The organism is uncultured Algoriphagus sp., from assembly GCF_963974835.1.
Taxonomy (GTDB): domain Bacteria; phylum Bacteroidota; class Bacteroidia; order Cytophagales; family Cyclobacteriaceae; genus Algoriphagus.
Genome location: NZ_CAXBET010000002.1, coordinates 1 through 57,671, shown reverse-complemented (window position 1 = coordinate 57,671; position 57,671 = coordinate 1). Strand labels below are relative to the sequence as shown.

Annotated in this window: 49 protein-coding genes and 1 tRNA gene (1 of these 50 running past the window's edge); 6 read left to right on the top strand and 44 right to left on the bottom strand. The window is 38.4% G+C overall.

Annotated features, from left to right (window positions below; all coding sequences use genetic code 11):
• The 15 genes from AACZ73_RS06380 to AACZ73_RS06310 all read right to left on the bottom strand — a co-directional run.
• A protein-coding gene (locus AACZ73_RS06380; RefSeq protein WP_339876443.1) for a hypothetical protein crosses the window boundary here: on the bottom strand, positions 1-455 show its 5' end (the start). Its footprint begins 586 nt before the window's first position; only the first 455 of its 1,041 coding nucleotides appear in the window; it begins with the start codon at positions 453-455; the stop codon falls past the left edge of the window.
• Positions 452-1,669, bottom strand: a complete 1,218-nt coding sequence (locus AACZ73_RS06375) for an alpha/beta fold hydrolase (RefSeq protein WP_339876441.1) — start codon at positions 1,667-1,669, stop codon at positions 452-454. The genes AACZ73_RS06380 and AACZ73_RS06375 overlap by 4 nt, the downstream gene beginning before the upstream one ends.
• 6 nt (positions 1,670-1,675) lie before the next feature.
• Positions 1,676-2,425 carry a DUF6503 family protein gene (locus AACZ73_RS06370; protein WP_339876439.1) on the bottom strand — a complete coding sequence of 250 codons (750 nt, stop codon included), beginning with the start codon at positions 2,423-2,425 and terminating at the stop codon, positions 1,676-1,678.
• Between the two features lie 30 nt (positions 2,426-2,455).
• Entirely contained in the window at positions 2,456-3,184 is a 729-nt protein-coding gene (locus AACZ73_RS06365; RefSeq protein ID WP_339876437.1) for a DUF6503 family protein, read from the bottom strand.
• Positions 3,181-4,467 carry a glycosyltransferase 87 family protein gene (locus tag AACZ73_RS06360; protein ID WP_339876436.1) on the bottom strand — a complete coding sequence of 429 codons (1,287 nt, stop codon included), beginning with the start codon at positions 4,465-4,467 and terminating at the stop codon, positions 3,181-3,183. The genes AACZ73_RS06365 and AACZ73_RS06360 overlap by 4 nt, the downstream gene beginning before the upstream one ends.
• Positions 4,468-4,511: 44 nt before the next feature.
• Positions 4,512-5,390, bottom strand: coding sequence for a hypothetical protein (locus AACZ73_RS06355; protein WP_339876434.1), 879 nt, complete (start codon positions 5,388-5,390; stop codon positions 4,512-4,514).
• A gap of 88 nt (positions 5,391-5,478) precedes the next feature.
• A complete protein-coding gene (locus AACZ73_RS06350; protein ID WP_339876432.1) occupies positions 5,479-6,171 on the bottom strand; it encodes a glycosyltransferase family 2 protein in 693 nt (230 codons plus the stop codon).
• Between the two features lie 6 nt (positions 6,172-6,177).
• Positions 6,178-7,644 (bottom strand): cellulose synthase family protein, encoded by a 1,467-nt coding sequence (locus AACZ73_RS06345; protein WP_339876431.1) that lies wholly within the window; start codon positions 7,642-7,644, stop codon positions 6,178-6,180.
• A complete protein-coding gene (locus AACZ73_RS06340) occupies positions 7,645-9,189 on the bottom strand; it encodes a 4Fe-4S binding protein (protein ID WP_339876429.1) in 1,545 nt (514 codons plus the stop codon).
• 112 nt (positions 9,190-9,301) lie between these two features.
• Positions 9,302-10,654, bottom strand: coding sequence for an FAD/NAD(P)-binding oxidoreductase (locus AACZ73_RS06335; RefSeq protein WP_339876427.1), 1,353 nt, complete (start codon positions 10,652-10,654; stop codon positions 9,302-9,304).
• 51 nt (positions 10,655-10,705) lie between these two features.
• A complete protein-coding gene (locus tag AACZ73_RS06330; protein ID WP_339876425.1) occupies positions 10,706-11,470 on the bottom strand; it encodes a DUF547 domain-containing protein in 765 nt (254 codons plus the stop codon).
• An 89-nt stretch (positions 11,471-11,559) separates the two neighbouring features.
• A complete protein-coding gene (locus AACZ73_RS06325; protein WP_339876423.1) occupies positions 11,560-12,033 on the bottom strand; it encodes a rhodanese-like domain-containing protein in 474 nt (157 codons plus the stop codon).
• Between the two features lie 72 nt (positions 12,034-12,105).
• Positions 12,106-12,819 (bottom strand): Crp/Fnr family transcriptional regulator, encoded by a 714-nt coding sequence (locus AACZ73_RS06320; protein ID WP_339876422.1) that lies wholly within the window; start codon positions 12,817-12,819, stop codon positions 12,106-12,108.
• Positions 12,820-12,875: 56 nt separating this feature from the next.
• On the bottom strand, positions 12,876-13,349 hold the full coding sequence (locus AACZ73_RS06315; RefSeq protein ID WP_339876421.1) for a type I restriction enzyme HsdR N-terminal domain-containing protein: 474 nt from the start codon (positions 13,347-13,349) through the stop codon (positions 12,876-12,878).
• 50 nt (positions 13,350-13,399) lie between these two features.
• A complete protein-coding gene (locus AACZ73_RS06310) occupies positions 13,400-14,083 on the bottom strand; it encodes a helix-hairpin-helix domain-containing protein (RefSeq protein ID WP_339876419.1) in 684 nt (227 codons plus the stop codon).
• Between the two features lie 196 nt (positions 14,084-14,279).
• Between AACZ73_RS06310 and hemA the strand changes: the two genes are divergently transcribed.
• Positions 14,280-15,548: a glutamyl-tRNA reductase gene (gene hemA / locus AACZ73_RS06305; RefSeq protein ID WP_339876971.1), complete on the top strand. Its 1,269-nt coding sequence runs from the start codon at positions 14,280-14,282 to the stop codon at positions 15,546-15,548.
• 91 nt (positions 15,549-15,639) lie between these two features.
• Entirely contained in the window at positions 15,640-17,205 is a 1,566-nt protein-coding gene (locus tag AACZ73_RS06300; protein WP_339876417.1) for a WG repeat-containing protein, read from the top strand.
• Between the two features lie 10 nt (positions 17,206-17,215).
• Here AACZ73_RS06300 and floA read toward each other — a convergent pair whose 3' ends face one another.
• The 4 genes from floA to AACZ73_RS06280 form a co-directional block, all read right to left on the bottom strand.
• Positions 17,216-18,235: a flotillin-like protein FloA gene (floA, locus tag AACZ73_RS06295; RefSeq protein ID WP_339876415.1), complete on the bottom strand. Its 1,020-nt coding sequence runs from the start codon at positions 18,233-18,235 to the stop codon at positions 17,216-17,218.
• A gap of 1 nt (position 18,236) precedes the next feature.
• Positions 18,237-18,695 carry an NfeD family protein gene (locus tag AACZ73_RS06290; protein ID WP_339876414.1) on the bottom strand — a complete coding sequence of 153 codons (459 nt, stop codon included), beginning with the start codon at positions 18,693-18,695 and terminating at the stop codon, positions 18,237-18,239.
• Positions 18,696-18,869: 174 nt separating this feature from the next.
• Entirely contained in the window at positions 18,870-20,018 is a 1,149-nt protein-coding gene (locus tag AACZ73_RS06285) for an ATP-binding protein (RefSeq protein ID WP_339876412.1), read from the bottom strand.
• Positions 20,019-20,384: 366 nt separating this feature from the next.
• A complete protein-coding gene (locus AACZ73_RS06280) occupies positions 20,385-21,122 on the bottom strand; it encodes a cupin domain-containing protein (RefSeq protein WP_339876410.1) in 738 nt (245 codons plus the stop codon).
• 258 nt (positions 21,123-21,380) lie between these two features.
• Between AACZ73_RS06280 and AACZ73_RS06275 the strand changes: the two genes are divergently transcribed.
• Entirely contained in the window at positions 21,381-21,959 is a 579-nt protein-coding gene (locus AACZ73_RS06275; protein ID WP_339876409.1) for a YceI family protein, read from the top strand.
• A gap of 572 nt (positions 21,960-22,531) precedes the next feature.
• On the opposite strand, the gene AACZ73_RS06270 is transcribed toward AACZ73_RS06275, so the two are convergent.
• From AACZ73_RS06270 to AACZ73_RS06255, 4 genes are all read right to left on the bottom strand, one after another.
• On the bottom strand, positions 22,532-23,938 hold the full coding sequence (locus tag AACZ73_RS06270) for a sulfatase (RefSeq protein ID WP_339876408.1): 1,407 nt from the start codon (positions 23,936-23,938) through the stop codon (positions 22,532-22,534).
• A 79-nt stretch (positions 23,939-24,017) separates the two neighbouring features.
• Positions 24,018-25,571 carry an arylsulfatase gene (locus AACZ73_RS06265; RefSeq protein ID WP_339876406.1) on the bottom strand — a complete coding sequence of 518 codons (1,554 nt, stop codon included), beginning with the start codon at positions 25,569-25,571 and terminating at the stop codon, positions 24,018-24,020.
• Positions 25,572-25,841: 270 nt separating this feature from the next.
• A complete protein-coding gene (locus AACZ73_RS06260) occupies positions 25,842-26,549 on the bottom strand; it encodes a gluconate 2-dehydrogenase subunit 3 family protein (protein ID WP_339876404.1) in 708 nt (235 codons plus the stop codon).
• A 3-nt stretch (positions 26,550-26,552) separates the two neighbouring features.
• The gene (locus AACZ73_RS06255) at positions 26,553-28,295 is read right to left on the bottom strand and encodes a GMC family oxidoreductase (protein ID WP_339876402.1); all 1,743 of its coding nucleotides are present in this window, start codon (positions 28,293-28,295) and stop codon (positions 26,553-26,555) included.
• 576 nt (positions 28,296-28,871) lie between these two features.
• Between AACZ73_RS06255 and AACZ73_RS06250 the strand changes: the two genes are divergently transcribed.
• A tRNA-Pro gene (locus AACZ73_RS06250) sits at positions 28,872-28,945 on the top strand.
• A 314-nt stretch (positions 28,946-29,259) separates the two neighbouring features.
• Here AACZ73_RS06250 and AACZ73_RS06245 read toward each other — a convergent pair.
• From AACZ73_RS06245 to AACZ73_RS06230, 4 genes are all read right to left on the bottom strand, one after another.
• Positions 29,260-29,997 (bottom strand): DNA-binding response regulator, encoded by a 738-nt coding sequence (locus AACZ73_RS06245; protein ID WP_339876399.1) that lies wholly within the window; start codon positions 29,995-29,997, stop codon positions 29,260-29,262.
• Complete coding sequence (locus tag AACZ73_RS06240) at positions 29,994-31,076, bottom strand: histidine kinase (protein ID WP_339876398.1); 1,083 nt, start codon at positions 31,074-31,076, stop codon at positions 29,994-29,996. Before AACZ73_RS06240 ends, AACZ73_RS06245 begins: the two co-directional genes overlap by 4 nt.
• A 98-nt stretch (positions 31,077-31,174) precedes the next feature.
• Positions 31,175-32,167 (bottom strand): kelch repeat-containing protein, encoded by a 993-nt coding sequence (locus tag AACZ73_RS06235; protein WP_339876397.1) that lies wholly within the window; start codon positions 32,165-32,167, stop codon positions 31,175-31,177.
• 4 nt (positions 32,168-32,171) lie between these two features.
• Positions 32,172-33,443, bottom strand: a complete 1,272-nt coding sequence (locus AACZ73_RS06230) for a DUF4270 family protein (RefSeq protein ID WP_339876395.1) — start codon at positions 33,441-33,443, stop codon at positions 32,172-32,174.
• Between the two features lie 235 nt (positions 33,444-33,678).
• Between AACZ73_RS06230 and AACZ73_RS06225 the strand changes: the two genes are divergently transcribed.
• Together AACZ73_RS06225 and AACZ73_RS06220 are read left to right on the top strand one after the other, a co-directional pair.
• A complete protein-coding gene (locus AACZ73_RS06225) occupies positions 33,679-34,902 on the top strand; it encodes a hypothetical protein (protein WP_339876393.1) in 1,224 nt (407 codons plus the stop codon).
• Between the two features lie 5 nt (positions 34,903-34,907).
• Positions 34,908-35,441 (top strand): hypothetical protein, encoded by a 534-nt coding sequence (locus AACZ73_RS06220; protein ID WP_339876391.1) that lies wholly within the window; start codon positions 34,908-34,910, stop codon positions 35,439-35,441.
• A gap of 2,635 nt (positions 35,442-38,076) precedes the next feature.
• Here AACZ73_RS06220 and AACZ73_RS06215 read toward each other — a convergent pair.
• From AACZ73_RS06215 to AACZ73_RS06135, 17 genes are all read right to left on the bottom strand, one after another.
• On the bottom strand, positions 38,077-39,306 hold the full coding sequence (locus tag AACZ73_RS06215) for a WcaI family glycosyltransferase (protein WP_339876389.1): 1,230 nt from the start codon (positions 39,304-39,306) through the stop codon (positions 38,077-38,079).
• Positions 39,307-39,711: 405 nt separating this feature from the next.
• A complete protein-coding gene (locus AACZ73_RS06210) occupies positions 39,712-41,364 on the bottom strand; it encodes a capsule assembly Wzi family protein (RefSeq protein WP_339876387.1) in 1,653 nt (550 codons plus the stop codon).
• Position 41,365: 1 nt separating this feature from the next.
• Positions 41,366-41,926 carry a WcaF family extracellular polysaccharide biosynthesis acetyltransferase gene (locus tag AACZ73_RS06205; RefSeq protein WP_339876386.1) on the bottom strand — a complete coding sequence of 187 codons (561 nt, stop codon included), beginning with the start codon at positions 41,924-41,926 and terminating at the stop codon, positions 41,366-41,368.
• Positions 41,916-43,004: a glycosyltransferase family 4 protein gene (locus AACZ73_RS06200; protein WP_339876385.1), complete on the bottom strand. Its 1,089-nt coding sequence runs from the start codon at positions 43,002-43,004 to the stop codon at positions 41,916-41,918. Before AACZ73_RS06200 ends, AACZ73_RS06205 begins: the two co-directional genes overlap by 11 nt.
• Positions 43,001-44,089 carry a glycosyltransferase gene (locus AACZ73_RS06195; protein WP_339876383.1) on the bottom strand — a complete coding sequence of 363 codons (1,089 nt, stop codon included), beginning with the start codon at positions 44,087-44,089 and terminating at the stop codon, positions 43,001-43,003. The genes AACZ73_RS06200 and AACZ73_RS06195 overlap by 4 nt, the downstream gene beginning before the upstream one ends.
• Positions 44,086-45,429, bottom strand: a complete 1,344-nt coding sequence (locus AACZ73_RS06190; protein ID WP_339876381.1) for an O-antigen polymerase — start codon at positions 45,427-45,429, stop codon at positions 44,086-44,088. Before AACZ73_RS06190 ends, AACZ73_RS06195 begins: the two co-directional genes overlap by 4 nt.
• A 5-nt stretch (positions 45,430-45,434) precedes the next feature.
• Entirely contained in the window at positions 45,435-46,517 is a 1,083-nt protein-coding gene (locus AACZ73_RS06185; RefSeq protein ID WP_339876380.1) for a polysaccharide pyruvyl transferase family protein, read from the bottom strand.
• Positions 46,518-46,523: 6 nt separating this feature from the next.
• On the bottom strand, positions 46,524-47,741 hold the full coding sequence (locus AACZ73_RS06180) for a glycosyltransferase (protein ID WP_339876378.1): 1,218 nt from the start codon (positions 47,739-47,741) through the stop codon (positions 46,524-46,526).
• The gene (locus AACZ73_RS06175; protein ID WP_339876376.1) at positions 47,741-48,730 is read right to left on the bottom strand and encodes a polysaccharide pyruvyl transferase family protein; all 990 of its coding nucleotides are present in this window, start codon (positions 48,728-48,730) and stop codon (positions 47,741-47,743) included. Before AACZ73_RS06175 ends, AACZ73_RS06180 begins: the two co-directional genes overlap by 1 nt.
• Positions 48,727-50,118: a polysaccharide biosynthesis C-terminal domain-containing protein gene (locus tag AACZ73_RS06170; protein ID WP_339876375.1), complete on the bottom strand. Its 1,392-nt coding sequence runs from the start codon at positions 50,116-50,118 to the stop codon at positions 48,727-48,729. The genes AACZ73_RS06175 and AACZ73_RS06170 overlap by 4 nt, the downstream gene beginning before the upstream one ends.
• Before the next feature lie 134 nt (positions 50,119-50,252).
• Complete coding sequence (gmd, locus tag AACZ73_RS06165) at positions 50,253-51,422, bottom strand: GDP-mannose 4,6-dehydratase (protein ID WP_339876374.1); 1,170 nt, start codon at positions 51,420-51,422, stop codon at positions 50,253-50,255.
• A 202-nt stretch (positions 51,423-51,624) separates the two neighbouring features.
• Complete coding sequence (locus tag AACZ73_RS06160; RefSeq protein ID WP_339876372.1) at positions 51,625-52,575, bottom strand: GDP-L-fucose synthase; 951 nt, start codon at positions 52,573-52,575, stop codon at positions 51,625-51,627.
• A gap of 118 nt (positions 52,576-52,693) precedes the next feature.
• Positions 52,694-53,077 carry a four helix bundle protein gene (locus tag AACZ73_RS06155; protein ID WP_339876371.1) on the bottom strand — a complete coding sequence of 128 codons (384 nt, stop codon included), beginning with the start codon at positions 53,075-53,077 and terminating at the stop codon, positions 52,694-52,696.
• 54 nt (positions 53,078-53,131) lie between these two features.
• Positions 53,132-54,130, bottom strand: a complete 999-nt coding sequence (locus AACZ73_RS06150) for a mannose-1-phosphate guanylyltransferase (protein ID WP_339876369.1) — start codon at positions 54,128-54,130, stop codon at positions 53,132-53,134.
• Between the two features lie 172 nt (positions 54,131-54,302).
• Entirely contained in the window at positions 54,303-55,622 is a 1,320-nt protein-coding gene (locus tag AACZ73_RS06145) for a UDP-glucose/GDP-mannose dehydrogenase family protein (RefSeq protein WP_339876368.1), read from the bottom strand.
• 1,145 nt (positions 55,623-56,767) lie between these two features.
• Positions 56,768-57,010, bottom strand: a complete 243-nt coding sequence (locus tag AACZ73_RS06140; RefSeq protein WP_339876366.1) for a hypothetical protein — start codon at positions 57,008-57,010, stop codon at positions 56,768-56,770.
• Between the two features lie 274 nt (positions 57,011-57,284).
• Positions 57,285-57,671, bottom strand: a 387-nt coding sequence (locus tag AACZ73_RS06135) for a hypothetical protein (protein ID WP_339876364.1), incomplete at its 5' end; no start/stop codon positions are given.

Below are 57,671 nucleotides of genomic sequence, written 5' to 3'. Positions count from 1 at the left end.
TCCAAGATAAACCCCTCGTAATTCTTAAACCAAGTCTTCCAATCCTCCTTATTCTTCATCTCAATCTCCCCCGGCCAACTTCCGCGAACCCAGAGATGTGGCTTGAGCATATTCATGATACCATGACGAGCTGAAGAATCAAAAGTCGCTTTGATTCCCAGTGAGGATTCCCCCCACCATTTGTTTTCATTATTCGTGTCCCAGCGGATTTCTGGAGTATTCTTTTCAGTTTGCCAGCCAAATGGCGTCTGCGAAAGTGCATCTGCTCCTGTCGCTTTGAGGGCTTCCAGTTCCGGTCCCAAAAGTGGTGATCTACTTCCTACCCAGCATACGCCTTTCCATTTTTCTGCGGCTATGACCAAGTCAGGCTGAATCGGAAAAACTGCCCACAAACTCAGACCTAGAAGTACTAGTACTGAACTTAGCAAATAATTTCTCGACCAGCCCTTCTTCATTTCGCCAACATGGTTTGAATAATAATTTCCTCCTGAAGTGTGCGATGCACAGGACATTTGTTGGATATCTCCAATAATTTCTGTCTTTGTTCTGGATCAAAGTCGCCTTCTATTTCTATTATTCGGGTAAATTGACTGACTTTAGCAGAAGATTCCTCAGGATTTTCACTATCTGCTAAATGCACTTTTTCGTGATTGAGAAAGACAGAAACCTGCTCCAAAGGCCACTTTTTACGCTCGGCATACATTTTCAAAGTCATTGCAGTACAGCTTCCAAGCGATGCCATAAGCAGGTCGTACGGATTTGGCCCCAAATCTGCCCCACCCACATCTATAGGCTCATCAGCTATTAAATGATGATTCGGAGTCATCACTTCGGTGGTGTATTTCTCCCCGGAAAGTCTCACGAAAACCTGATTACCTCTCGTATCATTTGGCTTATCTATCTTCTCCACCAGCACGTACCGCTTACTCCAACTTCCTATTACCTCTGCGATGTACTCGCTATCCAGAGGATTTGAAATTAAATGAGTCGCGCCATCTAAGGATATAAAACTCTTGGGATGATGGGCTGCATTATAAATCTCGGCCGCATTGCTGATTTCGACAATTTTGTCTTGAGGCGAATGCATGATCAGAAGCGATTTTCTCAGTTTATTTAAGAATGTGGCTAATGGTCTTTGCTCCAAATCATCTACAAAACTTTTACTGATCTTAAAAGGACGGCCGCCTATAGTGACATTTGCTAGCCCGTTTTTTTCGATTTCCTCGACACTATCAGTAAACAAATGTCGGACGTGAGAAGGCATAGATGGAGCTCCAATCGTGACTACGGCATTCACATTGCTCAGTTGTGCAGCTGCATATAAAACCGCGGCTCCTCCAAGCGAATGTCCTATGAGCATTTTAGGCATATCGTATTCTTTTCCTAAAAAAGCAGCTGCATCCAACAAATCGCTTACGTTACTTGTAAAAGATGACTCAGCAAATTCTCCTTCGCTCATGCCAAGTCCAGTGAAATCAAAGCTCAATGCTGCAATTCCATTTTGGGACAAGGCGGTACAAATACGAGTGACGGCCAGGAAATTTTTGGAGCAAGTAAAACAATGTGCAAAAAGTGTATAAAACTTTGGCTTTTGATCCGCTGGCAAATATAGATGAGCAGACAGTTCTAAGCCACTTCTATTCTCAAATGTCAGTCGTTTAGGATTCATTCTGGGTTATTTATTCAATACTTCTACTTTGATATTTTCAAGGTTTATCTCTGAAAGTAACTCTAAATCTCCGGATTCGTAAAGCTCCTGCATCTTTTCTACAGATACAGATTCATCCGCTGGCTTAAGATTAAGGTAGTTTTGAAAACGGATTCCACCTACTTCATTTACCCCACTTACTTCTCTCATTCTCACCCCTCCTCCATCAGTATGATAGCTGTAAGCCATATAATCCACAATGGAATCTTCAATACCTATCCAATATAAAAATTCATCGTCATAGTCGTCACCACCACCCTCCTCGGCAAAAGTCACTTTGATTAGATTATACTTTTCCCCATTTATTTCTGTTTCTCCCAATAAGGTTTTAAATACAGAAGGATCATTTAATCCATAAGGTAAGTATGCGAAGTATGCCACGGAGTTAACTGAGCGGGAATATTTTCCTGTCCATTCCTCAGAAAGCGTGTCTATTTTGGCGCCATTCACAGTTCTCACAAAACCATCATTATTCAGGAGATCTTTGACATTTCCAGTAGAGTCTTTAAACTCTCTGATGTACTCAAAGTGATCTGGCGTTTTGAAAATGGTGTAATGAATATTTCTGAAATCAAACTCAATTTTGGAGTTGGTATAGGAATCTCCTCCGTGAGCTTCAATTGCTCTGTCCACAATTTTCTCAGCATCCGTTCTTGAGTTGCAGGAAGCTAAAACAGCCATGGTAACTATGCCTAACAAAAGGTAATTCAATTTCATTATTTTAAATTTTAAGCAATAAAGTTTCAATTATTCAAAAGTTACTTGGTAATCAGAATATACATATTCAGCCCGAAGAAATAACTTTTTTCCTGTCTCATCTATTCTATAGCTTTTCCGCTCTTTCGCCAATACTATCCCCGTAGTTTCGTCATAGCTAAGGTTTTCAATCAAACTTTTATGATCCTTCGCATGTAGTTCATTTGCTATCAACTTCGATGAAGTTGGATCAAAATAAAACCACCACACATCTGAATCTGGCCCATAATCCACACGGATAGATTGAACCGACTTTGCATCTTCTAGAGATTTTTCACCTTCGTAAGTCAACGTTGCGTTCTCATCTAGGAGATTCCATGGCTGAGCAAAAGCAAAAAATGCCGCATCTATTTCAGCTTTTTTAGCTTTCAAAAAGCCATCATTCTGTATGGAGTTTTCTCCCATTTGATAGCTTGTCTTGCTTCCATTGAAATTGACAACATGGAGTATACTATCTTTTGTCCATGTCAATTTGGCTTCAAAATAAGGCTCCAAGCGAAATTCTACCCACTGTTCAGATTCACTTTCCACAACTCCAGATTCATCCAGCAAGCGAGTCATTTTTTTAAACTTAATGCTTGAAATATTTTCCCAATTCTTTGAAAGTTGATGGGCTGAGATTGACTTTTCGACAAGTTCTTGAGCCTGCTTTTCAGGGCTTTGGGTGCAGGAGAAAAAGAAGAGAGATAAGAGAAAAGGGAGAAGAAATTTATAGTTCATGTAGGTAAAAGCGATTTTGTGTTTGTTTTAGAATAATCCCAATAAATAGCAATGGCGAGTATGGAATATTCTATGAAAAGAAAAACCGGGCTTTCTGAGTAGTTGGGATCGCCATAGGCTTGGTACGAAAATATCACAGCGAAAGTCCAAATCAGAAAGGCTTTTTTACCAGTAAATAAACTCAAACCAAAAGCTGGAATCAGATACCAAGGGTGTACCACAGGTTGCAAAACCAGATAACACAAATAGACCAAAACCCAAAGGTCTACAAGCTGTAAAAGGTTTTGAGGCCTCCTTTTCCAAGAAAAGTATAGAATTCCGGCTAAGGTAATTCCACTTAGAATCGGCGTCAGTTCCCCGATGACATTATACCCTTTTACCCAATAGCCAACTTCCCGGAGTAGGTAGTAGATCGAGGCATTAAATTCAAATTTACCTTGGTAAAGCTTTAAGCTTTGCAGAAAATGGACCCAGGAATTATCGATCAATAGCCATGCAAAGCTGGCTACAATCGCAATAGCTGAACCCACCCAAAAAGCCTTGGACTTTCTGGTTTTCTCAAAAGAGAAAAAAGTAGGAACCAACATGAACGGGAGTAACTTCATTCCAATCGAAAGCCCCCAAAATCCTCCAGAAATCGCATTTCTATTCTTTCGAAGCATATAAACAGAGGCCAATAAAAGAAGAAGAACCAAGCCTTCAAAATGAAGATTTCCTGTGATTTCCATAATCACCAAAGGATTCAGCCAATAAAGAATCAACCTTTTTTCTGCAAGCTGAAAATGATCGAACAGCTTGAGTAAACCAAAGAAAACTCCAATCTCGCCTAGAATCAGGATAACCCTTAAAATCAGAATTCCTGTTTTAGTATCAAGATTTGCGCCCCAAGCTGCAATAAAAAATACAGCTTGATTCAAAGGCGGATAAACCGAAAAATACTGTGGTGAATTCATGGCTTCAAAAAGATCAGCCAAATAAGGATTTGAACCTTCTGTATGATTTTGAAGCCAGGATTCCGGAGTTTCCAGATAGGGATTTTGATTCATCTTCACCAACTCCCCATCCCAAAGAAATCTTGGATAATCATCCGACCACTTGGGAATGGCAAGTAGTAAAGAAAGACGAATGAGTAATCCCCCTACAAAAATCCATTGCCACTTCAACTGTGCGCTCAAAAAATAGAGAACAAGCATTCCTCCGAAAAGCAAGCTGTAAATCGAGAAGGTCAACCAGAAATTTTCTCTTGGAATGTAGTAAGCCAAATAGAAAAAACCGACTGTCATTGCCAGCCAAATTGATGGGATTAATCGCTTGTTAAGCTGCTTATTCAAAGTCCTAAGCCTTTGCGAAGCGATTCATCCTGAAGACCATTTTTACGCCAATAGTCAAGCATTTGCACACTTTTCCGAACTGCGGTAGTTACTTCTTCAGTACCATCTTTTTTAGTGTAAGTTTCCTTCCAGGATATGATTTCGTTTGGAAAAGCATCCACATAGTTGATCACCAACCTTCTTCCAATTTCCTCATAGATCACTTCGACTTCAGCTTGATTGTCGCCTGTTTTTCTCTTGGATATTACGGCGCTTTCGGCATCAAGAGGAATATGTGTTAAACGGTTAAAAATCAAACTTGGGATTAATTTCCTATGTCCTGTAGGCACCAAGTCGGGATTTAGTCTGATCAAATTAAAAATCTCATCCTCCGCCATCGCGCTGATAGACAACTCCTGATCACCCTCGGATTCGAAGTAGGAGAATAAATTTATGTTGTACTTATTGTTTTTCCAGTTGAGCTGAGCAAAGGACTGTCCACACCATTCAGTCACGGAAGCCGTGATTTTAGGAGAGTTCAGATCATCATAAACTGGCGTAAAAACGGACAACATGGTATGATAAGGATATACTCCTGTCACAAAATCACGGGTCATATTTAGCTTCATCACCTTTATAGCTCCCTTTCCTGCAGCAGAAGGATCATCCACCTTCACTTGCTTGCGTTTGGAAAAGTCCTCCGTCACAAAGATCATTACCGCATTGCCATCCCGCTCTTCACCATATCGCATTTGCTTCAAGTCAAAGACATTGATCTCAGCCTTTCCCTGATACCAATGTGAAGCAAATTGCTCCTCATCTATCGCTTTTCTTCCTGTGGAATTGCAGGAAGAGGTAAGTAGTAAAACCAAACCAAGAATGAATAAATTTTTCATATTCCTAAAATTACTAAAATCCAGTTGAAGCCTTAATAACCAAGTCTCTAGTCTTGATACTTATGTCTTGCTACTAAAGTCTAAAACCTCACCAATACTTAAAAATCGTATAAATAATCTTATACCCAGCTCCAAACACCCCTTTTACCGTTCCGCTAACTTTAGATACCCCAATTCGCTTACGGTAATTTACGGGCACTTCTGTGTAGAGAAGTCCGGCCTTATGGGCTTTGATCTGCATTTCTATTGTCCAACCGAAGTTCTGATCGATCATATTTAAGTTAAGCAACTTAGTCCATACAATCGCCCGAAATGGTCCCAAATCAGAGAATTTGGCGCCTTGCATGTACTTCATCATTGTCGTAGCCAGCCAGTTTCCAAATACCTGCGGAAAAGTCATTGAGCCTGATTCCCGCTCTCCAAGTGCTCTGGAACCTATAACCATGTCTGCTTTTTGATCTAAAATTGGCTGAATCAAATCCAATAGCTCTTCAGGATAATCGCTGTAATCTCCGTCCAGAAAGACGACAATATCTGGTTGAATTTGCTGCTTTTTTATCCAATCCATAGCAGTCAGACAAGCTTTCCCATAGCCTTTCTGAGGTTCGAAAACCACCTTTGCGCCAGCAGATCCCGCCACTTCTCCAGTACTGTCAGTAGAGTTATTATTTGCAACTACGATATTCCTCACCAAGGTTGGAATCTCAGTAATTACCTTGGGAATAGACTTTTCCTCATTGTAGGCAGGAATGATTACATCAATAATTGGAGGATTATGCATCAGGTATTATTTGCCTAAACCGTAGGCTTTGAAAGAAGAAAAGAAAACTAGACCATAGCCTACCGAGAGCATCAGGTGAAAAGGCAACATCTCAAACGTGCCCCAATAAATATGAAGCCCAACCATGCCAGCAAAAACCAACATCAAAACTCCTTCCATCCAGGTAGTTGCGGGAATTTTAAACTTGATATAGCGATTAGTTGCTAAGCCAGACCCACTTTCAAGATTGAATTTTGGTGTACGGATAAAGGGTGATTTTTTTCCGGTAAGACCTTCCCAAACTGCCTGTGCATTGTGCAAAGCCAACCCCATAGAAACAGAAAGAAAAAGTGGCAACATATATATTGCCTGAACTAGGCTTCTCAAGAAACTTCGCTTTTCGTAGAAATAAGCCACCAAATACACTCCTGCAATAATCACAAAACCTATCATGAATATACCCGCAAGTCTAAATAGATTGGGAGAAATCATTCCCTGCATTCCAGCCCACCACACGCCAATACTGCTCAAGCTGACTAGAAGAATAGCAATGAAAATACTACTATTAAACAAATGAGCCATTGCATGAATCTTGATTCCAACTGGAAAATCTTGACTCAAAACTGCCTTTGCATGCTTTGAAGCACACTCAGCTCCTCCTTTTGTCCAGCGGAACTGCTGAGACTTTACGGCCGACATAATCGGAGGAAGCTCGGCAGGAGATTCGATTTCTGGTCGGTATACAAACTCCCAGCCTTTGCGCTGCGCGCGATAACTCAAATCTAAATCTTCTGTCAGTGTATCGTCTTGCCAGTCTCCTGCGTCGATGATACAGGACTTCCGCCAAACACCTCCAGTACCATTGAAATTGATAAATGCATGTTGGCTGTTTCTCCCTATCTGCTCAATCAGAAAATGAGCATCCAAAGCAAATGCCTGCAAGCGTGTCAGTAGGGAATAATTTTTATTCAAATGCGTCCAACGCGTCTGCACCATTCCAACTTTATTTGAAGAGAAATATGGAATAGTTTTTAGCAAAAAATCGGGGTCAGGAACGAAATCCGCATCAAAAATCGCGATAAACTCACCGCTAGCTTTGGCGAGACCTTCCTTCAAAGCTCCCGCTTTAAAGCCGGTTCGATCAGTTCGATGGATGTATTTGAAATCGAGTTCTGGAAACTCGAGTATTTTCTTCTGAATTAACTCTGCTGTCTGATCCGTGCTGTCATCCAACACTTGAATCTCAAGCAACTTTGAAGGGTAATTCATCTTTGCAACTGCCTCTATCAAACGTTCTACAACATATATTTCGTTGTAAACAGGAAGTTGGATGGTGACTTTTGGCCAAGATTCAGGTACAGGACGAGACACGTCCCCCATATACTTTTTTGAGCGAAGGAAGCTCAAAAGCAAATGCCCTTGAGCAAGGCTGTAAAGGAAAATAAACAGCATTCCCAGGGCATAAATCCCAATCAAAATATATAAGAAGATCATTTACGCATTTATCTTGATGGAATCATTTCCAATGATTATTGGCATTTCGTTGATTCTATTTTCTTCCGGACCGTTCTCTAACTTCAGTACTCCACGAGGGCAAACTGAAGAACAAACCCCACATCCTACACAACTGGATCTCACGATTTCCTGTCCCCGCTGCGCATACCAGCGCACGTCAATTCCCATTTCGCAATGCGTTGAGCAATTTCCGCAGGAGATACACTGACCACCATTGGTAGTGATTCTGAATCTGGATTTGAAACGTTGAACCAAGCCTAAATAGGCAGCCAATGGGCATCCAAATCTACACCAAACACGGTTGCCCATGAATGGATAAAACCCTGTACCAACTACCCCGGCGAAGACCGAACCAATCGCAAAACCATAGAACGAATGTAGTTGGTTCGTTACATTCCCCAATAGCGCAAAGCCGGAAAAGTAATTAATAATAGTCAAAGCAGTCATCACCACCGCCAAAACCAATACACTGTGAACAATAACCCGCTCATATTTCCAAGCTTTCAGAGACTTATCGGAAAGCTGTCTGTAAGGATCACCAACAGTTTCTGCTAATCCTCCACAGCCACAAACCCAGGAGCAATACCATCTTTTTCCAAAGAAATATGTAAAAGTAGGAACTCCAATTACAATGAGTAAGATGCCCCAAATCAACATAAACATCCCTACTCCGCCCGAACTCAAGAAGGTATCAATCTGATAATCGTAGAAAAAATCGTAATCAAGCGGCCAGATATTTTTGAAATCGAAATATGGCTGATTGAGTAAAACGAGGATTTCCGGGATTAGAAAAGCAAAGGCAGTCTGAAAGAACATCACTGAAGCAGTGCGTAGCTGCTGGTATTTATTGCCTCTATATTTCCTGAACATCCGCACGCCCATCACGATAATCGCCAACGTATAAATCGTCCCGTAAAGAAACCAATGGCTGGCAGGATTGCCACTCAGAATTATGCTCAGAGGTGTTACCATCCACACCTGATTCACTATAAATGCCGGAAACAAGTATAAAATGATGTAGAAAATTATCAAATAAGATCCTGTAATCATTCCCATCCAGCCCCGGTTTTTCATTGCTGAATGGAAAATCCCATTGTTTTTGATTCCTTCAGGCTCATCCTGATATTTTGGAAGATTGTACATCAATCCGCCAAGAACAGCAAGTCCTATGGACAAAATAAAGAAAAGCCAAGGATTATCCCGAACAGGGCTACTGATGGAGCTTTGTGCCAACGGAAATCTATAGTCATCCCATATCACTTCATCCCATTTGGACTCTTCCTTCAATGCATCATTGTAGGAGTCGAAGTTATCGTTGAATGCACCTATGAAAGCAAAATTTGAAGAGTAAGTTTCACCATACATCGGCTTAAGAATCTCAGCCATTTTCTCCTGGTGAATATCCTTCGTATTCTCCAAAACCAATTCTCGGGTTAGCGTGTAATTACCCAAAAATGGCATGATGGTGAAGATCGCTATACCAATCAAAAATAATCCTATACCGACACTCTGGACAACCTTCATGTGTATATAATTTGATTTTTATAGGACACATTGCCTGTCCCGAACTCGTTTCGGGAGAATCTCACATGGGTATTCATAATTCCTAAATTTGACATTATCATCATGTTCACTTTCATACGCTAGCTCCGAATAGTTTTTGAATAAATGTTTTCTTAGAAACTTTAACATCTCCTCCGAATTGGCTCTTAAAAGCCTTTTGAATTTCTATGTAATAAGGCGCAAAGAACTCAGGATCGAAATTGGCTTTATCGAGTTTAGAAATCACTTTCGCGCCATCCCAAGACTCTCGGATTGCCTGATCGAAAAATTCATGTCTGAGACGAAAACCGAAATTATTAACACCGAGAATTTTGCCCTGCAGATCCATCAGCATTCGGAAAGAGACTTTTCCACCAGCATGCTCCCAATAAAATGACTTGATCTTATCTTCATCCCAACTTGCTGGAACTGTCCCATAGGTTTGATATTCAATATCCAGGAACTTGGCGGAATTGAACCAGACACCTGGCTTATAAGTGACTTTTTTGCCAGCCAAGATATATCCTAATGTCTCTCCGTGCATTCTTCCAGTGTACCAAACTTGCTCCACCGGCTTACGATCTGCTGCCGGTGCCTCATGAAACTCGGCGCAATCACCGATGGAATAAACATTTGGAATATTGGTCTGAAAGCTGAAATCTACTTTCACTCCGCGATTGACTTCTAGTTCCGTATTTCGAAGAAAGTCTATATTCGGCGTCACTCCAGCAGTGAGTCCAACAAATTGGCAGGAAATCTCCTCACCTGATTTTGTGCGGACAGCTTTTACACGGGCATTTGGATCAGAAATAATCTCGTCTAACTCCTCATTCAACCTCAAGTCAATGTGGTGCTCCCGCATGTGTCGACTTACTAACTCAGACTCTTCTTTCGGAAGAATGTTACTCCAAAAGCCCGATTCTCTTACTAAAAATGTGACATGTATTTTCTTATAAGCCAGCATTTCTGCCATTTCAATCCCAATCAAACCTCCGCCTACAATTACTGCCCGCTGTACATCGGTGGTATTTTCTTCCATCAGCTCTAAATCCTGCTTGGAATACAAACCTTGTACCCCTTGCAAATCCATACCCGGCCAGCCAAACTTATTTGGTTTAGAACCTGTGGCGATGACAAGCTCATCGTAACTCAAATCTTCCCCTGATTTGAAAAGTAGAGTCTTTGCATTATAGTCAATCGATTTGACCCAAGCCTCCTTCAGATCAATTCTGTTTTTCTCCCAGAACCAATTCTCATAAGGCTGTGTATGCTCAAATTTCATGTGTCCCATGAAAACATACATTAGTGCAGTCCTGGAGAAAAAGTACTTCGATTCACCTGAAATCACGGTTATCTTGACCGAATCATCGAGCTTCCGTAGCTGGCGAGCGCAGGTTATTCCTGCGATTCCATTGCCTATGATGACCACATGGCGATTTGAACTCATTTTGTGGGGGTTGAAATAAGACTCAATTTGAAATTTACCAAAAACTTGGTGCTATTCGTTTAGATTCCAATCATAATCCAAAAATGAAATTTTTGCATTTGATTTTATTTTAGTCTTACTATACTTATTCAAAAAGTCGATAAGATCCCCATTTTTCGTGAAATCGCCTTTGAACCAGGAGAAAATGGAAGAAACTTGGACAGCTTCAGCACTGATTTTATTTCTTGAGGAGTCATTAATAAAACCTTTGGCTACTTTATCTAATTGTGCATTAATGGTCTCGGCTTCGAAAGCTTCATTAAGCAATGGAGGACAGGAAACTGACGCGCAATTAATGGCAAAGTGGATTCTAGGTTCTTCAAATTCTTTTCTCAAAATAGAATGCTCAATCTCGTCCAAGCTGGATTCTTGACCTCCTATTTTGAAAAATTTGTAATGCCAAACATCTTTGATCAGCGGGATTTTCAAAGTTGGACCAAGATCTTTAATGCTTTCCACAGGATAATTATCCACAATCAACTTTACCGTAAATCCATTGTATGCATTGATCCAATAAGCTAATTGCTCATTTTTTGACCATGTTTTACGATCCGGAGCATTTTCGCTAAGACTTTTAAGATACGCTTCTAGCTTCCCCTTTTCTTTTATAAATCCTGTGTAATTGACTGTTCCATCAGCGCTGACATTTGCCTTTAGTAATTCATTCCAAGCCTTGTGACTTGGCGGAGTAGTTCCTGCCATTCCTGGAACAGAACTTTGGCAACTCAAAAGGATGATGCTAAGAAAGAGAAGAAAATAAGTTTTAATATTTTTCATGGGAAAGTATTTTGAACTGATTTACGTTCGGAAGCAAAGTAAAGATGTTGAGAAATAAGAATTGGTCGGTTAAGAGACCAAAATAGCTCTTAATAGACTTTTTCTCCTTTGGTTAACCATATACCCCAAGTACGGGAATAGGTATGAACTTTCTTAGTCAGAGAGTCTCCGTGATAAATCGGCCTTTCCTCATTTGCCCATTCTATCAAGCCACCGTAAAGATTATATACTTCTTTGAAGCCAGCTTCATGCAGCTTTTTACCTATTTCCTGTGATCTAGCCCCAACTGTACAATAGACCAAAACTGGTTTACTTTTATCTAATGAAGCCACATTCTTTAGTGAAAAATCATCGTACCCTACCCAATTGGCATCTTGGAGATGACTGACTTCAAACTCCTCCTTTTCCCGGGTATCCACAACTTGATAACTACTCAAATCAGCTATTTGAGCTGGCTTCAGAACAGGAAAATCAGAATCATATAACGTTGCCAACAAAGCTTTATATGCTACAGACTGCGCAATGGCATTGGGTGAAAATCCCCACAGACTAATAAGGAACATTAAACAAAAAAAGATTGGAGCTCTACGTGATTTCATACTCAGTCAACTCCAAATTGTAAGTAGCTGTTCATTTCAAGCATAAAAATCCGAAAGCTTAACCAAACCACTTTTATCCAGAACGATGATCTTCTTGCCTTTGAGTTCGATGAGCTTATCTTTTTTGAATTCTGATAAAAGTCTGATAACAGATTCCGTAGCTGTACCAATCAAACTGGCAATTTCTTCACGGCTTAACACCAAATCAATCTGCTGATGATCGCCTCCATCCAATCCGTAAGAATTGGCTAGCTGTAAAAGCAAATAGGCTAAACGCTCACGGATGCTTTTTTGCGAAGCATCAACAAGCTTTTCTTCCATCACTCCTATTTCATGGCTGAGTGCTTTAGTAAGTCTCTTGAAAAATGGCCCATTGCTGATCAGAGCTTTGAGAAAAGTCTCTTTTGGAATAAAGCAGATTTTCGCATCCTCAATCACCATCGCCGAATTGGTGTAATTTTCCTCTCCAAGCAATGCAGAATATCCTAAAAGGTCGCCTTTTTTTGCCAAGTGCATAATTTGCTCTTTGCCATTCGAGGCTGTTTTAAAAATTTTTATTACCCCAGCATTCACACAGTAAACTCCCAATGGCTTTGCTTCCTCGTAATAAAGCACTTGCCCTTTACGATGGGAAATCATATTTTTATTGTCAGAAATATTGCAGGCTTGCTCCTCTGTAAGTTCAGACAGCATGGACAATTTCCGACTACTGCACAAGTCACATGGATGAATGGAAGATGGTTTTGACATACTCAGATCAGTAATTTTATTTAAACATTCAAAAACTCAAATTTACAACACTTCATTTAAAGCGGAGGTTCTGGAAAGTTTTTCTCCTGAGTAAACTTCTCCGCAACAAAATCAAAACTTAGACATATGTGCTGTAATCCATTGCTGATTAGCAGAAAAGGAGTCTTTAATTCCTTATGATACATGCAGGCTTGCTCGATGGTTTTTTGAGTCAACTTTACTTTGGGAGCTTTACATTCAATGAGCAAATATGGATTCCCATCCTTATTCCAAACCACCAGATCAGTCCGCTTTAGCAGTTTGTTGTAAAGTAGTCCTTTTTCCATTGCCAAAAGTCCCTTTGGGAATTTCAATTGATTAATAAGGAAATTGATCCAATGCTGCCGAACCCATTCTTCAGGTGTCAATACCAAATGCTTTTTGCGAAGCGAATCAAATATCCACATCCTACCGTCCTTCTCCTGAAGCTGAGGCTCGAAATGAGGCAAATTGAGCTTGGGTAATTGTATCTGATCCAGATTAGAATCCATGGATCAAAGATGCGGAAAATTGGGCATTTGGGAAAAATTGAATTCCCGAACTATTGAAAATCCAGGTAAGGAGAAATCTTATCTATCCATTCCTGTCTAAAAATTTTGATCTGCTTTAAATCTTCCGAAGACTGAAATTTACCATGTTGCTTTCTGTAAGCAATTAAAACTTTTGATTCCGAATAGCTGAAATAAGGATGTTTGCTCAATTCATCCACTTCCACTTGGTTGATTTTTACTTTCCTAAAAATAGATGGAGAAAAATCAAAATACTCCCAGATCGCATCTATAGTCTCAGGTTTCAATCCATAAACCTCTTTGAGCTGACTTTTGCTATGAAGCCCACCCAGATTTTCTCTAAACTTCACAATTCGGCTTGCTGTGCTTTGGCCGATTCCCGGGACAATCTGGAGTGTAACGGAATCAGCTTCTGAAAAGGAAATTCGGTTGAGATTTTCCAGTTGTTTGGCATTAGACTTATTTGTTATCGTATCCTGTTGATTAAATACTGGAAAAGGAGAATTCAACAGCGTAATTCCTGATGATTCCAGACTATCAATAATACCCAAATACTGTACATGGAAATTCTCAGCCTTTGCTTGTCTGATCTCTTTGAAAACAACTTTTGCGAAAACTAACACAAGTAATGCGGGAATCAACAGCACAAATCCACGTGATTCCTTTCTGGAAAACCCCAGATAAACCTTAAGCCAATAAAAAAATCTAGATCTCATTGTAAATCATAAAAAATGATAGAATCTATCAATAAGACATAAGTTAATAGTATTAGATTCGGAAATCAATACTGATTAGCTTTGCAGTATAATTGCGAATAGTTATTTAGATAGATTCCAAATTATCAGATCCCTTCCACAAATGGATACTTCCCTAGCCTTTGTCTGTTAAATTTGCAATCCAAGCTTACCCATGATGCAAGTCAAATTCAGAGCCCTTAGTTTGTCACATAAAAATGCGCCGGTACAAATCCGTGAGATCATCTCACTGGACGAGCAAGCGGTACATGGTATTTTACTGAAACTCAAAGACTTTTTTAATCTAAGTGATGCCTTAATCCTTTCTACATGTAATAGAACTGAAGTTTATTATAGCCATGATAAGGACATCAGCACAGAAATCATTAAGTTAATAGGTCTTGAAAAAGGACTTGTTGACATTGTAAATTACCTGGAGTATTTCGAAATTTTTAATGATGACCGTGAAGCTATCCGACATTTGTTTAGGGTTTCGATGGGATTGGAAGCCCAAGTCGTAGGTGACATTCAGATTTCCAATCAGGTAAAAAGATCTTATCAGGCATCTGCAGATCTTAATATGGCAGGGCCCTTTCTTCATAGATTGATGCACACCGTATTCTTCACAAATAAGCGCATTGTTCAGGAGACAGCTTTTAGGGATGGAGCCGCATCATTATCCTACGCAGCAATCGAATTGATCGAAAGCTTGACTTCAAATACCTTTGAACCAAGAATACTTTTGATCGGTGTGGGTGAAATCGGAGAAGATGTGGCTAAAAATATGGTTCACATTCCTTCTGCAAAAGTAAAAATCTCCAATAGGACTCAGTCGAGGGCTGAAACTATTGCAGCGGAGATGGGATTTGAGGTAGTTCCTTTTGAAAATTGTATGACAGCAATGGAAGAAGCAGATGTAATTGTTTGCTCCATTCAACGGTCGGAGCCTTTTATCACCAAGGAATTGGTGAAGAAATTCCAGATCAACAGTTACAAACTACTCGTGGATCTCTCCGTACCTAGAAGCATCGAGACTTCGGTGGAAGACGTGCCTGGTGTAATACTTTATAATGTAGATAATATCCGAAGCAAAGCTTCTGAAACATTGGAAAAGAGACTTGCCTCAGTTCCTAAAGTGGAAGAAATCATCGAGGAGAGCATTACTGAGTTTCAAGGATGGAAAAAAGAAATGATGGTATCACCTACCATCAATAAACTAAAGCAATCCCTCGAGCAAATCCGTCAGGAGGAAATGGCTAGGTTTATGAAGAATGCAGACGAAAAAGAATTCGCTGTGATAGATAAGATCACCAAGAGCATGATGCAAAAAATCCTAAAAGTGCCCGTGGTGCAGCTTCGTGCTGCATGCCAGCGGGATCAGGCACAGGAGATGATCGAAATGATATCTGATCTCTTCGATCTAGACCGAGTCAAAACCGACAAATAAGCCAAGCAAAATTGGATAAAAATGACCAAAGGATTGAATCAAACCTTTGGTCATTTTACCTTTAGGACCATTCCAAATAATCTACATATAAATGAATAAAAATTTTACGCTACTCCTAAGTCTGATATCCACTTTTTTAATTTCTGAAGCTGCCTACTCTCAGTCCTGGGAAGTCTATGATACGAAGATTCAACTTCAATCACATTTAATTTACGATGAAATAGATCTTCTAAGCGAAACCGTGAAAATCGGCAAAAAAGGTAATGAGCTGTCACTATTATCGAACGATCTCAAACCGGCAGTCTCTTTGGTCGGTACTGAAATTCACCTTTATGTAGAGCCTTGGATAATAGTAAAAGGACCAAATGGATTAGGAGCATTTCACGAATACGGACAGCAGGTTTTGCCCTTGGAATATGATAAAATTGATACCTATTTCACTATGCTTTTGGCAAGCAAAGGAAATGAGTATTGGTTATTTGAACGAGGAAAAAATAAGACAATTTATTTAGGGGAACTGGATGAGGCAAAGATTACCAACACCGGACTGATCATCATCCGAAAAGGAAGCGAGTATTCCATGCCACTATCTCCAAATCCTGATAAGACTTTTGAACTTCTCTCGGATAATGATGGAGAGTTTGTTTTGGCTAAGGAAGCCAGCGGTTTTGGGCTGATCAACAGGGAAGGCGACTATGTATTGGATCCAATAATCGAAACGCTTCAACACACGTACGGCAACTTCTTCTATGGGTACAACCAAGATCAATATTTGCTGATCGAAGGGAATGATATACAGTCAAACATCCGCTACAATTCCTTTCATAAGATCACTTTTGAGAATGATATCATGCTTGAATACATTCATGGTAAGCTACGTCGTGTGATGGAAGGTGATGGCATTTTGCTGGATGATGTGGGAATAACCGAAGTCAATAAAATCGGCAAAGACCTTTACAATGTGCATTTCCGGGATGCCAAGATTGGCTTGCTAGGAAAAAAAGGATGGCTAGTGAAGCCTATGCTTGACGTAGAAGAGATCAAATTCGGCAACGAAGGACTTTTCCCTGCCAAATCCAAAGGAGCATTCGGATTTGTAAATTCAGCCGGGACTTGGGTGATCAAACCAGAATATGCTCAAACAACTTTATTTTCTGATAAAATAGCTGCGTACAGAACATCCTTAAACTGGGGGTTAATCAGTGATACTGGAGAGAGGATCACAGATGCAACTTGGGAAGAAATCAAACCTTTCCAAAAAGGGATTGCCATAGCTAAAGCAAACGGCAAATATTACCTCTTAAATACTTTTGGTGCAGTTCTTACCTCCGAAGGGTTTGACAATATTTATCGGACTACCGATGGTTATTTCTTGGTAGAAAAGTCCGGCAAAACCGGTTTATTGGATGGAGAGGCAAATGAAGTAATTGCCACAGAATTTGAAGGATTGAGGAGAGAACGAAAGAATTTTGTGATTGTTCGAAAGGATGGTCTTACCGGAGTAATAGATGAAGAAGGGGGAATTATCATTCCTTTAGCCTATGAAGAAGTGCTTGTAGATTGGGTAAATGAACAAATATTTGCCAAAACCACCTACGTACCTACGGTGATCCAAACCCTCAATGAACCAAATAAGAAAAACAAAAAAGGAGCCTAAGCTCCTTTCTTTATTTTTTCTCGTTTTTCCCTTTTGAAGAATCTTTTGATTCTGTATCAGGATTTGCTATTGACTCCCTCATGGATGTATCGGATTTGATGTTTTCCATTTTATAATAGTCCATCACTCCCAGTCGGCCACTTCTAAAAGCTTCAGCTAATGCTTTTGGAACCTCGGCCTCAGCTTCGATTACCTTAGCTCTCATTTCCACATTCCTAGCTTTCATTTCCTGCTCTAATGCTACTGCCATCGCACGTCTCTCTTCAGCTCTTGCTTCGGCAACTTTCAAATCCGCAGATGCTTGATCAATTTGAAGTTTCGCACCAATGTTTGTGCCCACGTCAATATCTGCGATATCTATAGAAAGAATTTCAAATGCCGTTCCAGCATCCAAACCTCTCTGGAGAACCAGCTTGGAGATTTTGTCAGGATTTTCTAATACACTTTTGTGAGTAGCGGCCGAACCAATAGAAGTAACTATGCCCTCACCTACTCTGGCAAGAATGGTTTCTTCACCGGCACCACCGACTAATTGCGCAATGTTTGCTCGTACAGTTACTCTGGCTTTTGCTATCAATTGAATACCGTCTGCAGCCACAGCAGCCACATTAGGTGTGTTGATCACTTTTGGATTTACAGAGATCTGAACAGCTTCAAATACATCCCTACCTGCCAAATCAATTGCGGTAGCTTGCTTGAACGTCAAATTGATATTTGCTTTATCAGCAGAAATCAGTGCTCTGATGACGTTAGGAATATTACCACCAGCCATATAGTGCGTTTCCAAGTCATTTGTAGTCAACTGAAGACCGGCTTTAGTTGCAGTAATCAATGAATTGACAATGATACTAGGCGGTACCTTTCTGATTCTCATCCCGATAAGTTCTCCTATTCCAACTTTTACATTGGAAAATTGTGCAGTGATCCAGAGATTGACTGGCACAAAGTACAAGAAGATGAAAAGAAGGACTATTCCGGCGACCGCAGCCACCAAGATGAACATTGAACTGCTCGGATCTAAATTCTCCATATTATTTTACTAAAATTTTATTGTTTTCAATTTTGATAATGGTGACTTCGGTGTCAACTGGAATAAATCCATTTTCGGATTTTACTTCATATATAATCTCACCAAAGCTGGCTTTTCCAATTGGCTTAAGATCAGAGATAGTTTTGCCAGGCATTCCAATTTGCAAAGCATCTGTTCGACCGTCGAAAGCTCCTCCTTTCATGGATGATTTGAGTGAAAATCTATTCCAAACTCCAGAATTAAAGCCATATGCTATAGCTGCGAGATTAAGGATTACTGCTATGGAAGTAATCCACCAAGCTATTTCGGGATCAAAACTCAGGAACGCATAAACTACTCCAGCCAAACTTACAGCTAGTCCAAAAATACCGACCACGGTAGTCCCAGGCACAAATAAGACTTCCGCAAGCAAGAGTATAAGACCAATGATGAGAAGACTGGATAATACTAGGATCGTCATTTATAATTTTAAGAGAAGAATAGATGTCTAAAATACAAGATTCCCAGTTAAGGCAGGGCAATTACAACTAAAAAAAGCTCTTTACTTCAAAGAATAAATTCTATATCTACTAATCACATGAATGCAGAAAAATTCTGAAAATTATAAGCAGGGAAAGTTAAATATACTAGTGCTTTAAAGAGCGTTTTCATCTATCGCAGTAGGAAATTCAGGAAAAAAAACTTTAAAAGTAGATCCTTCTCCTACTATGCTTTGGACACTTATTGTTCCTTTATGGTTTTCCACAATTCTTTTACATAGAGCCAGACCTATTCCGGTCCCCCTATATTTATTGGATAACCTCTTGAATGGCTCAAATGCCTGTTCTGCGTATTTCTGATCAAAACCAATTCCATTGTCAGTAAAGGTGATCAGACAGCCTGACTTTCCTTTAGAATCCATTTCACCTACAGAAGATGTCGCTGAAATAATTATGTGGGGTCTACCATCATTAAATTTTATCGCATTGCTGATCAAGTTGCTGAATAGCTGATAAATCTGAACCGGAATAGCTTTGATTACGGGTAAAGTAGAAACTTCAAATTCCACCTTTTTCTCCACAATCAGCATTTCAAATTCCGAGAATATATTGACGAGTATTTGATTCAGGTCAACATTGGAAAACTTTGTATGGTCGTGGGAAATTCGGGCAAAAGCCAAAATATCTTTGATAAGCTGAATCATCTTTTCGGCACTGTTGTCTATTTTTTGTAGATACCATTCCAGATTCTCCTTATTATCTATTTCACTTTTGGCTAATTCCACAAAAGCTCTGATTTTACGTATTGGTTCCTGCAAGTCATGCGAGGTACCATAGGCAAACTGCTCCAGTTCTTTATTTTGTAATAAAATACTTTTGGAGTCACTTTCTTTTTGTTTCTCCACTAGCATTCGTTCAGTCAGATCCTTGGTCACTTTTGTAAAACCAATTACATTTTGCTGATTATCATGCAATGCTGTGATAACTATGTATCCCCAAAAAGTACTCCCGTCTTTGCGAACTCTCCAACCCTCATGAGTAGCCCTTCCAATTTGCTTCGCTTCTCCAATTAATTTGTTTGGGAGCCCATTTTCCCGGTCCTGCGGAAGATAAAAAAGGCTAAAGTTCCTACCAATAATTTCATTTCCCAGATAGCCTTTGATCTTTTGAGCTCCTTTGTTCCAATTTTGAATATTTCCCTCAGTATCAAGCAGTATTATCGCGTAATCCTCCACTTCTTCAATCATCCGCTGAAATCGGAGTTCATCTTTGTATATTTCAGTTGTTGTGCTGTAATCTTTCATAAGATATTAGGAATTCAATGCGTTAGAAATTCCTCATCGAAAAGTAATTTGAATTTAAAACTGCCAATATAAACCTCTTTTATCAGTAGATACTAAATTATAAAAATCACATTTCGCCTTCTCAGAAATTTAGATAAATTAATATAAAGGCAGTATTTCGCTTTAGTTACTGATATTATTTAAAGCAGGTAATTCCAAAGATAAAGGATAGACTCTTACCAAGATCAATGAATCTAAAATTATATTACTCTTATTTAAAAAATATATTTGGATAAACATCTACTCGAGTTGATTGACTCAAGCACATTTTTAGTTTACGTTTTCAAACTCAAATTATATAGTACAGCAATAGAATTCTATATTCTATTATTTCCATTTAAAAGCAAAATAAGTGGCTGGTTCATCAGAAATATTGCGGATACCGTGAATATGCTGGGATTCCATGAAATAAAAATCACCTGCTTTGGCTGTATATTCTTGTCCATCAATTAGTTGAGCAGTTTCTCCTGAAATCATTAGGATAATTTCAGATTCCACATGAGAATGTGGTTCATGGCTCGCTACTTTTCCGTCCAAAGTAGTCACATGCATTTCTAATCTCTCACACATAGTAGTCGCCCTATCGAAATACGAACGAACTCCTCCTACGCTGGTGGGCTTGTAGGTAGTTGAATCCGAATTGATAATTAAAGTACTACCTGATGCCCTACCCCGCTCCAGATTCATAGGTTTTTTAGAGCGGAATCTAATGACATAATAAGTTAATGGGGTATCCCCGACATTTTTCAGAGAATGCATTTGCTGAGGCATCAAGGAAAGTACCCCATTTGGTCCGAGAATGTTGCCTTTACCATTTAGCATTACTTCCATCTTTCCTTCTTTTACTATTACTAGTTCCTCAATATCCTCATTTGCATGGGCAGTGCTTGCACTGGCTCCAATCGCCTGAGTTGTGGCGTGGATTTCCAAGTAATCAAAATGAGGAGAAGTGCCTTCAAATATCGGCCTGCCAACTCGATCTCCATTCTGAACCACTTTGTGATCGTCCCATTTGAAGACGCCCGATTTTATAGGTTGTAACTGAGCAAATGATGAAATTGTCATAAGGCAAAAGATGAAAATTAAAAGCGATTTCATAGTAAGAGGTTGAGATTGGGTGTTGATAAATATAATCAATAGAAATCTGATATATATAACTGATTTATTAATTTGATAATTGGTAAAATCCAATTTATATAAAACAATATTTTGAACAAAAGATAATATCCGTATTAAAATAATAAATTCGCATAACCTTTCACTCTTTTCTTTCGTCTTGATAATCCTAATTACACTCTTCACATACAACCGAATTCTATACCTATGAAAATTTTAACTCTACTATTCACCTTTGCTTTTACAGCGTTCACTATGATACCTGAGGTAGCTACAGTAAATACCTCTGAAAGCAGCATTACCTGGACTGCCAAAAAAGTAACTGGTCAGCATCACGGTAAAGTACCTATCACGACTGCTACACTAGATTATCAAAACGGAAAAATCCTGGGTGGCAGTTTCGAGATGGATATGACTAGCTTAACCGTTGAGGATATCACCGATCCAGGCATGAATAAAAAGCTAACTGACCACTTGAAATCAGATGACTTTTTCTCTGTAGCAAATCACGGAAAGTCAACCTTTACCATCACAAATGCCAAAACCTCCAACGGCAAAGACTATCAACTCACAGGAGATCTGACTATTAAAAATATCACTAAGCCTGTTACTTTTCCAGCAACTGTTGCAGTAAATGGAGGCATAATCACAGCAACTGGTAAATTGACTTTTGATCGTACTGATTACGACATCAAATTCCGTTCGGGTTCCTACTTTGAAAACCTTGCTGACAAAATGATTTACGATGATGTGGAACTTGACGTGAAAATCATAGCAAGCGAATAACCAATGATAATTACGATCAAAAAAAAGGCAGGGACATCCCTACCTTTTTTTGGTTTTCAGGACTTAGCCTTGACTTCCAAGCTCTGATTCAAAATACAGTTGAACGTATATGCAAAGTCAATCCTTTAAAGTGATTTAAATTCAGGTTATTCTAGATTTCTAACATACCGGTTTTAACACTCTTTAGGCTTTTTTAAAATCAAACCAGAGACTTAAAACTTCTCAGTTGACGTTATTATAGCGAAGAAAATCTTAACCCTAATTAGATTTTGTGTGGAGATAAGTCAGAGGCAAGGCTGCGTGGATTTTAAGGAATAAAACCCACGCAGTCCCTCTGCACCACGCGATGTGTATATCTTATATCCTAAGATGCATTTTTTCAGAATCATTTCAGTTTTTTAAAAACCACTTCCTTACTTTTTGAACCGGCAAAAATTGATTTCAAAATCCTCTTCCCTGCAGCAAGAAAATACTCATACAAGGGTCGAAAAATTGGATTAAAGGAAAGCAAATGGCAAACTTTATTTAGTCGCTATAAATAAATCCTTTCTTATTCAGAATATAGATTTAAGCTAATTATCCCCTATTCTCTTCTCCAACTGTGTCTCTCCAAATACCATTTCTTTTGAATGTTTTTTGGCAAGATCACTGATTTCGGCTACTATCTGAGGGTGTTGATCTGCCAGATCAAAACGTTCTGAAGGATCATGTCCTAAATTATATAAAGTCTGTTTTTCAAGTTTCTCAAGCTTCTCAGGGTATCCAGCAGGATTATTACTGTAAAAATAAAGTTTATAATTTCCTTTGCGTACTGCAAAAAGACGATCGCCATGATAGTAAAACATCTCATCCCTTGGCGTACTTTCTTCTCCTCTAATTACTGGACTTAAGTCTAACCCATCGTAAACACGATCTTGAGGCATTTTTGTACCAGCAAGTGAAGTGATGGTAGGCAACAAATCCAATGTGCTTCCGATTTTGGAGATCACGCCTGGTTTCACATTTCCAGGACCCCAGATTACTGTAGGAACCCGCACCCCACCTTCGTAGCTCGTACCCTTTCCGCCAAAAAGTGGACCTGCACTTCCACCCTGCTCATTGTAAACCAACCAAGGACCATTGTCAGAAGTGAAGATCACATAGGTATTTTGATCGAGGCCATTCTCTTTTAAAGCATTCAAAATCTCTCCCACAGACCAATCAATTTCCTCAATCACATCTCCATACAAACCACGCTCGCTGGTTCCTCTGAAATCTCCTGAGGCAAAAAGTGGCACATGAGGAAGTGAATGGGCTAAGTAAAGAAAGAATGGTTTGTCCTTATTGGCATTAATGAAATTCACCGCTTCCTCAGCATATCTTTTGGTAATGGTGTTCTGATCTGCAGGCCGCTCGATGATCTCGGTATTTCTCATCAGCGGCACATTGAAATACTCGATTTTTGAATCGGCAAAAGCTTCCTTGGCAGTGATGTCATTCATCCGATCCATATCATTGCTGTAAGGAATCCCGAAATACGAATCAAAGCCATGGCTGGTGGGTAAGAACTGAGGTAAATGACCCAAATGCCACTTTCCAATGGCAGCAGTAGCATAACCCGAACCTTTGAGAAGTGTGGCTATTGTATTCTCATAAGCTGGGAGTCCACCTCCTGAATCCGGAAATAAAACCCTTCTTGTATTGGAATACATTCCGGTACGAACTGGGAGTCTTCCCGTCAAGATTGCCGATCTACTCGGAGTGCAGACGTTTGCTGCTACATAGAAACTTGTCCATTTTTGGCCTTCGACAGCCATTTGATCAATATTTGGAGTCTTGATCGTAGGATGACCAAACGTGCCCAAATCTCCATAACCCTGATCATCGGTGAAAATGATAATGAAATTGGGCTTTGTTTCATTTGAGTTTTGCCCAAATGCAAAAGATGTAATGAAGAAGAAAAGAACTACTAGCTCGAGGTAAATTATGGGTCGTTGCATACTGATGTCAAATTAAAAATGGAAGACATTACACATATGACTGTACTAAGGTCTTTCATTGTAAATTACAGAAAATGACTTATTTCAAGACTACATCTTCCACCTTGACATTCATTTCCCCGCGGATAGTCTCATAATCATTGATCATTTCTTCCAATTTCTGAGGATTTGATTCCGCTAGATTGTTCACTTGGCCGATATCACTTGTGAGGTTATAAAGTTGATAATTTGGATCATTTCCTATTTCAATATTCACAGACTGGATAACAGCCGTCCCCTTATATGGTGGTATCATCAGCCATTCTCCTTTACGCAAAGCCGTTCTGCCAGTCGCCTCAATCATTAAATCTGTTCTACCGGATTTCTCCTCTCCAAGAAAAGTAGAAAGGAGGTTTTGACTATCATCTGTGGTTTCAGTACTTCCTGTCAAAGCAGCTAAAGAACTTAGAAAATCAATTTGACAAACCAAAGCATCAGATACCTGAGGCTGGATTTTGTCTTTCCAGTAAACCATGAATGGAACACGTGTTCCTGCTTCGAACAGGCTGTATTTCCCTCCCCTCAAGGGACCTGCTGGAGTATGATCTCCTAGCTTTTCCACCGCATCATCGTAATAACCATCGTTTAGAACGGGGCCGTTGTCAGAGCTGAAAATAATTAAGGTGTTCTCAAGCAAACCTTCTTCTTCCAAAGTTTTCATAAACTCTCCTATCATCCAGTCTGCCTCCAATATCACGTCTCCTCTTGGACCCATACCTGATTTCCCTACAAATCTTGGATTTGGCGTTCTTGGCACATGAGGTTGCTGAAATGCATAGTAAAGGAAGAATGGACCGTCTTTGTGGGTCTTTACATAGCTCTGGGCTTTCTCCAAAAAGTGATCTGCCATATCTACATCAGACCACTTGGCAGCTTCTCCACCTTTCATAAATCCAATTCTAGGAATACCGTTCACGATGCTGTTGTTATGCCCGTGATGCCACTTCATTGTGGTCAATTCTGGATTGTCCTTTCCTGTTGGCTCACCTTCGAAATTCTTTTCATAACTCACCTCGATAGGATCATTGGGATCTAGATTTACCACATCACCATTTTCTATATAAACTGTGGGTACACGATCTTGGGTTGCTGCCAAAATATAGCTGTAGTCAAAGCCTACTTCATTAGGACTTGGGCTAATATGCTGATTCCAATCTACGTTTCCATTCCCTAAACCCAAATGCCATTTACCGACAACACCAGTTTCATAGCCTTGCTCTTTAAGCATTTTGGGAACAGTCATTTGTGATGTGCTGATCAATAAAGGCGCTGTACCTGGAAGGATTTTCGCATCCTTATTTCTCCAAGGGTAAATACCTGTCAGTAAAGCATATCGACTTGGAGTGCAGGTTGCCGAAGTGGCATACCCGTTGGTAAATCGAATTCCTCCATTGGCCAACTTGTCCATATTAGGCGTAGAAAGCTCTGTTGCTCCATAAGAACTCAAATCACCATAACCCAAATCATCCATATAAATGATGACGATATTTGGCTTTTTCACCTCTGTTTCTTCTACTTCCTCTTTTGGGGAAGCGCAATTGAAAAACAGAACAGCTCCTGTCAATCCTAATAAAAGTTTACTTTTAAGACTCATGATATATTAGTTAGGTATGCTTATTATTTTTAAAACTTTGAGAAAAGAAAATCAAGTAGAAATGGTTTAAGGCTATCGCCTTGACCGTGGATCTTCCTTTTACGATACAAATGAGTGTCAGGGAATTTTAAGCTATTTATCCTAAATATCAATGAAAAAGGGATAAATGGCTTATTGAACTTTGCAATCATGATTCACCAGAAAAAGCATAAAAAAACCAACGAGCTTTCGCCCATTGGTTTTTAATGATAAAGATTAGAGAAAGATTAATTAGCCAATAATATTAGCATCGTCATCCCACTCGATGATTGTACCTCTATCCTCAGGCTTGAGGTAAAGAGGAAGATATTTTTCTTCAAGCTTCACACCATGCTTATCCATCACCTCTTGAGGAACACCGTCCCATGCATTCGGTGTGTTACCTACATATCCTAAATACTTCCATCCAGCCTCAGTAGAGAAATACCCTGAACAAGTAAGGTTTCTAACCAAGTTAAACCAATGAACCGCACCACTATACTCTTCTTTTGCTTTGTCAGGCCATGCTACTTCCTCTACAATCGTCATGACTTCAGATTCACTAAGTTCATTGAAAGACTTACCGAATTTTTCATCAGCTTCATAGTCCAACCACATCAGTCCTCCACGCATAGGCACTTGATTTCCTGGCTGGTCCTTCATCATAAATTCCATAAAATCCACCACGCCAACTTCTGAAGCTGCAGGTGATTCATCATCTTTTGGCAAAATGATATCCACCAAAGTATTTAACTTCTTACGTTCTTCATCTGTGAAGAAAGTTTCAGAAAGCAAGTTTTGGTCACGTTGCTTTTCTTCTTCTGTCCTGCCACCTATTGTACCTCCGGAAAGTAAGTCCTTCGCAGGTAATTTCTGCTGTTCAGGAGAACAGCCAGTCAATAATAAACCTGTACCGACAGAGCCAGTAAAGAGTAATTTTAGATTTTCTCTTCTGTTCATGACTTAGATATTTTTCTTTTTTAATTCAGAAACAATGTAATCGGAAGTTCTCCAAGCAAGAGCCAAAATGGTCCAAGTTGGGTTTTTATCCGCTTGTGACACAAATGGTCCAGCGTCCACTACAAATAGATTGTCGCAATCATGCGCCTGACAATTTGAATTCAAAACAGAGGTAGAAGGATCATTTCCCATACGAGTTGTCCCTACTTCATGAATTATTCTTCCTGGAGCCAAAAGACCATATTTGGACTCAGGTCCTGGTTTAGTACCTAAGAGGATTCCGCCAGCTTCGGTAAGGATCTCTTCGAAGGTATCGTGCATATGCTTAGCCTGCTTTACTTCCTGATCTGTCCAGTTGTAATTAAATCTAAGAACAGGAATTCCATATTTATCCACAGTGTTAGGATCAATCTCACAGTAATTATCATACATCGGTACGCTTTCCCCTCTTCCTGACATTCCCATGGTAGAACCATACAATTTACGTATGTCCTTCTTCATTCCTATTCCGTAGCCACCATTCTGACTAGGTTCACCAAATTCATCCTTAATGTATTGGCGCATGGAATTCATGCTTCCTCCACTTCCATAGGCTGGCTGACTCATACCGCCCCAATATTCTATATGGTATCCTCTCGCAAAATCCAACTTCTTATTATCTCCCCACCAAGGTGTATACATGTGCATGCCCCCTACTCCATCTTCATTGTAGCGCTCACGATCCATCATGCTAGGCACAATTGCCATGCGGTCAGTTCCGGTGGAGTCATGAAGATATCTACCTACTATCCCGAAGCTGTTGCCTATACCGTCCGGATGTGATTTAGACTTGGAATTCATCATGATTCTAGCAGACTCACATGCAGAAGCACCTAAGACAACAACCCTTGATTTTAACTTATACTCTTTCATGTCCACCTTGCTCACAAAGGAGACACCAGTTGCTTTTCCGGATTCATCTGTAGTCACTTTTCTGACCATGGAGTGAGTGTATAGATCCACCTTACCCTTCTTCATAGCAGGATGGACCAAGCAAGTACCTGCCGAGAAATCAGCATATACCTGGCATGCTCTATTACATTGACTGCAAAAAAAGCAAACTCCTCGCTCCTTATTAATTGGACGAGTAAGCATGGAGAGTCGAGCAGGAATCATAGGAACACCAGTTTTATCGGCACCTTTCTTCATGTATAGCTCGTGCAATCTTGGCTTTGGAGGAGGAAGGAAAAATCCATCCGGCTCATTATATATACCTTCTTTGGTGCCAAAAACGCCTATTAACTTATCTACTTTATCGTAATACGGCTTAAGATCATCGTAGCCGATTGGCCAATCGTGACCTAATCCATCTATGCTGGCACGTTTGAAGTCGTTAGGACCAAAACGTAGAGAAATCCTACCCCAGTGATTAGTTCTTCCTCCAACCATTCTAGATCTGAACCAATCGAACTCAGTCCCATTCTTTTTGGTATAAGGTTCTCCATCAATATCCCAACCTCCTATAGCGGCGTCAAAGTCACCAAAAGGACGGATACGTGTACTAGCACCTCTTCTTGGCGATTCCCACGGTGGCCTCAACTGTGTACGATCCTCTTCTTTGGCTGGATCAAAATCTCCACCAGCTTCCACTACTGCCACCGACAGACCAGCTTCAGAAAGTATTTTGGAGGCCATACCTCCACCCGCTCCAGAACCGACAATTATTACATCGTAGGCCTCCCCGGAATTTTTGATTTGAAAACTCATTAGTTAGAATTTACTTTATTGATGTGATTCAAATTTGAAAAAATCAGTTGGGTTTCAGTATTCGCGCAGCTGACTTCTTCTAATCATAAAATAACAAAATAATTTCTTCCCAAACCTTCTCAATTACCTATTCAGACTCAATCCAAAAATAATTGAGAAAGATGTTTATATACTAATTCAGACATAAAACTCCTTATCTAGCTAATAATAAAGCTTTTAATTCGATTTGGGTCCTGGTTTTTGTGTGAATTATCTTAATAAAACTTCTTCTATTTTTTTATAAATGGATAATTAACCTTTTGAAAAATATCCTTTTTGCTAGCTAAAGTCCAAAAACATCAAGTATGGGGATGTAAGTAGACTCCTTAAATACCATAAGGCTGATTTTTAAGGATTCTAAAGGATGAATATTGTAGTAGAACTTTCAATTGATGTACTAGCTGAGATATGAAAATGCGTCATAAATTTTCTTGCTGTATTTTTTTTAGAATCATTTTCAAAAAAGTGCTTGTCGGAAATAAATTTTACTACATTTGCATCCGATTCAAGAGCAAGTCTTGGGTCAAATTGAAAGTTCGGGGTGTAGCGTAGCCCGGTATCGCGCCACATTTGGGATGTGGAGGTCGTAGGTTCGAATCCTGCCACCCCGACGAAACCTGTTCCAAGGGAAATCAAAAGCCTGTAAATCTACTGATTTACAGGCTTTTCTGTTTTTTAGACTTTAGTTCATATCAACAAATATCAAAAAAAATGTGAGTTATACGGTGACCAATGCTTAAATTTCACGCACAGAAAGTGACTTATCCTTCTGTAAATCAAATTTTTGCATATAAGCAATTAAACCAAATTAGACGCGATTTGATGCGATTTCGTTGTGCGTTATTCGGTGACCTTTTTAAAATGATGTAAAAACCTTTAAAACAATTCAATTGTCATAATAACCACTAACACTTTTCCACTATTCTCAAATCTTATTATTCACAACCAATTCATAGAAAAAATCCTTGAAACTGTTCCCAATCAGAATAAACTCTTCCTTGGTTTTCATCTTGACCCGGTTTCGACTGATGTTTTCGATTTTATCAATGGAGATAATATGTCGTTTATGTACTCTTACAAAACCTTTAGAGAACAGCGAGGTTTCATAATGCTTGATGCTACTAAGTGTCAGTATAGGCTTAGGTTCATTGATTAAATGGATTTTTACATAATCCTTATACCCTTCCAAAATTACAATATCCTTCAGATTGATTTTGATTGAAGAATATTCTGCTTTGACGAAAATATAATCCTGGGATTCGCTGAAAGTGAAGTTTGTCGGAGCAATCTGGGCAAAGGGTAGTTTGGCACCGATGGACATCAGCTTATTTACAGCCATGAAAAAGCGTTCGAAACTGAATGGCTTGACCAGATAATCTATCGCATTTATTTCAAATCCCTTAACAGCAAAGTCGCTATATGCTGTTGTGAAAATGACCTTTGGTTTTACTGGCAAATTCTCATAAAAGGAAATACCATTTATGTCAGGCATATTGATGTCCAAAAAAATCAAATCTACAGAACTGGTCAAAATCTTATTGATTGCTTTCAATGGAGAATCAAAAGTCCCAACCAACTCTAATACAGGGAATTTGCTGATATAGTCTTCCAATACATCAATAGCTAAAGCTTCATCGTCGATCACTATACATTTGTAGTTCACTTTTTTATTGTAAGAAAAGTTTTAAATAGATTTTTTTCCCGTTTTTGAAGAAAGGAATACTTGCCTGGATAGATCAGGCTGAGTTGATTTTCGAGGTTCGTTATACCCAGTCCGGCATGACTTTTATTCATTGTGTTTTCATGTTTATTAGTAAAACTGTTGATAACCGAGAATTTAAGAGCCACGTCATTTTCTTCCAGTGAAATGAGAATAAACGAAGGCGTGATGTAGCTGATCCCATGCTTGAAGGCGTTTTCCACGAGCGTCATCAATATCAATGGTTCGACTAAATAATGTACGTTTTGGATCGAAACTGTGAAGTTGATATTTGGCGCATTCTTTTCTGTAAACTTCAACTTTTCCATTTTGATGTAATTCTGAATGAAGGCAATCTCTTGTTGGATAGGAATTTTACTTTTGCCCGCCTCATAGAGTACATGTTTTAGCATATCGGATAACAAGAGTATAGCATCTGTAGTGTCATCGGATTTTTTTCGGGCAAGTGCATAGATATTGTTTAATGCATTCAGAAGAAAATGGGGATTAAGTTGGTTTTTGAGAAAGTTTAATTGACCGATTGCTTTCTCCTTTTCCATTGCATCGTTGCGCTTTCGCTCCTTGTCAAAAAGTACAATGAGTTCAAAAGAGGTTCCAAGCCCCAGAATAAGTAGGAATCGAAAGATATAAGAGAAGGTTCTGAAGTAAATCGGGTTAGGCATGAATCCAAATTCCCGAGGTTTAGGCATATTTTCGTTTCCAAGGAAAGCAGGCCTGTTAGACATCATTCTTTCAGGATCCCATAGGAAAGTATTGATTAAATAATAGATGGCCAGAGATAACAGCAGCAGGATTAATACGCTTAAAAAGTAATTGCTGTATGAGCGTTTGGATATGAACTTGGGGATTAATAATGTAATGTTAAGGATGTAAAAAATTACCAGATTGAGATTGGTAAAGGCTATCATTAATACTTCACTAAGACCTTCCTGGTGCAGGGAAAAAGGAGGAATGGATTGTGATAACAGCACACTAATTATTAGGAGGTGTACTGTCCCTTTTAAAATTTTCCTTTGCTCCATTGGTTTGAGATTCGATCAAGTGGCAAAGGAAGCTGAGACTCAGCTCCCTATTGCAACATGAAACGTTGTTTTAAGATAATTTAAAATGAGAACCTACATCAATCGTCATCATCTGATTCCTCAAATGGCAGAAATTCCCAGATATCATCAAAACGTAAAGAAGAACTGGTCCCAAGTAGAACAAAGGCCCTGTCACCGTCAGAAAATACCGAAGCGCCGGTTCTGGCAGTGCCTTCAAAATTAGTTCTGTCTTCCCAGACATCAAGCGTTGGATTGTATTCCCAGGTTGAGCTCGCCAATGAACCCTGCGATCCAGTGGTTACATAGCCTAAAGGACCTATATTAAACCCTACAGATTCACTTCTAGCGATGGCATAATCATCATCTTCGTCCAATGCCTCTTTTTCACTCCAGGTTTCTGTGTTGCCATCAAATGCCCAGAAGTCATATTCATATAGGCCGTTGTTAACTCCTCCCCCTATATACGCCACCTCGTTTATCACAAAGACAAATGCACCTGAACGCTTTGCCCCTCCCATACTGATAATTGATTTCCATGAGCCGCCGCTTTCAGGCTGATACTGCCAGAAGTCTTTTTGTTCACTTCCGTCAAATCCAGTTCCGATATACCCTTTTCCGCTCAAAGAAAAACCTATGGCATTATATCTTGCCGTTCCTGGGAAGGGAGTTTCCTCTGTCCACGTATCCGTGTCAGGGTCATAGGACCAAAAGTCCCTAAGCCTGTTTTTACCATCGTATCCAGTTCCATAATAGCCTTTGGAGCCAATAGTAAAAGCAGCTGCATTGGCTCGTGGACTACCAGGGAAGTCTGCGCGCCTAGTCCAAGCGTCAAGGACGGCATCGTATTCCCATAGATCTCTCGTGTATTCATCCCCTGTATATCCGCCGACTACGAAGAAGCGGCTGCCGATAGTAAAGGCAGAGGAGTGGGAACGATTGCTACCTTCAAAATACGATCTACGTACCCAGTTGCCTTGCGTGGTGGTATCTTCGGTGTCTTGACAGGAATAGAGCGACATAATCACTAATAGTGCCGTTAGACTTGATAATAGCTGGTTTACTTTCTTCATAATGTTAGTTTAAGGGGATAATTGTGATTTCTACTTTTGATTTGTATTGGTTGGCGTTTTCTCCTACTATCATGTATCCCATATTGAAATAGGATGCTGAGGTAATTTCCAGCCATATACCATCTGTTTGACGACTTCCTGAAATTTGACTTCTCACAAATTCATCTATTGGAATTACGAAATAGGTTGCTTCTTGGAAGATTTCATCAAAGCCTGTCAGGGTTGCCTGAGTTAAATACCTTTTGATATTGTTGTTTTTGTCGATACTATAGACATCGAAAGTTTGGATTGGAATATTGAAGCTCCCGTTATAGGTGCCCTTTTTAACGGGGATGTGGAGGTTTGCCTCAGAGATGTAATATTCATAGGGAACATCTCCCAGGTAGGTAAGGTCTCCTAAATCTATCCTGATGTATGAATATCCCAGTTCGTCAGCTATAGCTAAATTTTGGGAATCGGATGCAGGGATTTGAACATAGTTTTCCGCTTGCGCAAAAGGAGTATTGGATCTATTGACATTCACATTCGAGAAGCCCATGGAATTTTCTCCCATGGGAATTTTATATTCTTCATCTTCTTCGAGCAGTTCAAGTGGAGGTTTGTGATAGATTGAAATGTAGGATTCCTTAGAAAGTAGCATTAGCGGACTTTGACCAGTGACCTCCAGCATAAATCCGGGGAAGAAGTCCAGGAAATCCTCGTTATTTTCAAAGATTTTTTCCTCACCACGCGCTTTTTCAAATAGAAGTGTGGCAAACTCCATGGGAAGGGTAATCCTAATAGAATCTTCTGAAGGCCTATAGCGAATCGTTTTGCTTATCAGTGGGTTTCTTTTTGTTGAAAATGTTTCAAAATCATAGAATACATCATCGTCATTTCGGTATTCTAGGCGCTCAGTGATTTCATAGATATTTAGGGTAAATTCTGGTATAGTGTCAAAATAATAACTATCTATTTTCATGATAAAAACAATAGAATCTAAGAGTGTTTGGTAATCAAACCCTGTGAAAGTACTACCTAACCCAAACTCGAAATAGGGCATTGCTTTCACTGTACCTCTGTTTGGATCAGTATTATTCCCTAGCAGATAAGATTCTTTTGTACTGGTTACCAAGCTGTCTTGGAAGTAGCTTGAATAAGTAATGTCAGTCGTTTCAATTTTATGGATATTGAATTCATCCTCGATATCTACTTTTGGAATTTCCTCTAAAAAGCTATTTTCATAACAGGAGCTGAGGACTAATACAAGCAAGCAGAAGCTAATTCTGGACTTCATTATTTTTTGATTCAAAGCTAGCGGCCTTGTCTCACAGCCGGTGATAAAATAGAAGAACAGGGGGATTTTCTATACGAAATCACATATCCTATCTATGAATGCTGTTTTGCGTTTTTTCGGAAAACATGACTGTATGTCTATAAAGATGCTGTCTTGGTCGATGAGAATTGTACGTTGCTCTAGTATCACGTCTGTGCCTGGTAGCTGTGCTTAGCTTGCACACAAAAATTCACAGATGATCAAATACTTTCCTGGCTTGTTGGTTTGCTTTTGGCTGATGTCGGTCACCTCAGGACATGCACAACGGGGGCACGGGTCATTATATTCAACTATTGGCCTGGGTCTACCTACCTATGACAATTATGGACTAGCCAAAAGAATGGGAGGAGTTGGAGCAGGTACAAGATCTCCTTATTTCCTAAATACGATCAACCCTGCTTCGCAAAATAGCATAGGCGTCTCCCACACTTTCATACTGGATGTCGATGCTTCGTATAATCAACAGAAGATTACGACTGGTGGTGAGGCCATCTCAAATAATTTTTCCAATCTCAATTACTTCAGTATGTGGTTTCGGATAGCACCGAAATCCACGCTTTCTTTCGGGCTAAGTCCCGTAACCATTCAAGATTACAGCTATTCAGACACCCATTACTTTGAAGGTTTTTCCGACAAATACACACGCATATTTAAGGGCTGGGGAAACATCAACAAGCTTTATCTGAATTATGCCACCAGTCTTGGATCACGCATTTCTATAGGTCTCAGGCCTTCATTTCTTTTCGGGAATTTTCAAAAGGAGACAACTTATCTAGACAAGCACGAGGCGGGCTATTTGTACTCGAGAAATAACTCGTATTCAGGTTTTGGCGCCGAAGTGGGTATGCAGGTAGATCTCCTTAAAAATGAAAAGCGAACACTTACACTCGGTACCACTGGACAATGGTATTCGGATCTAATTGGATCAGGAACCTCCCAAGTAGCTGAGTATATAGGGCTGGTAGATCTATATGAGGCCGATGAAATTGAATTAGGTTATCAACTAGGTTCCACTGTTCGATCTGGACTTTCGTTCCAAAATAAATCCTGGACTGTAGGAGCCGATTTTTTATATGGATTCGCGACGGATGAAAACAAGTATAGCGTCCAAAACCAGGTTTACAGCATCGGAGCTGAATTTATGCCCAATTATTTTGGCTCAGAATTCATCCAGCAGATGAGCTTTTCACTAGGGGCAAATTACGATACGGGTTCTATTTTGATAAAAGGAGCAAAGGTTTCTGCCTATGAAGTGAGTACGGCTGTAGGTGTTCCGCTCAATAGATCCGCAAGGCTATCCCTTGGTTATAAATACAGAAGCATGGGTGACATAGAAATTATATCCAAAGAATCTCTGAACACGATCACACTGAATTTCACTTTTGGAGATTCCTGGTTTTACCGCAGAAAATTTGAATAATACCAATGAAAACAAACATACTGATACTACTTATGCTGGTAGTGAATATCTCAATTGCTCAGGAAACCAAAAGGCCCAAGGTGTCTAGTTTTTTTGATATGCCTGTTGAGAATCTAATGGGGATTGTAGATTTTGACCTGCAAGAAGTAGCAAAGCGGGTCAATATCAAAAATGAATCCACTGACTACCGAAAAATGTCACGTATTATTTCATGGTACCAGACAAAAACCGATAGTATCTACGAGGTGAACAGATTTGAGTTGGATGCTATAGAAAGCGCCTATTGGAAAAAGGTCCGGGCAATAGATGATATGAATAACTATGACCATGTTTTCCATGTAGCAAAGGAATACATAGATCAAGTAAAGCCCTATAGTCCTCCAATTAAGGCATTGGAGTCGGAAATGAATGGATGGGTTTATGGATTTTTGAATGCTAAACAGTATTCAAAATGGGAGTCATATCTAGCTAAAAAACATAAAATGATGAAACCCAAAACTCCTATGCCGATGAATAGCCTACCGGGTGAATTATTATGAAAAAGTACTATAAATAAAAGATCATATAATTAAACCTGACCCTTACTTGCACACACTATTTAATTACAAAATAGGATTGTCCTTAATCATGCCAGTCACCTTAGATTCTTTATTTATCAGGTTGGAAGACCAGTGACCGAAGACTCCTGCGGTGGCGGAAAAGGCTGAAGTGGTCTCAATACTTTTGCCACTTTAGTGGTAGGAAAGTGGATATTGACATGAGTCGAAACCCTAGTTAAAGGTTATTAGTTGGTATGGAAGAATTTAAAATGGTTAGGAGATCTAGCATTAGGAGAGCATGCCGTAGGTATGCCATGTGGGTAGCCTAGGGTTTTAACCCTAGGGTGGTAAAGAAGAATATATCAACAGCGCTGGCCCGGGATCGTCTAGCGGAGATGTGGCGTTTTGCCAGCAAGATGTAAACGGAAATTATTTTGGGATTTACCTCCGGAGATCTCTACTTTTTCCGCCGTTCGAGAGATGCGAAGTTCGGCGAAAGGATAAGAACATTTTCATTTGTGGAAATTCTATCTTCAATTCCTCTATTGACTGGAAGAGGTAATGTGAATATTATTTTCCCTGATACTTTTGAGACCAAAAGTATCCAAAAGTCTTGCTGAAGCCTGCCCTGCTTTCTGGCCAAATCCTAAATTCTTTCACAGAAAGAATTATTTACGGATTGTCCCCACGCACATACCAGCCGCCTGGCCCGCTATTTCAGCCTCCTCACGCGCCGTAAAATGGCGATTGGGTTGGGGATTTGAAATGGTCTGAAGTTGGAAGTTATATGTTGGAAGTTATATGTTGGAGGTTGTTGGTTGGCTTTGTGTGGCTGACACTTCGACTTCGCTCAGTGTGACAGGAGTCGAAGTCTTAGGAGGAGTTTTAAATGAGAAAATTAAGAATTTAAAATGGAAAGAGAATTGGGATTTGGAGAGCATGCCGTAGGTATGCCATGTGGGTAGCCCAGGGTTTCAACCCTGGGATCAAGAATTATATTCATTCCACAGCGCTGGCCCACAATCATCATTTGGAACTAAGACGTTTTGCCAGCAAGATGGAAACGGATCCATTGAAAAGTTAAAAGTTGGAGGTTAGGAAGTGGGAAGTTGGAAGCTGGTGCTTTGTTATCAGAAATTTAAAATGAAGGAATTGAGAATTTAATATGGATAGAGATCTAATTTTTAGACAGCATGCCGTAGGTATGCCATGTGGGTAGCCCAGGGTTTCAACCCTGGGATAAAGGATTATATTCATTCAACAGCGCTGGCCCACAATCATCATTTGGAAAGAAGGCGTTTTGCCAGCAAGATGGAAACGGATAATATTTGGTTTTTATCTGTGGTAATCTCTATTTTTCAGCCTTTCGTGAAACATGAATGTCGGAGAAAGGATAAAAGTATTTTCATTATTGTAAATTCTATCTTCAATTTCTCTATTAACTGGAAGAGCTAATGTGAATATTATTTTCCCTGATACTTTTGAGACCAAAAGTATCCAAAAGCCATCGTCAAAATAATGCTTCAACGCGCAAGGCAGGACGCTGGCCCGCTATTTTGACAGCCTCACGCGCCGTATACATGGAGATTAGGGTGGGGATTTGAAATGGGCTGAGGTTGGAAGTTGGAGGTTGGAAGTTATATGTTGGAGGTTGTTGGTTGGCTTTGTGTGGCTGACACTTCGACTTCGCTCAGTGTGACAGGAGTCGAAGTCTTAGGAGGAATTTTAAATGAGAAAATTAAGAATTTAAAATGGATAGAAATCTAATTTTTAGACAGCATGCCGTAGGTATGCCATGTGGGTAGCCCAGGGTTTCAACCCTGGGATAAAGGATTATATTCATTCAACAGCGCTGGCCCACAATCATCATTTGGAAAGAAGGCGTTTTGCCAGCAAGATGGAAACGGATAATATTTGGTTTTTATCTGTGGTAATCTCTATTTTTCAGCCTTTCGTGAAACATGAATGTCGGAGAAAGGATAAAAGTATTTTCATTATTGTAAATTCTATCTTCAATTTCTCTATTAACTGGAAGAGCTAATGTGAATATTATTTTCCCTGATACTTTTGAGACCAAAAGTATCCAAAAGTCTTGCTGAAGCCTGCCCTGCTTTCTGGCCAAATCCTAAATTCTTTCACAGAAAGAATTATTTACGGATTGTCCCCACGCACATACCAGCCGCCTGGCCCGCTATTTCAGCCTCCTCACGCGCCGTAAAATGGCGATTGGGTTGGGGAAATTGGAAATGAGTAGAAGTTGGAGGTTTGGGGTTGTTAGTTGTTGGTTAGCTACATGAAATTTAAAATGAAGGAATTGGGAATTTAAAATGGAGAGGGATTTGGGATTAGGAGAGCATGCCGTAGGTATGCTATGTGGGTAGCCCAGGGTTTTAACCCTAGGGTGGTAAAGAAGAATATATCAACAGCGCTGGCCCGGGATCGTCTAGCGGAGATGTGGCGTTTTGCCAGCAAGATGCAAATGTATCCTAATATGGAAAGGGTTGGGAAACACAGAATAAGATGTGCCGATGAATTAAACCGTTCGTGGCGACACTATAAAAAAAGGACTGAATAGCGTCTATTCAGTCCTTTTCAGTATCCATTTCCAGGTTGGATTACAATAATTATGGCTGGATCAGGCGTGGTTCTCCAAAAAATGTTCAAACCCACTCAATACAGATTCTTTCCCAAGATTACTCACTGCATACACCCTCGCGTTTGATTTATAGATCTGGGCGCTTTCATCATTCAAAGCTTTTACTAAACCTTCATATAATTCTGCTGGTTCACCCGGATTTACCAGTATCCCCATTTTATGTTTTTCCACCACTTCAAAGAGGGTGGTTCCAGGTCCTGCAGTAATCAGTGCCAGTCCACCCGCGGAGAATATACCTGTCAACTTTGATGGCATCACCAGGTCAGAAGCCTCTTTCTTTTGAAGGACCAAATGCACATCAGCTACAGCAAGAAGTCTTGGCAAGTCCTCATAGGCCTGAAGCGGAAAAAAGAAGGTGTTGTCCAGCCCCATTTCTATAGCTAGGCTTTCCAGTCTCTTCTTTGCTCCTCCTGAGCCCACTATTACAAATTTGACTTGCTTGTCCACTTCAAAGGCTAGGGCAAGATCCAGAATCATTTCCAGTCCCTGCTTCTCTCCCAGATTCCCTGAATAAAGCACCACCTTATCTGTCGCAGAAAGGCCAAATTCCTTACGCAGAGACTCTTCTTTGCTCAGTGGCCTGATAAAATCACAATCCACCCAGTTCGGAAAAATAAGCTGCTTGGATTTGGGAATACCTTTATTAGCGATTTTCTTCTCCATGCCCTGACTGATCGTGCTAACCCAGTCACTCTTATCAAACAAAAACTTTTCCACCTTGAACATGATCTTCAGAAATAGCTTATTCCGGATCAGTTCCATATCCTTTACCACATCCACCTGTAGATCCTGAACATGAGAGATTAGTTTGGCACCCTTGATCCATTTATAGACAAGTGTGTAAGCTGTCAGGTGAAAAGGAGGATTGATCACTAGTACATAATCATACTTTTTAGAAACCATTAAACCTGCCCATATGGGCATAGACGACATAATGAATGAAAACTCATGTATGATTTTTCTAAGCGCAGTGGGATGGTGGGGAATATAAAGCGGGCATCTGAATACCTTCACTCCATTCACGTATTCTTTTTTCCAAAAAAACCTGGGATAATCAGGATGCAATTCCCACTCCGGATAGTAGGGATGAGCAGTGAGCATAGTGACTTTATGTCCTTGCCCAGCCAGGTATTCATTCATTTCTCCTGTGTATTTTCCTATTCCGGTAAGGTCAGGGGAAGTGTTAATACCATATACTAGTATTCGCATTTATTGGGTGAGGGTTGGGGGTATTGGGGATAGTTGGTATAGTAAAAGTAACCTTAAAAAGGGAATTTTTAAAATGGGGGGTTTAAAATGAGAAATTTAAAATGGAGAATTTAAAGTGAGGGATTCAAGTATTAAAAAAGAGATTAATTAGGTAGGTTATAAAAAATACAGAATTGCACATAGACCATATCGTCCACCGGTTATCAATCTTCCAATCAACACTTATAGAAATAGGTAATTCTATTTTTTGGTAAATGTATATCCGCAATTGCACCAGTAAAATGTAAAAAGCGACTTAAAGTAAGGTAAACACTAGCATTGCTGGTACTTCGGTCACCCGTCATCGGTCTTCAAGCCTGATGAGCATAGAAAAAGAGGTCACTGCTATTATTGCGGAAAATCGTATCACTTAAAAGTATAGATCACATTCAGCTGAGTGGAAGTAGAAAATAGATTGTTCTGTTTGGGATAGCTTACATCAGCCTGTGATCCCAGGTCCTGGGACCAATAGTAATTGGAGGCATAGGTAAACAGCATCCTTCCCGAAAAGATCAAATTCTTCCACTGATGATCAAAAATAGGTCCTGCCGTAAAATCCATCCAGGGTTTATACCCATTTTTTGCCAGATCAGCAGTATCGTAAAAATCTGCGAAGGGAGCGCGCCTTTCCAGGTACAGACCGATTTTATTTAAATTTTCCACTAAAGACAACTCTACCATCTGCACATTAGCCCCCATCCCAGCCCCCACTCCCATGGCCTGATCCCAGCTGGTAAACCCACCAATCGTGCCATTCGTGCCCCAAGGGGTAGTACTATTGGCTCTGGTAATCCAATTGATAGATTGTGCCTGCTGGGTCATTTCTGATCTGATCTGTACTAGTTTTTCTCCAGGTAAATGAAACACCTTATTTAATCCCAGTAAATACGCTCTGGAATGGGCTAGACTTATGGTCAGATCACGCAAATTTAACGCATGATCCCTGCGCCCGAATTCCCCGTAGAATTCTACCCCTGCCTTTGGTATCACCTGCCGAAAGAATACGGTAATCTGCTGATCCCTTCCTCTATCAGACTCCCCTACCAGATCAGAACCCACAGACTGCTTGGTCACTCCCCAGAAGACCGGGAATACATCTATAAAACTGGTAAGACTTACCGAATCAGTAAAAGTCTGTACCGTTCTAGTAGCCCCAAAGGAAAAGCCCTTAATCCACTTGGGCTGAATGGAAAAAGTAAGTGCATTTAAGTATCTATTTCTGTTTGGCTTCTGTCCTACTTTAGCATTTAAATTATCTTGTTGAAGTGGGGTGTATTTTTTTGATTTGGGAAGGCCGGAAATCAACTGAAATTCAAAGCTCCCAAAAAATGTTTTTGCAGGGCGGTGCGTGCCGGCGGTGACATGAAAGAAGCCTGGAGCATTATTGGAGAATGTAAGCGCATTCCATTGCCCAGGTCCCCACCAAAGATTTCGGGTAGACACCCCCCCTTCAAAGGCTCCTAATTTTAACACCGCTTTGGATTGTCCCAAGCCCACTCTTGAATAGGAATTCTCACCATATATTTCAGGTTGATCCCCCCTTCTAAGTCCTTGATAGAAAACAAAATTTATAGACCCTTCCTGAAAACTCCGATATCCTATATAAGAAGAATTCTGGGCCAGGTTTATTTCCGGCTGCAAATCAATCTCAAAAAACTTATGGGATACAAATACACCCCCTGAGGTATAAATCTGCCCCCCTTTTCCCGGGATCATTCCTTGGGGACTATACCAGTAAGGCCTGGAGGAATTCAAAAGGCTAGTCACTCTTAAAGGTACGATACCTACTTTAACTGAACTAAGTTTTCTCGCAAAAGGGGCATTGGGAAACTTGATCCCAGCTTGCTGTAAAAAAGAATAGTTTAAAGAATCTGCATTATCAGTGATTAATTGACCCCTACGGACAGCTTCTTCGTAAACAGGATATCCTGAGGGTAAGCTCTGTGCAGACAAAATCCTTAACGAAAGGAAACAGAAAAAGAAGAATAAATACCTGCCCAAAGTTATTAATTTATACAAATCATTTCCATCTTGCACCTATATTGATTGCCGGATTACCTCTTAAAATAACATTCTCCGGTACTGACTTGGTGACTATAGATCCAGCCGCAAGAACAGAATCGATTCCTACCTCTACATTTGGGCCCACAAATACAGAAGCCCCCACCCAAGAGCCATCATTCAATTTAATAGGCCCATTTCTGAAGGGCATGGATGGATCCCTATAATCATGGTTCCCGCCACAAAGAAAAGCACGCTGACTAATACATACGTTATTTCCAATGGTCAATGGTTCAAAATTAAGCAAAAAAGCTTCTTCACCAATCCATACATGGTTCCCAACTATTAACTTCCATGGGAAATGTATATTTACTCTAGGTTTTATAACTATACCCTCCCCAATTTTGGCTCCGAATAATCTTAGAATTCTAGCTTTAAACGATGATGGAAAAGGAAATGCAGAAAGAAAAAAAAAACACTTTACAAAATACCAAATTATCTCTTTAGACTTTGAAGCACCGCGATCGATGGTCTCCCTGTTGAATTGGCTAAGAAATACCTTAGAAGAATTACCTGACATTTTCTATAACATTGAGAACTTTAGACGTAAAAATTTCTTCAGAAAAATTAGATTCAGCATACTCAAAATTAAATTTGGAGTATTTGTCTAAATAATCAGACAAATTATAACTTATATCGGTCAAAATATCAGCAATTTGTTGAGGAGATTTTGGGTTAACTAAAAATCCATTTTTTGATGAAATAATATCAGGAATTCCAGCATGATTGGTAGTTATAATTATATTTTTAGCGGCTAATCCTTCTAATAAGGAAATAGGCTGACCTTCCATTTTATAGTAGGTAGGTAGAATAAATACATTAGAATTTATAAACGCATTCAGTTTATCATTTCCATTAATCACTCCTAAATAGTCCAAGGATTGGTCTAATTGAGAAAAAAGACTATTAACTTTAACACGGACTGCATTATCAAAAGCTCCAGCTACAGTAGCTTTAAAAGGGATTTGTTTTAGTTTTAATATCACACATGCATTCAAAAAATCAATTATTCCCTTTTCCTCTATTAAATTACTCAAAAATAGAATTCTTAAAAAATCTTTTGGTTTGGAATTAATCGAAGAAAAGGTAGATAAAATGTCTTTCTCAACAAAATTGTATACTACATAAACTCGAGAATCCGGTATAAGGTTATTAAAATTACCTCGTAAAGAATTGGATAGAACAATGCCAGCACTAGCATTAGAAACTAAAAATGTAAATAACTTTTTTTTAATTCCTTTTAAACTTATATATTCTTTACCTAAATAGTTACCATGTAAATGAATAACATAAGGAACTTTGAGAAAATATGCCAAAATAATAAAAGGCGAATATTTAATAATACCATAAAATGTTTGTCCTGGTGTTATATATATTTTTGAAGCGAATAATATTTTTAAAATCCCCTTATAAGACTTTAGAAATAAAAGCATCTTAAATAATGAAAACTTATTTCCTTGAGTTGATGAAACTTTCTTGACATTTGTATTTATTATTTTAAAAGGAATATCATTTTTCTTAAAATTTGAAGCTAGAATAAAGTTAGCGAATGAACATCCATCAATAGGATCAGGAAAAGGACCAATTATAATAATCATAAATTTAATGTGTTAGAACTTAAATAGTTAATACTAGAAGAAGCATTACATATCATATTTTCCATTCTAAGATTTTGACGAATATAATTTCTAGCATTATCTCCTAAATAGTTTAATTCAAATAAATTATTCGAAGTAAAATATTCAATAAAAGATTTCAAATCATCAAATATTTTAGAATTAACCCCATTATCCAAGTATCCATATTCAACGCATTGTTTAACATCATTCGACCTTTTGAAAGTACAAGGAGCTAACCCATAACTCATCGCTTCAACAACTGACAACCCCAACCACCCAGGTTGCAAATAAGCATTTGAAATTCTGAATAGATCATTTTTAATAATATTGTCATACAAAGAACCAAAATCATATACATTAGGAAAAATTGAGAAATCTGGTTTAAAAGTACCGTCGCCTATAATGATAAAGCCAAACTTGTCACTATCAAGATTCTGAATGATTTGCAACAACAAATCAATACGTCTTTCCAAGATATTAAAACGGGCACAAAAAATAAATATAAAAGGTTGATTGATATTATATTTTGATTTTATTCTATTAATATCAAACTTGGTTGCATCGTTTAAAATTAAATCCACATCAGAAATTGTATTACCCAAAGCGACTAAAGGCGTATGAACATCCAGACTACTCAATAACAATTCCTCTCTTTCAGTGTATAGCCAGATATAATCTGACAGATTAATCATTAGCAGCCTTATTTTACTATAATTTTTTTCCTCTCGCAAATAATTATTCACTGAAATTCCATGACCCCATAAAACAATTTTAGTTTTATGAAATCTTTTCGTTAATAATAAAACCCATGTAAAAAGATGACCAGGGTGTAACATTAATACAAGGATCCTAGGACGACCTACAAGTAATCTGTATGGATTAATCCACAGGAACTTAAAAAAACGAAAAGATTTAACTTTTTTAGTAGGAAAGGATTGCAATACATTTAAATTGTCAATATTTAAATTATTGAGAGTAAATAAAGATAGATTAAATTTTTTTGACAGTCCTTCAAAAAAATTTAATCTATAATGAGGAACTAATTCTTGAAATATATTAATCATTTTGGAACATAGACAAAAATAAACTTAGATACAAAAACAACACATAAAGAAAGACCAACCGTATAGGCAAATGCGTTCAAAAGATCTCCTCTTAGCATGAAAAATTGCATACCAAGAAAAATTTTGAACAAAACACTAAATTTAACATTAATAGTTGTATAATTCCACCAATAACATTTATCAATAAAAGAATGCATTAAAGCGAGAACTATAGTAAATAAAAATACTCCTACATATCCAAAATTTATAAAACCTTCACCAAAAAAACTAAGGGAAATATTTGAAAAATCATAATTATATTTATTTGCAAAATATTCTCCACTACTGTAAGGTTTACTTGGCCACAAGGATCTCGGAACAAAAAATAATAAGGTACCTAATAATTGACTCCCATTTGTCACCTCATTCATAGAAATTACATTAACTGTATTTTGATATGTATCAAAATTTTCATCAGAAAACATCGTCAAATCAATACCTATATTGTCGTTAAGCTTATCTAAATCTCGGAATTGACTCAAAAAAGGGAATATAATAAGTAATCCAAGACAAAAAAATAAAGCAAAAGCATAATTTTTAGAAAATACTCTGAAATAGACAATTAAAACTGGAATATATAGAGCTGCTGCTTGAAACCTAGGCATACCTGCAGGAAAATTACTAAATAAACTTGCCAAAATTAGAAACAATTCAAAAAAGCTGAATTTAGAAGATTGATTAATACTTTTATAATAAATCAAGCATACTAAGGGTATTGGTCTAATAAAAAAGTTAATAATTAAAGTTAAGGACGAATTTAATTTAACTCCCTGTTCCGCTGACTCCTTATATCCGCCTCTAAAAAAAATTGACAATAAATTGAAATCTTTAAGATAAAAAAAAATTAATATAGAAAATATACATATAGTAACAACTTTAAATTTTGGAACACGAATATTAAAATCTAATTTTTCAACAAAAAACTTAAACAAAGATGAATTAACTTTAAAATTATATATCAATATATAAAAAAATTGAATTATTATTATCATTAAATTTCCATACAAATAATTATGCTTAGAAAGGGTAAAACCGTTCCAGAAAAAAGAATCCTGTTTAAACTGCAAAGATGGAGCTAAACCAAAAAAAAACAAGAAAAATAAATGAGTAATCAAGTTTAAACTATAAGGATACTGCTTACTGCTAAAAATATTATATAAAGAAATAATACAAATTATAAAACTTGAAAATAATACTAAAAAATCATAATTAAAAGAATCATTAGTAAAAATGAATAAAAATACTAATACAGCAAATATTGAAAATAAATAAAGTTTGGAAATAAGTAAGGAAATATTCATGTATGTTATGACAATATATAATCTATATTATCGATAATAAGATCATGTTGAATTTTATTTATTGAAATAATTTGTTCTCTGATTAAATTTTTATTAATAACAAATGAATCTAAATCATCGGTATTTATTGAATAAAAAATGTGATTATCCATGCCAATAGAGCTGTATATATTCGAAATCTTGTTAGTTTTAACATTATTATTAATAAGCCCAATTGGAATTACTCCATTGCATTGAGCCAATAAAAGAACATGTAGTCGGTTACTAATAACAAAATCAAATTCGCTATAATAGTCTCTTTCGCTCCAAGTTAAAACTTCATCCCTAAAAATAATGTTAGAATTATTTGCAAATAAATTATATAATTTTTTATTAAAATCCTTATCTCTGGAAACTTGATAAAAAAATTCAATACTATAGTTTAACAAAGAATAATAGTTTATTGCTATTTGTAAAGACTCAATCAATTCCCTTTCATAAATGGATTCATTTAAATCCCTAAATGAAATACAAATCTTATTCTTTTCCATTTTCCTAACTTTAGATGCATTGCTTAATAAAAAACACATATCAGGGGAATAACTCGCACGAATACCATTATCACTAAAAACCTTCAAATTAAGGTGACTTCTAACATAGATATTTGACATAAAAGAAGATAATCTATTCCAAAACCACTTATCAAAAGCAGAATCAATAATTAAATCATTTCCAATTAATACTGGTTCTGTATGTTTTAAGTGAAATGTCTTGTAAATAAAATAAAAAAGTAAATATCGAATCTTATCATTAAGATTTTTAGCCCCACCAAAAGGACCAGGGCTTTTAAATATATGTGAAAACCCAAAATTACTAAAAGGAATAAAAATTAATCCAAGACCTTTTAAACTAAATTTAGAAATAGTGGAGAATTCTTTAACATTTTTACTCTCTAATAATATATTCTTAAAATCTTCAGGAACATTTTTACAATCTAAATAGACTATTCGATTAACGGAAAGCAAATCAATTAAACACTTATTAATTAAAAGGTCACCCATATTATCATATTGAGTGGCAACTATATATAAAATAGATTTATCATTCATTGTCGCTTATAATTTAGATAGTGTATTAGCAAAAGCAGTATAATTTATTGTAGCATCAAAGTTATTTTTCCAAGATTGTTTAACAATTAAGGGTTCGATGCATTTAAACAAAACTGTTGATATTACTTCGCTAACTTCAATTTCAGAAAGAAACGGATCTATCAGAGCCCCATTTTGATCATTAACTATTTCACTATTACCTCCAACATCTGTTGCTATAGTAGGTATTCCAAAAGACTGAGCCTCCATAATAGATACAGGTATACCTTCAGATAAACTTAGGTTAATAAATAAGTCAACTGAATTAGTAGAGTAAAAATCATAAATTACTCTATTCGAAACAGCTCCACGCAAATCCACAAAAAGATTAATGGATGATTTAGAAGAAATGTCAGAAACACTCTTATAGAGTTCACCATCCCCGAAATGGATCCACTTTATAGACAAATCAGGATTATTAATAGCAAAAACATTTAAACAACTAAAAATAAAATCAACTCTCTTCATTGGTGTTATGCGCGAGACTGAAATTACAGTAACCAATTTTGATTTTGACCTAGTGGATAAAATGCCATGATCTAATACTCCAAGTCTTGAGATACCCACTTTCTCATTAGGCAAACCAGTATACTTACTTTCAATATATTTTTTACCATCGGAAGAAATACTAAAAACATTTGTAATATTTTTTAATACATAATCTCTGTATGGCCAAAAACGAGGAGTAGAAGGTAATCCTTCATATATGTCGTACCGATGGGCTCTCGCTATAATTTTGAAAGATAATGAATTTTTAATCTTCAATTTAATCATTCCAAAAGGTGCAGCATTAAACCAATAAGAATAAACAATAGATGAGCCATTAAGAACGGGATTTTGATCAAAATAATTATAGTATACTAATGCATTAGAAATAAACTTAAATAGTAAAATATAATCCGAAATACCTTTTAAAGATTTTTTTTGATCCAACAAAGAACTCCAGAAAATATTAGAAAATAATGTGCTAAAAATCCTTTGAGATTTATTTTGAAATTTGAAGGAAAAATCTTCACATACAATTACATTATCTGGCAAATTTCTTTTCTCATAATTAATTTCGCTTGGATATATGTAAACTTTATTAAATTTCTTAGATACAAAGTCTATTTCAGATTCAAGAAATGCTTCAGTTTTAAAATACGGAAATCTTCTTGTTAAAATGATTAGGTTCCTGTCCACCATCACAAACTGTTATTAACAAACGATTCCGCCTTTGAAAATAACTCTTTTGCAAATGGCTTATGAACGATATTATTTACCGGAATATTATTCAGACCGATTTTACCTTCGAAGTTGAAATTGCGAGAAATAACTTTGGTTTCATCATTTATATCGATTCGATTAAAAAAGTCAATTAAACCGTCAAATCTACTATTAAATTGATTATTGTATCCGCCAAAGCCACCGTTAAGGAATACAACTGGAGTTCCCATTGCTAAACAAGGCAGTGCGCAATGAATCCTAGATGTAACAACAAGCTTTGCATTACACAGTCGTTTTAAATATTTATCAGCAATTTCAAAATTATTTTCAATATTAGTTTTAGGAATCATTTGATCTAGAAAAATTGCTTTATCTAAAACTTCATCTGTAAAGTTTTCCTTAAATACCTTTTTCTTTAGTGAGAAATCAAAAAATCTACCTCTTCGAATCCTACTACCGAGTTTTTTATAATCAAGCAACATTGACTTTAAAGACCAATAATGAAATAATGGATCGACAAACAATACTTCATCGGTTACATTATCTTCCTTTCTAACATATGTTTTACCTAAGGTTAAAGTTAAACATCCAGAAAAATAAGCATCAATACCATTTTTTTGGAGTAAATTCATAGTTCCCTTGTCACGACACCCGATAGGTTCATGCTTTTTAAAATAAGCCAAACTTTCAGCTGTTGTCATTTTATCATAAACAGATGCATTAATATGCATAGAAACGAGTAAAGGATCAATATTATCAGCAGGTGGCCAATTTTCAGGTTTATGCATATACCAGCCATTCATAATCATTTTAACTGGATCTCCGTCATATTTCTTTAAATCAAGATCCCGATCTAAATACATATCAACTTTAGGCAAAAATTGTCTGCCGGCAATAGCCTGGACAAAATCACCAACATTTGTAATATCCCGTGAGCAGCCCATAACTGCATATTTTACATCTTTCATAATTTTAATAATTTATTTTTTAAGGGAACAAATATAAAAGTATAGTTATAACATACAAATATTAAACATGCAATTATTAATCCATACATTAAAGTCCAAGATTGTTCTAGATACAGCGAACCGGTTATAATAATAAAAAATATTAATAATTGAATAAATTTTGAAATAGGGAATTTTACATTCATAAATTCTTTTAAATGTATAACTCTAAAAGCCAAAAGTATTACGTAACCAAGCAAAATAGACAGACTAATGCCGTTTAACCCAAATTTAACTAGATAAAAAGATGATCCAATTGTAACTAAGCCACCAGCCAATGAAGATGTAAATATTGCCTTTGTTTTCTTCTCACGAAGATAAGCAGCCCCGTAGAATGATGAAAAAGCCTGAATACATACAGCCAATAAAAGTATAGGGATATATTTCCAGGCTTCATAGTAACTCTCATCAATAAATCCAATAATTATTTTAGACGTTGAGCTCAATATTATAATTAAACCCATTAAAAGACTAACGTAATTATTTAATACTTTTGTGAATTCTATTTCAGCATCGACTTTATCAATAGTTCTAATTATTTTTTCTTGCCAAGCCAGCGTAAAGACATTAGCTAAAATAAGTAAAATTGTAGGATACTTAAATGAAATAGCAAAGAGACCATTATAATCACTACCTAAGTAAGCAAGTATAACATATCTTGTAGATGAACCAATTAACCACCAACTTAAAGTATTTGGCAATAAGGGAAGTGAATATTTTAGAAACTCAAATATAATAAATTTATCTAATCTTATAGATTTTATATATTTTAACAATCCATTCTCTAAAAATAACCAACTAATAACTATTATGAGAGAAGCAATATTAGCCATTAATACTCCTCTAACTCCTAAATTAAAAAAAAATAAAATCGAACAAGTAAAAAAGACATATAATAAAGAATAAATAACGCTAGTGCTTGCGTATAGTTTATTTTTACCTAATCCTCTTGAGGTTTGTTGCATGGTTGGATATATAATCATTAAAACAGAATAAAAATAGATCCAAAAACTTAATTCAAATTCTATAAAGTATGCAAAAACCCAATATCCTAAACTATAAATAAATATATTTAGAAAAAGAAATCCATAAATGTTTTGAAATATAATCTCGTGACGCCCTTCTTGTTGTGGATCTAATAACCAACGTAACAAAGCTGAATCAATTAAAATGGAAACACAAGGCACTATCAATGAAATGGTTGTTAATATAAGATCATATTGTCCAATTTCACTCTTGGACAAAAAATATGTCATGAAAAATATTAGAACAAAAGAAAGGATCTTTGATCCAACATTTCCCAGCATGTAGACACCTGAAAGACGAAGTAAACTAACTTTTTTACTCATCCATAAAATACTTATGAATGCTGCCTATATAAGTATTTATATTCATTATGATATTAATTTCTTCATAAAACATCATTCACATATACCTCTCATAGACTTTATTAAGAGGTATATGTGTCAAAAAAATATCTTTTCTACTCCGCCTGTCTATAAACCTCATGACCGCCTTTAACCAAATGCATATCCTTCTGCATTAATTTGATATCGGAACGCATCATATCTTCAACCAAGCCAGCCAAGTCATATTCAGGCTCCCAGCCTAGTTTGGTTTTGGATTTAGTAGGATCTCCCAACAGCAAATCCACTTCTGTAGGACGGAAATACTGAGGATCCACTTTGATTAAAGTGTCTCCAACGTTAATTTTTGACCCTTCGACTTCGCTCAGGGTGACACCAGTTGAAGTTTTGTATTTTTCCGCATCCACTGAATCCAAAATCCCCACTTCGTCTACTCCCTCTCCTTCCCAACGGATAGTGAAGCCTACTTGCTGAAATGCCATGTGCACAAAATCACGCACCTTGGTAGTAACTCCCGTAGCAATCACATAATCCTCCGGCTTTTCCTGCTGCAAGATCAGCCACATTGCTCTTACATAGTCCTTAGCATGTCCCCAGTCTCTCAAGGATTCCAGATTACCCAAATACAGACAATCCTGCATACCCATAGCAATGGCAGCGGTAGCCATTGTGATCTTACGGGTTACGAAAGTTTCCCCTCTTCTTGGAGACTCGTGGTTGAAAAGTATACCGTTACAAGCAAACATATTATAAGCTTCACGGTAATTTTTTGTGATCCAGAAACCGTAAATCTTTGCTGCACCATAAGGTGATCTAGGATAGAATGGAGAACTCTCATCGTAGAAGCCAGCTGGATTCTTGTTTTCAGGCATCCCACCGTACAACTCCGAAGTAGAAGCTTGATAGATTCTGGTCTTCTTCTCCAATCCAAGGATTCGTACTGCCTCCAGTATTCTTAACGTACCAATACCATCCACATTCGCCACATACTCAGGAGAATCAAAAGATACTTTTACATGGCTCATCGCTCCCAAATTGTAAATCTCATCCGGCTGCACTTCCTGAATGATACGGATCACATTCATGGAGTCAGTCAAGTCACCATAATGCATTTTGAAATTTACAGAACCCTCATGTTGATCCTGATACAGGTGATCCACACGCTGGGTGTTAAAGGAAGAAGCTCTACGTTTGATCCCGTGAACCATATATCCTTGTTCCAATAAAAGCTCCGCTAAGTACGAGCCATCCTGCCCAGTGACACCAGTGATTAATGCAGTTTTCATATGTTATTGTTTTGTTATACCACAGAGATCACTGAGAAGCCACAGAGATCACTGAGAATTATGTTGATGATATTAAATTTTATGGGTTAAAAAGTTAAAGGTTAAGACGTTAAGCGTTAAGCGTTAAAGGTTAAAACGTTAAACGTTAAACGTTCAGGGTTAAATGCGTGGAATTAACATTTAACATATTAACTTTTAACCTTTAGATTTTCACTTGCTTGAACGTGTCCTGATTTTCCAAAAACCATTCATACGTTCTCTTAATCCCCTCTTCCAATCCTACAGTGGCCTTCCAGCCTGCGCTTTCCATCTTGGATACATCCATCAATTTTCTTGGTGTTCCATCAGGCTTACTGGCATCCCAAATGATTTCCCCGGTATGCCCTACAGTTTTTTGGATGATTTCGGCCAATTCCTTTATGGTTAGGTCTGTGCCTGTTCCCACATTATATAGGTTATCCTGAAACTTATTTTCCAATGCATATACTACTGCATCTGCCAGGTCTTCCACAAAAAGAAACTCCCGCATTGGAGTTCCGGATCCCCAAAGTTCCACCGGGGTATTTCCGTTTTCCTTAGCCTCATGAAATTTTCGGATCATGGCAGGAAGTACATGGGAGGTGTTCAGATCAAAATTATCGTAGGTACCATACAGGTTAGTAGGCATCAAGGAAATATAATCCTTCCCAAATTGCTTTCTTATTGCCTCACATGCCTTTACGCCTGTGATCTTGGCTATGGCGTACCATTCATTGGTAGGCTCCAACGGACCGGTCAATAAGTAATCTTCCTTTAGTGGCTGAGGCGCCAGTTTAGGATAGATGCAGGATGAACCCAGGAATATAAACTTCTCCACGTCGGCCTGCAGGGAAGAGTCAATCAGGTTATTCTGGATCTGCATATTTTCAATCAAAAACTGATAGGGATAATTATTATTGGCTAAAATACCTCCTACCCTTGCAGCTGCATCAATTATCACCTCAGGCTTTTCAGTGGCGAAAAAATCGGCAACTTCAGTCTGGTTTCTTAGATCCAGTTCCTTCGAAGTTTTGCCTATCAGGTTGCTGTATCCTTTTGCTTCCAGGGCTCTCCAGATAGCGGATCCTACCATCCCACGATGGCCAGCGATGTATATTTTGCTCGATTTATCCATTTGCTTTGACTAAATAATGATTTGCGTTAATAGCTAAGTGTTTGTAGTTATGTTGTTAAAGGTTAAGGGTTAAAAGTTAAATGTTAAGGTGTTAAATCTTAATACTTTGAAACGAATTTTACTTGTAACCTTTGCCTCCACTGTTTTTAAGTACCTGAATTAGTCCTTGGATTTTATACTTTATAATTTCCGTTGTTTTCAGAATATCATTATGCTCAGAGGCATCAATAAAGCTTGCATCATAAGCCCTATAGGATTGAGATCTAACCTCTCCATTTGATCCTTTAGCGATATATAAAAAGTTGATAAATTCCTTATTACCATCTCTTTCAAAACCTTCAGCTATATTATCCATAATAGATCCCGCAGCAGAATTAATTTGTCCGCAAAATCTAAAATCTTTTGAAAATAATTCTTTCTTAGTTAAAAAACGAACTTTTAAACAAAGCTCTCGAGCCAATTTCCAACTATCTAAATCTTCAAAAGATGTGATAACAGCCAATTTAACCCTTAACTTTTAACGATTAACATTTAACATTTTTAACCACTTAACCCCTCAATTGATCAACTCCGGTTTTTCTTTCTCCAGCCTCTCGTACACCTTTTTCACATCCTGCGCGTTATCCTTTTTCAGAACCAGTATAGCATCATTGGTATGTATAAGAAGGGTATTTTTCATTCCTAAAAACTCGGTATGTAAACTGGTTCCTATTACCATATTGCCATGCCCATCCACTTGGTGGCCCTGCTGCTTGAAATGATCGTAGATGGATTCAAAGGAGCCCATATCAGACCAGGCAAATTCAGAAGGAACTACCTTAATTTTTTTCGTTTTTTCCATTACCGCATAATCCACAGAAATGGAAGGAATCTGCATGGATAGATCAAAATCCAGTTTCCCAGCTTCCGCAGCTTCATAAGCCGTTTTGGAAGCCTGATAAAGTTCAGGTTCAAATGCCTTCAGCTCCTCCAGATAAACTCCTGCCTGAAAGCAGAACATGCCTGAATTCCAGAAAAAATTACCACTTTTCAAGAATGCTTCGGCAGTTTCCAGGTTAGGCTTCTCACGAAATCCCTTTACTTCTTCACCATCAGCCTCTATATACCCAAAACCTGTTTCAGGTCTGGTAGGCTTCAATCCAAAGGTCACTATATTTCCTTCTTTCGCAAGTTGGATAGCTCTTTCCACCGCTTTCTGGTAAGAAGCATCTGACTCTATCAGGTGATCAGAGGGAGTTACAAAAAGAATATCCTCCGGCTGGGCCGCGAATGCCGCAAAAGCAATGGCAGCGGCGGTATTCCTGGGACAGGCTTCGATTATTTCCACATAATCAGCCACGCCCGCAGACCCCAGATCCTTTCTGGAAAGCTCGTAATTATCGCAGTTGCCCACCACCATTACTTCATCACAGGAACCTGAATTTCTGCTTATGGTATGCTGAAACAAGGTTTCTCCTGCGAAAATTGGTAAATACTGCTTGGGTTGGGCTTTGCGGGAAAGAGGCCATAGTCTGGAACCTACTCCACCTGAAAGGACTACGTTAAAAATGGTCATAGATAAGAGTTGTAAAGGGTAAAGGGGTAATGGTTAAATGTTAATAGTTAAACAAGTTAATGGGTGGAAAATAGAACAAGCAGTGCATAAGTCATCAAACTTCCCAACCTCCAACTTCCCGACTTCCAACTTCCCGACTTCTAACTTCCCAACCTCCAACTTCCAAACTTAATTATTTACTCCCAATTGAATAGGTTTCAAATCCCAAGGTAGCCAAATACTTTTTATCGTAGATATTTCTGCCATCGAACACCACCTTGTTCTTCAGGAGTTTACCCACTACATCCCAGCTTGGAATCCTGAATTCGGACCATTCGGTGACCAACAGTAGGGCATCACAATCCACTAAGGCATCATAAGCATCCTTGCAGTAGGTTACTTTATCAAACAGGTAATGCGCTTTGGCTTCCTCCATAGCAATAGGGTCGTAAGCTTTGACCGTAGCACCGGCAGCCCTAAGTTCATCCACGATCACGGCAGCAGGAGCTTCGCGCATATCGTCGGTATTTGGCTTAAAGCTAAGTCCCCACATAGCAAAGGTCATTCCAGTGAGATCTTCACCGAAATGGGCTTTCACCTTATTGGCAAGTACATGCTTCTGATCATCATTTACATCTTCCACAGCCTGAAGTACCCGTAGGTCATAGCCATACTGCTTGGCTGTTTTGATAATGGCCTTTACATCCTTAGGAAAGCAGGATCCACCATAGCCTACCCCAGGATAGATAAATTTATTCCCGATTCGAGGATCTGATCCTATGCCTTTCCGCACCATATTGGCATCGGCACCTACCAGCTCGCAGAGGTTAGCCACATCATTCATAAATGAAATCTTGGTAGCCAGCATCGCATTTGCAGCATATTTAGTCATCTCAGCAGAGGGAATATCCATATAGATGATGCGCTCTCCGCTCAATTGGAATGGCTTGTAAAGACGCTTCATAATCTCTTCCGCACGCGTGTCATCCACCCCGATCACAATTCTGTCCGGTTTCAGGAAGTCATCCACTGCAGCACCTTCTTTCAGGAATTCAGGGTTTGAGGCTACTGCAAAAGGTAAGTCCGACCCTCTTTTGTCCAAGGCACCTTTAATGGCGGCACGTACTTTCTCCCCTGTAGTGACAGGTACTGTACTCTTGGTCGCCACTACTATGTAATCAGTCATTTTGGCACCAATCTCATCGGCTACCGCAAGTACATATTTAAGATCCGCCGAACCATCCTCCCCAGGAGGTGTTCCTACAGCTATAAAAGCCACTGAAGCTCCCTGTATAGCTTCCCCCAGATCCGTGCTGAATTTAAGTCTTCCACTTTTATAATTGCGGACTACCACTTCTTCCAACCCTGGTTCGTAGATAGGCATGATGCCTTGCTTCAGGTTGTCTATTTTCTTCTGGTCTATGTCTACGCAAGTGACTTCTATCCCTACATCTGCAAAACATGCCCCTGATACCAAGCCAACATAACCGGTACCTACAACTGCAATTTTCATAAAAGATTGGTTAAAGTATTAATAGAGTTGATAGCTAATAAAATTCATACAATACGTGATAAAATCCCCACAGCTTCGCCCTTTCAGTCCCATTGCGAAAGAAGTCTGAAGATATAAAACTTCATCCAACTGACTACAGGAATTACAATTTCTCAGTATTTTCTTGAATCGGCTATTCAAAGCCCTCATTGCAAATTTTCAAACAAAAAGGCTCAAATAATGCCGAATTTCAAATTTTATTCACTTTTACACGCATTACCGTCAGCAAAGATAAGAAAGTGAGTAGTTTTTGTACTCATTTTTCAACTAATTTTTCATATACATGATACTGTATTTTGCTATGTTATTTTTTGTGTAAGGTATTGATTATAGGGTTTAAATACCTTAGGGATGAGTTTTTAGGGATAGGGTTTTTTAGTTAGCATTGGTTGTAATCTTATCAAATTATTATTTGGGATGAATGAATTCCTGCCATTAGGCCATTAACGAGGAAGCATGCTGACACTTCCACTACGCTCAGTGTGTCAGGACTCGAAGTCTTAGAAGGAATTTTAAATGAGATAATTAAGAATTTAAAATGGATAGAAATCCTATTTTTAGACAGCATGCCGTAGGTATGCAATGTGGGTAGCCCAGGGTTTTAACCCTGGGATAAAGGATTATATTCATTCACCAGCGCTGGCCCACAATCATCATTTGGAAAGAAGGCGTTTTGCCAGCAAGATGGAAACGGATAATATTTGGTTTTTATCTGTGGTAATCTCTATTTTTCAGCCTTTCGTGAAACATGAATGTCGGAGAAAGGATAAAAGTATTTTCATTATTGTAAATTCTATCTTCAATTTCTCTATTAACTGGAAGAGCTAATGTGAATATTATTTTCCCTGATACTTTTGAGACCAAAAGTATCCAAAAGTCTTGCTGAAATAATGCTTCTACGCGCAAGGCCAGCCGCCTGGCCCGCTATTTCAGCCTCCCCACGCGCCCGTAGAATTATAATCCTGTTAGTTTGAGGGTTACATATTTTTGATTATCGAAGGTATCTTTTCCAAATGGCCGAATGTTGATTCGCCCCTACCCGATTATGGGGCAAAAAAAACCGGAGAGAAATATCCCCTCCGGTTGATACGAAATTCAGATCATTTCTATTTCTTCAACAATTTCTCAAACGCACCGTCATCGACGGTCAGTTGAGAGATCGTGACCAGTACTGTCCCTGCCGTAACTGCATATCCTGCATAGGTCAGCAGCATAACGGGAATACTCCCAGGTGCGGTAAGTACAGCTGTGCCTATAGCCGCGATGATCAATCCTGCCTTCTTCACCATCTGGAAAAAGGGCGGTGTGGGGGCGGTGGCCCGGTTTTTTACTTCTGTTAGTAGGTTCATTCTTCTTAGTTGTTAGTTGTTGGTTGTTCGATGACCGATGTCCGGTGTTCATTTCTGTTTTTGGGAGGTCATAGCCTTCGTGCTCTCTTATGAGCAGGTGGGCTTCGGGCTGGCTTCATGACTGACTTTATCAAGGCCTGTTCGGCCTCCAGGCGGTAAAACAGCTCTTTCAACTTGGCCAACTCATCCCTCAGCTGCCGGGTATCCTCGATCAGCAACCTGAGAAAGTAAGCGATTATTGAAAGTAACATCATAGTCACCACCCCCGCCAGACTTAGCAGTAGCTCCGTTCCAGACATGATTCCAATACATAAGGAACTTGATCAGATACAATCTGTAACTCCACGATTTCCCCACGCTCCCATTCCCGCTCCAGCCTTTCCATCAACTTGAGAAAAGCGAGTCGGGTAAACAGCGGAGTACCATCAGCTCTATGGCTGGTCACTGGATAGATGGAACAGGACTCGAGTTTTTGCTCTCCTTCTCTTATCCCAACTTTCGGATCGTGGAGACACGATCCTAGGCGGTGCCAAAGACTGCTGATTTTGCCCTTTTCCCCGATTCCTATCTCCCAGCCTTTCTCCTCGGAGTGGATAGGCTCAAGTTCATACACCCCTTCTTCCAGACAGGCTGTCCCTTTTCCAAAGCAAGCCTTGGGAGG

Bases quoted from the DNA above. Each gene is read 5' to 3' on its own strand.
- AACZ73_RS06355 (WP_339876434.1), bottom strand. From the start codon at position 5,390: ATGAAAAATTTATTCATTCTTGGTTTGGTTTTACTACTTACCTCTTCC.
- AACZ73_RS06310 (WP_339876419.1), bottom strand. From the start codon at position 14,083: ATGAGATCTAGATTTTTTTATTGGCTTAAGGTTTATCTGGGGTTTTCC.
- hemA (WP_339876971.1), top strand. From the start codon at position 14,280: ATGCAAGTCAAATTCAGAGCCCTTAGTTTGTCACATAAAAATGCGCCG.
- AACZ73_RS06240 (WP_339876398.1), bottom strand. From the start codon at position 31,076: ATGGAGCAAAGGAAAATTTTAAAAGGGACAGTACACCTCCTAATAATT.
- AACZ73_RS06140 (WP_339876366.1), bottom strand. From the start codon at position 57,010: ATGAACCTACTAACAGAAGTAAAAAACCGGGCCACCGCCCCCACACCG.
- AACZ73_RS06200 (WP_339876385.1), bottom strand. From the start codon at position 43,004: ATGATTATTATAATTGGTCCTTTTCCTGATCCTATTGATGGATGTTCA.
- AACZ73_RS06300 (WP_339876417.1), top strand. From the start codon at position 15,640: ATGAATAAAAATTTTACGCTACTCCTAAGTCTGATATCCACTTTTTTA.
- AACZ73_RS06320 (WP_339876422.1), bottom strand. From the start codon at position 12,819: ATGTCAAAACCATCTTCCATTCATCCATGTGACTTGTGCAGTAGTCGG.
- AACZ73_RS06255 (WP_339876402.1), bottom strand. From the start codon at position 28,295: ATGAGTTTTCAAATCAAAAATTCCGGGGAGGCCTACGATGTAATAATT.
- AACZ73_RS06185 (WP_339876380.1), bottom strand. From the start codon at position 46,517: ATGAATGATAAATCTATTTTATATATAGTTGCCACTCAATATGATAAT.
- AACZ73_RS06225 (WP_339876393.1), top strand. From the start codon at position 33,679: ATGATCAAATACTTTCCTGGCTTGTTGGTTTGCTTTTGGCTGATGTCG.
- AACZ73_RS06285 (WP_339876412.1), bottom strand. From the start codon at position 20,018: ATGAAAGATTACAGCACAACAACTGAAATATACAAAGATGAACTCCGA.
- AACZ73_RS06280 (WP_339876410.1), bottom strand. From the start codon at position 21,122: ATGACAATTTCATCATTTGCTCAGTTACAACCTATAAAATCGGGCGTC.
- floA (WP_339876415.1), bottom strand. From the start codon at position 18,235: ATGGAGAATTTAGATCCGAGCAGTTCAATGTTCATCTTGGTGGCTGCG.
- AACZ73_RS06350 (WP_339876432.1), bottom strand. From the start codon at position 6,171: ATGCATAATCCTCCAATTATTGATGTAATCATTCCTGCCTACAATGAG.
- AACZ73_RS06150 (WP_339876369.1), bottom strand. From the start codon at position 54,130: ATGACCATTTTTAACGTAGTCCTTTCAGGTGGAGTAGGTTCCAGACTA.
- AACZ73_RS06370 (WP_339876439.1), bottom strand. From the start codon at position 2,425: ATGAAATTGAATTACCTTTTGTTAGGCATAGTTACCATGGCTGTTTTA.
- AACZ73_RS06160 (WP_339876372.1), bottom strand. From the start codon at position 52,575: ATGGATAAATCGAGCAAAATATACATCGCTGGCCATCGTGGGATGGTA.
- AACZ73_RS06170 (WP_339876375.1), bottom strand. From the start codon at position 50,118: ATGAGTAAAAAAGTTAGTTTACTTCGTCTTTCAGGTGTCTACATGCTG.
- AACZ73_RS06340 (WP_339876429.1), bottom strand. From the start codon at position 9,189: ATGAAGGTTGTCCAGAGTGTCGGTATAGGATTATTTTTGATTGGTATA.
- AACZ73_RS06260 (WP_339876404.1), bottom strand. From the start codon at position 26,549: ATGAACAGAAGAGAAAATCTAAAATTACTCTTTACTGGCTCTGTCGGT.
- AACZ73_RS06220 (WP_339876391.1), top strand. From the start codon at position 34,908: ATGAAAACAAACATACTGATACTACTTATGCTGGTAGTGAATATCTCA.
- AACZ73_RS06330 (WP_339876425.1), bottom strand. From the start codon at position 11,470: ATGAAAAATATTAAAACTTATTTTCTTCTCTTTCTTAGCATCATCCTT.
- AACZ73_RS06265 (WP_339876406.1), bottom strand. From the start codon at position 25,571: ATGAGTCTTAAAAGTAAACTTTTATTAGGATTGACAGGAGCTGTTCTG.
- AACZ73_RS06235 (WP_339876397.1), bottom strand. From the start codon at position 32,167: ATGAAGAAAGTAAACCAGCTATTATCAAGTCTAACGGCACTATTAGTG.
- AACZ73_RS06315 (WP_339876421.1), bottom strand. From the start codon at position 13,349: ATGGATTCTAATCTGGATCAGATACAATTACCCAAGCTCAATTTGCCT.
- AACZ73_RS06345 (WP_339876431.1), bottom strand. From the start codon at position 7,644: ATGATCTTCTTATATATTTTGATTGGGATTTATGCCCTGGGAATGCTG.
- AACZ73_RS06275 (WP_339876409.1), top strand. From the start codon at position 21,381: ATGAAAATTTTAACTCTACTATTCACCTTTGCTTTTACAGCGTTCACT.
- AACZ73_RS06175 (WP_339876376.1), bottom strand. From the start codon at position 48,730: ATGAAAGATGTAAAATATGCAGTTATGGGCTGCTCACGGGATATTACA.
- AACZ73_RS06215 (WP_339876389.1), bottom strand. From the start codon at position 39,306: ATGCGAATACTAGTATATGGTATTAACACTTCCCCTGACCTTACCGGA.
- AACZ73_RS06180 (WP_339876378.1), bottom strand. From the start codon at position 47,741: ATGGTGGACAGGAACCTAATCATTTTAACAAGAAGATTTCCGTATTTT.
- AACZ73_RS06365 (WP_339876437.1), bottom strand. From the start codon at position 3,184: ATGAACTATAAATTTCTTCTCCCTTTTCTCTTATCTCTCTTCTTTTTC.
- AACZ73_RS06335 (WP_339876427.1), bottom strand. From the start codon at position 10,654: ATGAGTTCAAATCGCCATGTGGTCATCATAGGCAATGGAATCGCAGGA.
- AACZ73_RS06290 (WP_339876414.1), bottom strand. From the start codon at position 18,695: ATGACGATCCTAGTATTATCCAGTCTTCTCATCATTGGTCTTATACTC.
- AACZ73_RS06375 (WP_339876441.1), bottom strand. From the start codon at position 1,669: ATGAATCCTAAACGACTGACATTTGAGAATAGAAGTGGCTTAGAACTG.
- AACZ73_RS06270 (WP_339876408.1), bottom strand. From the start codon at position 23,938: ATGCAACGACCCATAATTTACCTCGAGCTAGTAGTTCTTTTCTTCTTC.
- AACZ73_RS06145 (WP_339876368.1), bottom strand. From the start codon at position 55,622: ATGAAAATTGCAGTTGTAGGTACCGGTTATGTTGGCTTGGTATCAGGG.
- AACZ73_RS06205 (WP_339876386.1), bottom strand. From the start codon at position 41,926: ATGTCAGGTAATTCTTCTAAGGTATTTCTTAGCCAATTCAACAGGGAG.
- AACZ73_RS06230 (WP_339876395.1), bottom strand. From the start codon at position 33,443: ATGAAGTCCAGAATTAGCTTCTGCTTGCTTGTATTAGTCCTCAGCTCC.
- gmd (WP_339876374.1), bottom strand. From the start codon at position 51,422: ATGAAAACTGCATTAATCACTGGTGTCACTGGGCAGGATGGCTCGTAC.
- AACZ73_RS06190 (WP_339876381.1), bottom strand. From the start codon at position 45,429: ATGAATATTTCCTTACTTATTTCCAAACTTTATTTATTTTCAATATTT.
- AACZ73_RS06360 (WP_339876436.1), bottom strand. From the start codon at position 4,467: ATGACAGTCGGTTTTTTCTATTTGGCTTACTACATTCCAAGAGAAAAT.
- AACZ73_RS06325 (WP_339876423.1), bottom strand. From the start codon at position 12,033: ATGTTCCTTATTAGTCTGTGGGGATTTTCACCCAATGCCATTGCGCAG.
- AACZ73_RS06195 (WP_339876383.1), bottom strand. From the start codon at position 44,089: ATGATTAATATATTTCAAGAATTAGTTCCTCATTATAGATTAAATTTT.